Origin of the sequence: Streptococcus sp. 2020WUSS089 (assembly GCF_044427405.1) — a bacterium.
Lineage (GTDB): Bacteria > Bacillota > Bacilli > Lactobacillales > Streptococcaceae > Streptococcus > Streptococcus hashimotonensis.
In genome coordinates this window covers 1-57,671 of sequence record NZ_JAOTGD010000008.1, presented here as the reverse complement: position 1 = coordinate 57,671, position 57,671 = coordinate 1, and the positions used below count along the sequence as shown (strand labels likewise).

Below are 57,671 nucleotides of genomic sequence, written 5' to 3'. Positions count from 1 at the left end.
GAAAGAACTTCGTGGAAGACACGTTGAGTCAATTCAGTTTTTTGCTCCTTAGTGAGGTATTTAGTGTTTACGCAGTATCCAGAGATACGAACGATGACATCTTCACCTGCCATAATCTTGTCATAAACGTCGTTCAAGTCCATAACGTTCAAGTTCACGTGTTGACCACCTTGTTCGAAGTATCCGTCAAGGATTGTCACCAAGTTGTTCACTTGCTCATCGAATGTTTTACCAAGAGCTTTTGGTGAAACTTGAGTTGTCAATGAGATACCGTCGTTGGCATGTTTGAAGTTGAGTTTAGAAAGAGTATTCAAGTTTTGCAACCAACCACCACGAGATTTAGAAGTTGGGTTGGCACCTGGTGGGAAGAATTCCACTTTAGAAGTGTTAACAGAACCATCTTCGTTGAGGAATACACCACGGTGAACTGGTGAGTTAGCTGTTTGTTTAGAGTAAGCAACGTTTGAAGTGATTGTCAAGATAGACACAGTTGCTTCAGCATTCTTGTACAATTTGTGCTTGTTCAAGCGAGAGAAGAATGCTTCCATGAGCCATTTCGCGATGTCATCTACACGGTCGTCGTCCTCACCATAACGTGGGAAGTCGCCAGTTACTTCGTAGTCGTAGATGAAGCCATCTTCGTCACGGATTGGTTTCACTTGTGCGTACTTGATAGCAGACAATGAGTCAACAGTATTTGCGAAGCCACAGATACCGAAGCCCATGTTTGCACGAAGGTGAGTTGGCAAGAATGCCATTTGAACTGCTTCATAGTTGTACTTGTCAGTCATGTAGTGGATGATGTTCATTGCATCTACATAAGTGTCAGTCAACCAGTCAAGGGCTTTTTCAAAGTTGGCAATAACTTGATCGTAGTCAAAGAATTCAGAAGTATTTGGTTCAACACCATCGAACACTTTGTAATCTTTGTGAACATCGTCGTAGCCGTTGTTCCAGCTTGAAAGAAGAGCTTTAAGAACGTTAACACGAGCACCGAAGTACTGAATGTTGTGGCGTTGGTCTTCGCTTTCTGGATCAAGTGGAGATACACAGCAAGAGATACATGACATTTCGCCATAACCATCTTTCGCCATTGTTGTCACACCTTCGTATTGGATAGAAGAGTGTTTGTGGCTCATTGCCATACAGTAGCGACGGAATGAATATGGAAGTTGGTCTGACCAAAGAACTGTTAAGTTTGGTTCTGGAGAGTTACCGATGTTGTCAAGTGTGTTCAAGAAACGGTAGTCCATCTTAGTAACACGGTGACGACCATCGTTACCCATACCTGCCATAGATGTTGTCAAGAATGTTGGGTCACCAGAGTAGATTTCGTCGAAGGCTTTTGTACGAGCGAATTTCACTGTACGAAGTTTCAATACGAAGTCATCAACAAATTCTTGGATTTCAGATTCAGTAAATGTACCACGAGCCAAGTCACGCTCTGCATAGATGTCAAGAACAATCGGCACACGACCAAGAGAAGTTGCGGCACCGTTGATAACACGACATACTGCCATGAAGGCGATGTTTGTCCATTGGATAGCTTCTTTCGTGTTCATCGCAGGTTTGCGAACATCAACACCGTACAAGTCACCTAAGCGTACAACTTGTTGCAATGCTTGGTATTGAAGGTTGATTTCTTCACGAAGACGGATTGATTCTTCATCGATTTCAGTAATCGCATTCCAGTCAGCTACTTTTTCTTCCATCAAGTAGTCTGCACCGTAAAGTGCCAAACGAGCGTACATACCGATGATACGACCACGTGAGTATGCATCTGGGAGACCAGAAACGTGGTGTGAGTGGCGAGCACGACGGATGTCAGCGGTGTAGGCACGGAAGATACCGTCGTTTACAGTTGTAGCGTGTTTTGTATAGATTTCATGAAGGAGTGGGTCTGGAGTATAGCCGTTTTCGATAAGAGTTGTTTCAGCCATACGAATACCACCACGTGGCATGAAATTGAGTTTGAAGAGCTCATCGTTTTGGATACCGAAGATGAGTTCGTTCTCTTTATCGATGAAACCTGCTGGAATATCAGCGATAGAAGTAGCACGATCTACGTCCATTGGGAAGCGAGTGTCTTCGTAGCCAGCTTTTGTTTCTTCGATGATTTTTTTGATATGAAGTGAACGCTCAGTTGGGCCTGCGAGGAAGCTTTCATCTCCATCGTATGGAGTGTAGTTGGCTTGAACGAAGCGTGTTACACTTGCCTTATCTTGCCAATCTGTACCTTTAAAGCCTTCCCAGGCTTGGGCGAAAATGTCTTCAGCAACATTTTTTGTTTTAACTTTTGTTGACATGAGGGTTCTCCTTTTATGCTTTTGGGTATCGACTTTGTATCAATACCAACATGTCATCATTATACCATTTGAAAACACTTTCTACAAGACAAAAATACTTGAAAATAAATGAAAAACCTTTCAAGGAATATGAAAAAACTTGAAAGACAGAGTTGGCATTTTCAAAGTGAATTTCTGCTTGTATTTGTAATAAGGTGATAAGCTGTCGTTTATTGTATTGGTAAGATGGCTGGTGCAACGAATCTAAAGGCTGAAACTTCCTAAGAAATGCGGTATAATATAGCGAGTTAAACTTGTAAACAGGAAGAGGCAGTCATGTTAATTTTTCCCTTAATCAATGATTTATCTAGAAAAATTATTCATGTAGATATGGATGCTTTTTTTGCTGCTATTGAGGTCAGGGATAATCCTGCTTTGAAGGGCAAACCTGTTATCATTGGGGCTGACCCAAGACTATCTGGCGGTAGAGGAGTGGTGTCTACCTGTAATTATGAGGCGCGTGCCTTTGGGATTCACTCGGCTATGTCCTCAAAAGAGGCCTATGAGCGTTGTCCTCAGGCGATTTTCATTTCTGGCAATTATGAAAAATATCAGGAAGTTGGGCGACAGGTTCGAGAAATTTTCCATCGCTATACTGATTTGGTGGAGCCCATGTCTATCGATGAGGCTTACTTGGATGTAACAGAAAATAAGTTGGGCATCAGCTCTGCGGTTAAGATTGCCAAGCTTATCCAATACGATATTTGGAATGAATTGCATCTGACAGCTTCCGCAGGTGTTTCCTATAATAAATTTTTGGCAAAAATTGCCTCTGATATGGAAAAACCGCACGGTTTGACCTTGATTCTACCTGAAGATGCTGTTGGTATTCTCGCCTCCCTGCCTGTTGAAAAATTTCACGGTGTGGGGAAGAAGACGGTGGAACGCCTGCATGAGATGGGGGTCTACACGGGGCAAGATTTGCTAGATGTACCAGAAATGGTTTTGATAGATAGATTTGGGCGTTTTGGCTTCGACCTTTATCGGAAAGCGAGGGGCATTTCTAATTCGCCCGTTAAAGTGGACCGTGTTCGTAAGTCAATTGGAAAGGAAAGGACCTATCGCAAACTTCTTTATCGGGAGGAGGATGTCCTGAAAGAGCTAATCAGTCTTTGCCAACGGGTCGCAGCCAGTTTGAAGCGAAATGGAAAAAAGGGGCGAACAATTGTTTTAAAGGTACGTTATGGTGATTTTTCTACCTTGACGAAACGTCATAGTCTAGAGGTGTATACGGACCAGACGGAAACGATTGAGAAAGAGGTTCGTCAACTAATTGAAGAAATTGGGAAGATTGAAAAAGGGATTCGTTTGCTGGGTGTGACCGTGACTAATTTTCAAACTTGAGTTCTGTTTCAGTCTATGATAGACTGAAAAAAAGGAGAAGAGATGCAAATTTCAAGTAGATTTACCATTGCCAGCCATATCTTGGTTCTCTTGGCTCTGGAAGGAGAAAAAGAAAAACAGACCAGTACTAGCATTGCAGGCAGTGTCGGGGTTAATCCTGTCATTATCCGAAATATTTTGTCCCAACTCAAGGAGGCTGGTCTGGTAGAAGTAGCGCGTGGTGTTGGAGGTGCTCGCTTGGCACAGGGTCCAGACCAGATTACACTTTTGCATGTCTATCAGGCTGTGGAGTTATTTGGAGAAAAAGGTCAATTATTCGCTTTTCATGAGCAACCGAATCCTTCCTGCCAAGTAGGTCGCAATATTCATCCCCTGCTAGATAGCCGTTTGGAAAATGCTCAGTCGGCTTTGGAAAATGAACTTGCTAAGACAAGGCTTGCTGATCTCTTGGCGGAACTATAGTCGTTTTATTAGGTCGACGGACGTAAGGAGAAACTTTGTTTCCTTATTTCCTACTTCAAACACTCCACTGGACTGTTGAAGTAATCTGTAGAGTGTTGCCCTAGCACTAAAAGACTAGTTAGTGAATCATCCTTGTGATGATTTTTTTAATTTTTGAGTTGTAACAATTGACTTTACAATCAAAAAGATTTATACTTACGTTGTAAATGAAGTTATTACAACGAAACAAGTGAGGTATCAATATGAAAATTGCTATTATTGCAGCGAATGGTCAAGCAGGTCAAACTATTGCAAAGGAAGCAGTAGAACGTGGTCATCAGGTGACGGCTATTGTCCGTTCTGAAAACAAGAGCGTAGCCCAAGAAGTAATCCAGAAGGATGCTTTTGCTCTTACCAAAGAAGATTTGGCTGGTTTTGATGTAGTAGTCAATGCTTTTGGTGCTTGGACACCAGAAACCTTGCCGGATCACGCTCGTCTTGCTGAGCATCTAGCGACCATCCTTGCTGGTAGTCCAACTCGTCTTTTAGTAGTTGGTGGTGCAGGCAGTCTTTATTTAGACGAGAGCCAGACAGCTATGCTGAAAGATACTCCAGATTTCCCTGCGGAATACCTGCCAATCGCTGAGGCTATGGGTGCTGGTCTAGACCTCTATCGTCAGGCGACAGCGGTCAACTGGACCTATATCAGCCCAGCAGCCGATTTTGATGCAGAAGGTCAAAAAGCAGGTGCCTACACTTTGGCTGGCGAGGTTTTCCAAGTCAATGCCCAAGGTGAAAGCTATATTAGTTATGCCGACTATGCTGTGGCTTTGGTTGACATTGCGGAAAAAGGTGGCTACCAGCAGGAACGAATTTCCGTACTTGCATAAAAAATTTAAATGGTCTAAAAGATAGTTCCCATCGAGGAATTATCTTTTTATTTCTGCTTATATATAGTATAATAATATAAACAAAAAACCAAAAAGGAGACCGTCATGATTCACTTGATTTGTCCCAATCCAGCCCTAGACCGCACGCTTCTTGTGGAAAAGATTGAAAAGAATATTCCCCTGAGACCGACGGAAGTGAGGGATTATCCTGGTGGAAAAAGCTTTAACGTGGCCTATGCACTTCGAGAAAATGGAGTGACAGACTATACTATCCATACCATTTTAGGTGGGCAGATTGGTCGCTACATTCAGGAGCTTAATGCTGATGGTGGAAATGCCCTGCGCGTGGTTGAAAATAATCAGAACACAAGAACCTGCAATATTTACGTTGAAACCAGTACAGGCGATGTCGTTCTTTTCTATGAAAAAGGTTTTGAACTAACAGAGGATTTGCTCAACCAATTCACTCAGCAGATTGAAAATAGCCTGCAAGCTGGCGACATCCTAGTCTTTTCAGGTAGTCTGATGAAGGGGATGCCGGATGATTATATTCAGCGGTTTATTGAAAAATACCCAGAGGTTCTGACCATAGTGGACACCAGTGGACCAGCTTTACGTGTGGCTTATCAAGCTAGACCGGCCCTTATCAAAATCAATAATGAAGAGCTGAAAGATATTTATCCAGAGCTGGATGAAGAAAGTCCTGAAGCTATTTTAGGTATTCTGAAAGAAGTGACTCCTCATGAGAACATCATCATTACCATGGGAGGTAAGGGTAGTCTAGCTAAGATTGGTCAGCGCTTCTTCCGTATCCAGTCTCCAAAGAAAGAAACACGAAATCCCATTGCGGCAGGGGATTTCTACTTGGGCTTGCTAGTCAAGGGCATCAGCCAAGGGCAAGACCCAGAAATCTTCTTGAGAGAAGCGGCAGCCTTTGCGACAGCTAATTGTTTGAATTATTTTCCAGAGGTATTGTCTGAACAGTTTGAAGTGATTGTAGATACAATATCACTAGAGGAACTGTAGTGTTGTATCCCTTCACTCATCGTGCTATAATGGCAAGGAGAAACAAGGTGAGATGGGGGATAGTAGTGGAACAGTTGACGGTTCTTTACCAAAATTTAAAACGGCGATATGGTGAATTTCACTGGTGGAACGATGAAAATCCCATAAAGGATTTGGTATCTATGATTCTTATCCAGCAAACAACGGAAGCAAATGCCAAGCGTGCTTTGGAACAGTTGGAGGGACGGTTGACAATTCATTCGCTTTTAAAGATGCCTGTGGAGGATTTACAAGAATGCATTCGCCCAGCAGGATTCTTCAAGCAAAAATCGCTCTACATTCGGTCAGTGGTTGAGTGGGCCAATCAGTTCGATGGAGATTTTTCTCGTTTAGATAATGTTGAGACAGCAGTACTCCGAGAAGAGCTGCTGAGCTTGAAGGGGGTTGGTAATGAAACTGCGGATGTTATTTTGCTCTATTTGTGTCGAAGAAGTGTTTTTGTGGCGGATCAATATGCTCTTCGACTATTTAATCGGTTAGGACTTAGTCAGTCTAAGGATTATTTGAGTTTGAGACAGGAATTTACAGAGCAGATAAAAGATTGGTCAGTAAAAGACGCTCAGGAGCTTCATGCACTGATTGATGAACATGGCAAGCAGTTCAGATTAACAAAGGGGCAGCTTGATGAATCATGGTTGATGATATAGTCCATTAGTGTATCTTTTATTACTAAGAAGAGCGAGGAAGCCTCATTTCCGAGTTCAAACGCTCTACTGGACTGTTGAAGTAGCCAGCCTATCGTTGCCTTGTACTAATAAGCAAACGAAACGACTAGAGAAGAGTAAAACCAGCAAATCTACTGACTTGCTGGTTTTTATGCTTTAAAAAACTCTTCAATATCTGCCTGATCTATGCCGATCATGGGGTCGATGGTTAACAGGTTGTCCGCCGTCAGAATATATTCTCTGGGTTGTCCACTTGTTTTTTCTGGCTGGTCTTGGTCAAGAAGGGACAGTTGTTGGCTGTTTTCTGTTACGGGCTCTGTTTGTTTTGGCTTATCTGACTGGGCAGGGGGCTGGGTTTGTGTGGCTGTTTTGCTTTCGTTGTTTTCAGTCAGGCTTTCCTTACTGTCCTGCTCTGCCATTTTCCCTTGGAAACGTGGGACCAGATAGGTTTTTCGGACGGTGCCGGCGTTTTTGACGGCGTAGTCAAAGGCGGAGATTTCGCCTAGGAGGATGAGCTTGCTCTTGGAGCGGGTGATGGCGGTGTAGACCAGGTTGCGCTGGAGCATGCGGTGGCTGGTGCGGGTAATGGGAAGGATGACCACTTGGAACTCACTGCCTTGGGACTTGTGGATGGACATGGCATAGGCCAGGGTAATCTTGTACCATTCGTTACGGGGATAGGTGACCTCGCTACCGTCGAAGTTGATAGTAATCTCGTCCTGCTTGGAGTCGGTGTACTTGGCAGGCAGGAGGTCGGTGATGTAGCCCAAATCACCATTGAAGACATTGGCCTCAGCATCGTTGACTAGGTGGATGACTCGGTCGCCTTGACGAAAGGCCTGCTCGTTGTGGAGGAATTCCAGCTCTCCGTCTTCTAGGGGATTGAGCAGGGCCTGGGTCATGGTGTTGAGCTGGTCAATGCCTGCGGCACCACGGTACATAGGTGCGAGGATTTGGACTTCGTTTGCAGGGATACCTGACTTGATAGCTGCGCCGACAATGCGTTCAATCAGGGCTGGAATTTGTTCGTTTTGTGCTTCAAAATAGGAGCGGTCAGCCTTTTTCTCACGGAAATCGCTAGGCAGGGCCCCTTGGCGAATCTGGCTGGCTAGGGTAACAATAGTCGAATCATCGGATTGACGGTAGATGCGTTCCAGAGTGATGCTGGGTAGCTTGTCGATTTTCAAGAGGTCAGCTAGGACCTGACCGGGGCTGACAGAAGGTAATTGCTCCGCATCGCCGACAATCAGAACTTGGGTCTGGGAGGAGATGTTCTGGAAGAGCTGGTTTGCCAACCAAGTATCTACCATAGAAAACTCATCCACGATGATAAAGTCGGCATCCAAATAATCATCACGGTAGGATTCTTCCTGTCCTTCTACCAGACCGAGATGGCGGTGGATGGTGGCAGAAGGCAGGCCTGTCAATTCATTCATCCGTCTGGCTGCTCGTCCGGTTGGAGCGGCAAGGAGGACAGGACATTCTTCTCGGTTGCGAGTCAGGTCAATCTTATGCAAGATGGCATAGACCGCGATAATTCCGTTGATAACGGTTGTCTTTCCAGTTCCTGGTCCGCCTGTCAGAATGAAAAGCGGATTGGTAATGGCTTGGACAATGGCTTCTTTTTGAATGTCATCGTAGGTTAGGGAAGACATACTTTCCAGCTCTGCTATGGCAGCCTCAACGTCTGCGCGTGGGAAGGGCTTGAAACCATTTTTTCCCATCAGGCGGGTCAGGTTTTTATGGATACCATGTTCGGCAAAGTAGAGGCTGTTGTCAAAAATCTTTGTGCCTTCTTGCTGTACCTTGTCGTCTGCAATCAGTCCCGTCAACTCGTGGGCAACCGCGGCAGGGTCTAGTTCTGTATGGCGGGATTTTTCCAGCAGTTCAAGGGTTGCTTCCAGCAAGTCTCTGGCCTCCACATAGGTATCGCCTGTTTCCATGGAGCGATGAATGAGGCTAAAGAGCATACCTGCCCGAAAGCGTTGGGGGGAATCGCTGGCAATTCCTAGATTTTCCGCAATCCTATCGGCAATGGTAAAGCCGAGCCCCTGGACATCTTCGACCAGTTGATAGGGGTTTTCTTCAATAATCTGAAGTGTTTTTTCCTTATACTGGTCTTGGATTTGAAAGGCCAATTTATTGGGAATGCCATACTCAGCTAGTTTTGCCAAGATCAGCTCGGTGCCATAATTGAGGCGGAGTTTCTCCACAAATGCCTGCATGTTCTTGCTGGATAGGCCTGTGATTTGGGTTAGTTTTTCAGGTTCAGCTAAAATCTTATCAATGGTATCCTCGCCATAGAGCTCAACGATTTTTTCAGCTGTTTTTCGTCCAATTCCCTTGAAATGGTCGCTGGAGAAATACTTAACCAGACCAGCTGAGGTAGGCTTGCTACGTTCGTAGCGAGAAATTTGCAGCTGCTGACCATACTTGGGATGGGTGACCAGATTGCCATAGAAACGATAGTCTTCTCCTTCAATGACATCGGCAATCGTTCCGGTCACAATAATTTCGTAGTCGTCATAGTCTGCGTCAGTTTCCTCGATTTCAAGGAGAAGGATTTTATAAAAATTACTAGGATTTTCAAAAATAATCCGGTCAATAGTACCGGTAACATACACTTCGTTCATAGAGTTTAGTTCCAATAATAATGAAAAGAAGTTTGGAACGGATTGCTCCAAACTTGTTTGTATTAATCAACAGTCCCGATACGATTGAAAGGCCACATGCGAAAGACAACTTCTCCTTTGATGTTTTCACGGGAAAATGTTCCTACACTACGACTATCTAGTGAGACAAGGCGGTCATCTCCCATCAGGTAGTATTGTCCTTCTGGGACTGTCACGGTAAAGTCTACGTAACCATTGGCATCTTGTGTGAAAGCTTCAGCAGATTGGGCCACAGCTTGGAATTGTTTGTTGTAAGAATAGACTTCTTGAAGTTTATCTTTCTGGAATGCAGCGAGATATTCATCTAAGTAAGGCTCGTCCACTTTTTGGTCGTTAACATAGAGGACATCGTTTTCGTAGCGAATAGTGTCACCTGGCATACCAATCACACGTTTGACAATCAGTTTTTCCTTGCCATCGCTGTCTGTCTCGCTGGCTACAACAATATCAAAGCGGTCGATAGAGGTCGTTTTTAGCATGATGAGTTTTTCTTGGTGTTGAAGCGTTGGGTCCATGGAATGGCCATCGACAGAGACAGGATTCCAGATAAAGTAACGACTGGCAAAAAAAGCTGCCATAAACAGTAAAAAGATGCCCCATTCAGCTAAGAAGGCGACTAGTGGTGAGCGTTTTGTTTTTTGGATTGCTCCCATATTTTTTCCTCATTTCAATAATTTTTGTGCTTTTTGCGTATTGGCAAAGTGGAGTTTGGCAGTTTGGTTGAGACCAGCCATGCCATATTGTTTTAAGATGCTTGCTGCGACTTGGTCGGATTTACTGCCCGCACCAGACGGTAGATTCATCCCAACTAGTTGACCAAGCTGGACAAGATTTTCTAAAAACATAGCTCTAGCAATAATAGAAGATACTGCCACAGCCAGATACTTGCCCTCAGCCTTTTCTTCTAGAGTGACGGGGTTGGCAAATTGATTGGCTTCCTTCTTCAAGTACTTTTGATAATTTTGACTGGAAGTGAAGGCGTCAATGACAATCTTCTCAGGCTGGACACCCTTTTGCAAGAGTAGGAAAATAGCCTGATTGTGTAGGGCGACCTTTACAGACACCGCATTGTAGCCTTGCTCGATGACTTCGTTGTATTTTTTCGGTGACAATAGCAGAGCTTGGTGGGGGATTTTCTCTTTTAAGAGAGGGGCGATTTGGCAGATTTTTTGGTCTGTCATTTTCTTGGAATCATCCACACCAAGCGACTTGAGAAAGGCATGGTCTTCTGGGCGGACAAAACTAGCAACGACTGCCAAACCTCCAAAATAAGACCCGTTTCCAACCTCATCTGTACCAATCATGGGCAGGTTTTGACCAGGTATGGTCGTCTGTCCAGACTTTTCTGGCTCATAGCCCCAGAGCCCTGCTTCTTGCTCTGCCATTTCCCCCTGAAAAACGACTTTTCCAGAAGTGTAGATGGACAAGCTGGCACCGGTCAGTTTGAAAAATGCTTCTATGTAAGGATTTTTGCTGGTCTGCCGATAGCGGTCATAGTGAGCCATCATGGCTTGTTTTTGCTGGGTAGATGCCTTTAGTACAACGGTATTCATGTTCTTATTGTAACACAAATGCTAGTTAGAGTGTGCAGAAAAGGGTGGAATTTACTATAATGGTAGAAGAAAGTGAGGTACACTATGGAAGTGCAAATGAAGTATAAATGGGCGACTCTGGGAACAGGTGTCATTGCCAACGAATTGGTTCAGGCCTTGCAGGCTATGGGAGGAAATCTTTATTCGGTAGCCAACCGTACCTATGACAAGGGTGTGGAATTTGCGCAAAAATATGGCATCGAGAAAGTTTATCGAGAAATCGATGAAGTGTTTGAGGATCCTGAAGTAGACATTATCTACATTTCTACGCCTCACAATACCCATATCAATTATTTGAGAAAGGCCTTGAAGGCTGGAAAGCATGTCCTCTGTGAAAAGTCTATTACGCTTAATTCAGAAGAATTAGCAGAAGCCATTCAACTGGCAGAAGAAAATCAGGTTATCCTGGCAGAAGCCATGACCATTTTCCATATGCCAATCTATCGTCAGTTGAGCCAAGTGGTTACCAGTGGCAAGCTTGGAGAGTTGAAGATGATTCAGATGAACTTTGGTAGCTACAAGGAATACGACATGACCAACCGCTTTTTCAATAAAAACTTGGCAGGCGGTGCCCTTTTGGATATTGGTGTCTACGCTCTGTCCTTTGTCCGTTGGTTTATGACGGAAAAGCCAAATCAGGTCTTGTCCCAGGTCAAATTGGCTCCGACAGGTGTGGACGAGCAGGTAGGGATTTTGCTCAGCAATGATGCAGGAGAAATGGCGACCATCGCCCTGACCCTCCATGCCAAACAGCCAAAACGGGGCACCATTGCCTACGATAAAGGCTACATCGAGCTTTACGAGTACCCTCGCGGTCAGAAGGCAGTCATTACCTATACTGAAGACGGTAGTCAAGAAGTAATCGAAGCGGGCGAGATAGCCAAGGCTCTTTCTTATGAAGTGGCGGATATGGAAAAAGCTGTCGCAGGCATCGAAAACACCATGCACCTAGCCTACACCCAAGATGTCATGGACATCATGACCCAACTCCGTAAAGAATGGGGCTTGGTTTACCCTGAAGAAATGTAGGGATTTGACTAATCCGAAAATAGAAATGAGAGTGAGCTAGTAGCCAATTATTGGGTTATTACCTTACTCTCATTTTTTTATCGTCATTTAGTATTATCTAATAATATGACAGTCAGATGACATTTATATTGATTGTGTGACAGAAAAGTCCTAAGATTACATAGTGGAGACAGTTTATTTAAAAGAACGGTTGAAGGCTTGTTTTTCAGATTTGATTTAGGTAAGATAGAACCATCTCAAAAATAAAGAAGGAATAAGATTATGAAACGTAAGAGAACAAATAAACCACAACATATGCGTCGCAAGAGAAAAACACCCATCATGAAAAACAATAAGAAGATGTTATACACATCTTCATTGGCTCTTTCCCTCTTTAGTACAGGGATGATTTCGACAAATGTTTTAGCCCTCGAATGGGCTCCACGTACTGTTTCTGAAATTAGCCCAGAAATTGTCCAAGAAGAAGGAAAGATGACCTATACTGTTCAGTATGGGGATACCTTATCAGCCATCGCCTCAGCTATGAATATTGATATGGACTTGCTGGCGAAAATGAATCAAATTGCAGATGTCAACTTGATTTTCCCTGATACGGTACTGACGACGACTGTTGACCAAAACAATCAAGTGACTCAGGTTGAGATTGAAGCTCCTGTTCAGGGAAACACAAATGAGACCGTTCAGGCAACTGTTGACCTAACAACCAATCAAGTAACGGTTGAGGATACGGTTATTCCGTTGGATCAAATTTCATCAGTTACTGACTCAGCACCCGTAGAGGAAGTTGTAGAGCAGCCTGTAGAAGAAGTTGTAGAGCAGCCTGTAGTAGAAGCGCCTGTAGAGGAAGTTGTAGAGCAACCTGTAGTAGAAGCGCCTGTAGAGGAAGTTGTAGAGCAACCTGTAGTAGAAGCGCCTGTAGAGGAAGTTGTAGAGCAACCTGTAGTAGAAGCGCCTGTAGAGGAAGTTGTAGAACAGCCTGTAGTAGAAGCACCTGTAGAAGAAGTTGTAGAACAGCCTGTAGTAGAAGCACCTGTAGAAGAAGTTGTAGAACAGCCTGTAGCAGAAGCACCTGTAGAGGAAGTTGTAGAGCAGCCTGTAGTAGAAGCACCTGTAGAGGAAGTTGTAGAACAGCCTGTAGTTGAAACTCCACAAGTGACAGCCCTATCAACCACTACAACAAGTACAAGTGCTTATGATGTTGGTTTGCAACCACAGGTAGCAGCCTTCCGCGTAAAAGTGGCAAATGCCTTTGGTATTACCTCATTCTCTGGTTACCGTGCAGGTGATTCAGGAGACCATGGTAAAGGTCTGGCAATTGACTTTATGGTGCCTGAGAGCTCAGCTCTAGGAGATCAAGTGGCAGCTTATGCAGTTGCAAACTTAGCTTCTAAAAATATCAACTACATCATTTGGAAACAGCGTTTCTATGCGCCGTATGACAGTATCTATGGTCCAGCCTATACATGGAACCTGATGCCAGACCGTGGTAGCGTTACAGAAAACCATTACGATCATGTGCATGTATCTTTTAATTAGACTTACAAAAATAACCGTTTCAGCCTTATCTGAAACGGTTATTTCTTTATATGTAGTAATATAGTCGAATGAATTAACTTTCAAACAAGGAACTGAGGTGCAGGCAGCTAGAACAGCCTAGAGGCTGTTCTAGGTTGAAAATAAGACTTGCGAAACAAGTCACTTTCGTAGAGTACGGCAAGCCGAAAGTGATGATGTATCAAAGTTAATTCAAATGACTATAAAAAAGAAACAACTATCTCCCCCCAGATAGCTGTTTCGTGCGCAAATCACAGTATAAAATATATTCCTAAAAGAAACCTTAAACCAAGAACTTGCCTTCACAAGTAACATACTGAGCTGCGAAGGCAGGTTCTAATTTTAGGAAAATTAAAATTGACATGTAGAGTGTTGTTTTCGGATGCTTTATCGTTTATTTAACTTGAATCGCCAATGCTTGGTAAGGTTTGAGAATGATTTTTTTGCCTAGTTTGTTGTCAGGATAGTTGCTGATGAGGACTTGACCGTGGGCGTAGTCATCTGTCAGGTCTAGTTCAACCTCTTCTGCGAAGAAATTGTTGAGAACTAGTAGTTTCTCACCGTTCAGCAAGCGTTCAAAGGCGTAGACTTTCTGGCTATCCTTGTAGACTGCCTTGTAATCCCCTTCTGAGATGAGGGGGAGTTCTTTTCGGAGTCGAATCAACTCTTGATAGAAGGTAAAGATTGGGCCTGTTTTTTCCTGTTCAACGTTAATGGTTGGATAGGATTTGCCAGCCTTTAGCCAAGGGGCGCCTGTTGAGAAGCCTGCATTGTCAGAAGAGTCCCATTGCATCGGGGTGCGGGAATTGTCACGGGACTTGGCCTGGATAATCTTGAAGGCCTGATCAGGCGTGTGACCTTGGTCCAAGAGCATCTGGTAGGCATTGATAGACTCCACATCGACATAGTCGTCCATGCTATCGTAGTCGGGGTCAATCATGCCGATTTCCTCGCCCATGTAGATGTAAGGGGTTCCGCGTGACAGGTGGATAGAAGCGGCCAGCATGGTTGCTCCTTCGTTTCGGAAATTCTCTACATCAACAAAGCGATTGAGGGCACGAGGTTGGTCGTGGTTGTTGTAGAACAAGGCATTCCAGCCATTTCCAGCTGACATCTCCTCGCCCCAAGTGTGAAAGAGGCGTTTGAGTTCCTCAAAGTCAAAGTCCATAATGGTCCATTTTTGACCGTCCTTGTAGTCCACTTTCAAGTGATGGAAGTTGAAGGCCATGGACAATTCTTCCCGCTCAGGAGCTGTGTAGAGAATACAGTTTTCAATGGTGGTGGCAGACATTTCCCCAACGGTCATGAAGCCTTTTTCTGCTCCAAAAGTAGCATTGTTCATCATCTTGAGGTAGTCGTGGGTAATCGGACGGTCGGTGTAGGCTGGTTTGCCGTCGTTGACTGGGCAATCTTCTAGGACTTCATCCTTACCAATCAGGTTGATAACGTCGAAGCGGAAGCCCTTGACACCCTTGTCTTTCCAGAAGTTGACCACCTTGAAGAGTTCTTCGCGGACATGCGGATTTCGCCAGTTGAGGTCGGCTTGGGTCACATCAAAGAGGTGAAGATAATATTTCCCAGTATCACCAAAAGGAGCCCAGGCATTGCCGCCGAACTTGGAAACCCAGTCAGTAGGTTGGTCACGTAGGATAAAGAAATCCTGGTAGTATTTGTCGCCAGCTAGGGCCTTTTGGAACCATTCGTGGTCTGTCGAGCAGTGATTGAGGACCATGTCTAGCATGAATTCGATGCCCAATTCTTTTCCGACAGCCACCATTTCTTCAAAGTCAGCCATGGTGCCGAAATCAGGATTGACAGCTGTATAGTCAGAAATGTCATAGCCGTTGTCCCGTTGAGGACTTGGATAGAAGGGATTGAGCCAAATCATATCAATGCCTAGCTCTTTTAGATATGGAAGTTTTTCAATAATCCCACGCAGGTCGCCGACACCATTTCCAGTTGTATCCTTGTAAGATTTTGGGTAGATTTGATAAACAACCTTTCGTTTGTCTATTGTCATTTTGCTCTCTCTTTCTTAATTTTTTCCTTCTTGCATAAGCAATGATAGGGAGTGGGAAAGAACTCGACTAAGTCAAAAAGAGTTCGTCAACAAGTCTTTATTTCTAGTTGTTGAGCTGAAACAGTCTATCCCCAGACTGTTTCACTCCCACCCCTGCATAGCTCCAAAGGTTCGGGGAACCTTTGGAGGTTGGAGATGAAGCGAACTTTGTTCGCAACAGTCGTGATGGTCAGATTTGGAGTGTGAAACACGAACAAATCTGCCAATCAACCACTGCGCTGAGATGTTGACACGAACACTGAGAAGTGGGCCAGGGCTTTTTGCCCAGCCTCCTAGAACATTAATTCTTTGTAACTGTCAGAATAGCTTCGCCTTGCGAGATGGCACGAGGAAGATTTCCGATAACTTGAGTGTCAAAGTCAGTTTGGTTGGTCACGATAACTGGTGTTTCAGCAACAAGACCAGCAGCCTTGATGACATCGATGTCAAAGCTAATCAATTTATCACCAGCTTTTACCTTGTCGCCTTGTTTGACGTGAGCTTTGAAGCCTTTGCCTTCCAATCCAACAGTATCCATACCGATGTGCATAAGGAGTTCAACTCCGTTCGCTGCAGTAATACCAACAGCGTGGTTTGTTGGGAAGAGGACGGATACTTCACCGTCAACTGGAGCAACCAAGACACCTTCGCTCGGATCAATAAGGACACCTTGTCCCATGACACCTGATGCAAATACAGGGTCAGTAGCTTGTGACAATTCTTTGGCTTGACCAGTAAGTGGGCTGATCAATTCGATAGCAGCGCCAGTTTCAACGACGGTTTCAGCTGGAGTTACAACTTCTTCAACAGTTTCTTCTTTTTTTGAAAATGCACCTGTACGTTTGAAAACAGCTGTCAAGATCATTGGGACAACAATCGCAACAATCATTGTCATAAAGAATGCACCCCAGTATTCAGCCTTGATAGACAAGATACCTGGAAGACCACCGATACCGATAGAAGCAGCTTGGATATTGAAGGTTACAGAGAGTAAGCCTGCGATACTTGAACCAATCATAGCAGCTACGAATGGGTAAATGTATTTTACGTTGACACCAAAGAGAGCTGGTTCAGTAACACCTAGGTAGGCAGAAATAGTTGCAGGGAGTGAAACCTGAGCTTCTTTTTCATTGTGACGGTTCATGAGGAAGTAGGAAAATACTGCTGAACCTTGAGCGATGTTAGAAAGAGCAATCATTGGCCAGAGACCAGTTCCACCAGCATCCGCGATTAATTGCGTATCGATAGCATTTGTCATGTGGTGAAGACCAGTGATAACGAACGGTGCATAGAGGGCACCGAATACCGCACCGAAGAGCCATTTCAATGGGCCAGTCAAACCTGCCAATACGATGGTTGACAACCATTGACCGATTGTCCAGCCGATAGGACCAAGGACAGTGTGAGCCAGGATAATCGCTGGAAGAAGTGATAGGAATGGTACGAAGATCATTGAGACCACTTCTGGAACAACCTTACGCCAGAAGATTTCCAGATAAGAAAGTGCCAAACCTGCAAGAAGGGCAGGGATAACTTGCGCTTGGTAACCGATGCGGGCAATACTAAATGCACCGAAGTTCCAAGACCAGTCGCTGGCAATGGTTGCTGCATCTGTACCAGGTACAGAATAAGCGTTGAGCAACTGAGGAGAAACCAAACAGATACCAAGGACGATACCAAGGATTTGTGACGTTCCCATTTTACGAGATACAGACCAAGTGATACCTACTGGCAAGAAGTGGAAGATGGCTTCACCTGGCAACCAGAGGAAGTGATTGACACCATTCCAGAAAGGAGAAATCTGAACGATGGTGTTCCATACAGGGTTACCGTCAGCGTCAAAGACCAACTGCCCGTCTTTCATGGCTTGTCCAAGCCATTCCATCTGAACGCCTTCCAAGACGTTACGGAAACCAAGAATCAAACCGCCGACGATAAGGGCAGGGATGATTGGAGTGAAGATTTCCGCCAGCATAGTCATAACACGTTGGATGGCATTTTGGTTACTTTTAGCGGCTGACTTAGCAGCTTCTTTTGATACGCCTTCGATACCAGACACAGCTGTAAAGTCATTGTAGAAGATTGGTACATCGTTACCGATGATGACTTGGAATTGACCAGCGTTGGTGAATGTTCCTTTTACAGCAGGAATGTCTTCGATGACTTTTACGTTTGCTTTTTTCTCATCTGCAAGAACAAAGCGCATGCGTGTTGCACAGTGTGTTACTGCATTGACATTCTCTTTTCCGCCAATAGCTTCTAGGAGCTGTTTAGCTTCTTTTTCAAATTTTCCCATATATTTTTCCTTCTAGACGGCTTATGGAATCCGTCACCCTATATTTTTTAGACATCTCTCAAAAGTATGTCTTTTCCGAAATTTGTACGGACAAATTTCTTTTGTGTTATGATTGTATCCGATTTCAAAAAATAATGCAAGCGTTTTTGCTTAGTTTTTTTAATTTTGAAATGAATTTTGTTATAATGTTGATAGTTGTATGCTATTTGACAGATGAATTTGCGAGGAAATGATGAAAAAATACCAAGAAATTTATAATGACTTAAAAGAAAAAATACGGACAAATGTTTATCCGGCAGAAAGCTCCCTACCGACAGAACAGCAGCTTCAGGAAATCTATGGTGTTAGTCGTGATACGGTTCGTAAGGCGTTGGCGATTTTGACTGAGGGAGGTTTGATTCAAAAAGTGCAAGGGCGTGGTTCAATGGTCCTTAAGCAAGAAATTCTCAATTTCCCAGTTTCAGGGTTAACTTCCTATCAGGAATTGACAAATGTTCTCCAGCTTTCTACCAAGACAGATGTTGTCAGCTTAGATATGATTACCGTTAATAGTAGCCTTTCGCATTTAACAGGCTTTGAGCCGTATAGCAAGGTGTGGAAAGTTGTCCGTACACGTTCGATTGACGGTAAGGTCTCTGTTGTGGATACAGATTATCTTGCTGTTGATGTCGTGCCAGAGTTGACAACTGCTATTGCTGAAAAATCCATTTACGAATACCTGGAAAATAAGTTAGGCCTTGATATTGCTTATGCACAAAAAGAGATTACGGTAGAGCCGACCAGTCGAGAAGAGCGCGATCTAATGCAATCGAAGGATGATTATTTGGTCTTGATTAAATCTCGTGTCTATCTCGGTGATACCCAGCAATTCCAATATACAGAAAGCAAGCATAAAATTGATAAATTCCGCTTTGTAGATTTTGCTCGTAGAAAGCATTCTTTATAGGAGAGATTAGCCAAATCAAGTTTTTTACGCTATAATAGATAGAAGAAGAGGTAAGATATGGCAAACTTAAATCGATATAAATTTACATTTGGCGAGAAGCAATTAACCTTGACAACTGAGCATGATAATTTATTCATGGAAGAAATTGAGCGTATTGCACAGGAAAAATACCAAGCTATCAAAGAAAAGATGCCGACGGCGGACCCTGAAACCCTCGCACTTTTGTTGGCAATCAATGCTCTATCCGTTCAACTAACACGCGAGATGGCATTTGAACAAAAGGAACAAGAACTTGCAAGCGTCAAAGAAAAGGTCTTGAAAAAGAATGTGACCTTGATTGACTTAGATGAGCTTGAGGACAAGGTATGATTTCATTAGCAATTATTCTCATTTTGGCATGGAGTTTCTACATTGGCTACAGTCGTGGTCTAGTTATACAGGCGTTTTATAGCATGGGAAGTATTATTGCTCTGGTGGTTGCGACGGCTACTTATAAAAAATTGGCATCCTTCCTTTATCTCTGGGTGCCATTTGCCAATGCTACCCAGGGGAGCTCCAACTATTATTTTGATGAGAAATATCTCTTTGACCTAGATATGGTATTTTATGCGGGATTGGCCTTTCTTTTGATATACGTCTTGGTTTACGCTATTGTGCGTTTTATAGGAATATTTGTCCATCTATTAGAGGCTTTTAATCCTGATACAAAAATGACCAATCTCATAAGCGGTGCCTTGGCTGTCTTGGTGACTTTTATTTCTCTTCAGATTGTGATGGTCTTGCTATCAACTATTCCGTTAGCGATGATTCAAGATAAATTGCACAGTAGTTTTCTTGCCAACATCATGATTCAGTACACACCATTCACTAGTAGCTTTTTAAAATCTCTCTGGTTGAGTAATATAGCAGGGTAAGGGAGACCTTATCCTTTTTATCGTCATTTATACTCTTGGAAAATCAAAATCAGACGTTGTTGATTTGATGAGTGGAAAGATCCAGTGGATCTTTTCAGCCTGTTCCCTTGAAATATAAAAGGAATAGAGTTCTATCTGCATTAGAGCGAAACGCACTACGTTCGCCTATTTCCAGCCTCCAAAGGTTCCCCGAACCTTTGGAGCAAGTCTGATTCTGATTTTCATTAAGTATTAGTTGACTGTTATCCCCTTAATGTAAGAGACTGGGAAAGACTATATTTTATCTTATTATTGTTTTGATAATGAGATAAAGCTAAGGAAAAGACTAAGTAGGAACATATGAATAATAAAATTATTGAAACCCTTGAATTTCACAAGGTAAGACAAAAAATTGAGCCCTATCTTTTGACGGAACAGGGCTTTGAAGAATTACGACAGTTGGAGCCCATGGTGGAAGTCCACCGTATCCAACAGGCCTTCGACGAGTTGACAGACATAGCTCAGATTTTTGTGGAAAATCCCTATTTCAGTCTGTCAGCTACTAGCGACATCGGTCCAGCCATGCGTCGTTTGGAATTGGATACAGACCTCAATATCGCTGAGCTATTAGCTGTTAAAAAGGTCTTGGAAGTTTCTAAATCTCTCTTGGATTTTTATGGAAATCTGGAAAATGTCAGTCTTAGCCAGCTGGATAAACTCTTTGAGAAGATTGAGCTTTTTCCACATTTACAAGGCTCCCTCCAGTCCATCAATGATGCTGGTTTTGTAGAGGATTTTGCCTCTGAAAAACTAGCCCGTATTCGAAGAAAAATCCGTGAAGCTGAAGACCAAGTTCGTCAGGTCATGCAGGATATTTTGAAGAACAAGGGCGACATGCTGTCCGATAGCATTTTGGCAAGTCGTAATGGACGCAATGTCCTTCCTGTCAAAAATACTTATCGCAATAAGATTGCGGGGGTTGTCCATGACATTTCTGCATCTGGCTCGACTGTGTATATTGAACCGCGGGCTGTTGTGACCTTAAACGAGGAAATCAGTCACCTACGTGCAGAAGAACGCCATGAGCTCAACCGTATCTTGCAGGAATTGTCGGATATGCTCCGTCCGCATAGTGGCGTGATTCGTAACAATGCCTGGCTTATCGGACATATTGATTTCGTCCGTGCTAAGCATCTCTTTGCGCGTGATCATCAAGCAGTTGTACCCAAACTATCTGAGAAGCAGGATATTGCCCTTCTCAACGTTCGCCATCCGCTCATTGCTGAGCCTGTACCAAATGACCTGTATTTCGGTAGTCAGTTGACGGCTATCGTGATAACAGGTCCCAACACAGGTGGTAAGACCATCATGCTCAAGACCTTGGGATTAACGCACCTTATGGCTCAGTCTGGTTTGCCTATCTTGGCTGACAAGGGCAGTCGGGTGGCCATTTTCAAGGAAATCTTTGCAGATATTGGTGACGAACAGTCCATAGAGCAGAGTTTATCAACCTTCTCCAGTCACATGACCCACACGGTACAGATTTTAGCGGAGGCGGATCAAGATTCTCTTATTCTTTTCGATGAGTTGGGAGCGGGGACAGATCCGCAGGAGGGTGCGTCTTTGGCAATGGCTATTTTGGATGACCTTCGTCTGCGGGGGATCAAGACCATGGCAACCACCCACTACCCTGAGCTTAAGGCCTACGGTATAGAAACCTCTGGTATTGAAAATGCCAGCATGGAATTTGATAGCAATAGCCTGCGTCCGACCTATAAGTTTATGCAGGGTGTTCCTGGTCGCTCCAATGCCTTTGAAATTGCCCGCCGTCTTGGACTATCTGATATCATCATTCAGTCAGCCCAATCTTGGACGGATACAGATAGCGATGTGAACCGCATTATCGAGAAATTGGAAAGCCAGACGGTTGAAAGTCGTCAGCGTCTGGATAAGATTCGTGATGTGGAACAAGAAAATTACAAGATGAACCGAGCCCTTCGTAAGCTCTATGACGAGCTCAATCGTGAGCGGGAAAATGAGCTCAACAAGGCACGTTTGGAGGCCAAGGAAATTGTAGATATGGCATTGGCAGAAAGCGAGGATATTCTCAAAAATCTTCATGCTGCAGCCAGTCTTAAGCCCCACCAGATTATCGAAGCCAAGGCAGAGTTGAAAAAGTTGGCACCTGAAGTGGTGGATTTGTCTAAGAACAAAGTCTTGAAAAAAGCCAAAATTCAGCGGGAAGCCAAGTTGGGCGATGACATTATCGTTACAGCTTATGGACAACGTGGGACCTTGACCAATCAGCTTAAAGATGGACGTTGGGAAGCTCAGGTTGGTTTGATTAAGATGACCTTGGCCAAAGATGAGTTTGAGTTAGTCAAGGCGGAAAAGGCAGAGCAGCCTAAGAAACGCCAGGTTCACACAGTCAAACGTGCCAATGTACGAGGGCCAAAAGCCCGCTTAGATCTCCGTGGTAAACGCTACGAAGAGGCTATGATGGAGCTGGATGAATTTATCGACCAGGCCCTGCTCAATAACCTGGCACAAGTCGACATTGTCCACGGTATTGGTACAGGGGTTATCCGAGAAGGGGTGACAAAGTACCTTCGCCGCAATAAGCAAGTCAAGGAGTTCGGCTACGCCCCACAAAATGCAGGTGGCTCAGGCTGTACTATTGTGACGTTTAAATAGCAATCAACCGATGGGAGATTCTTATGATTATCAGAAAATATCAAACCAGTGATGAAAAAGGCTGGGTTTATTGTAAGGCACTCAGCTACCTCTTCTCTCCATTCTTTGATGATAGAGAGACAGAGAAGCCCGAACTAATGACAGACGTTTATGATTATCGTGTGGAATGGGTGGCCGAAGTAGACGGACAAATTGTTGGTCTAATTGACATCGATATTTACACGGAAGAGTGCAGCCAGTCTTATATTTACGCACCAAGTAAGCGAACAGCTTATTTTACTAACCTAGCAGTTCACCCTGATTTTCAAGGGCAGGGCATTGCACAAGCGCTTTTTGAACAGGCAGAGAATGAATTGAGAGAGCAAGGTGTAGAGAAATTAGCTATCTTTACCAGAGAGGACGATGCTGCTAACCATTTGTATCAGAAATGGGGTGGCGAGGTAGTCTGTTCGGATTATCTAGTGGTCGGAGCGCCACAAGATGTTCCAACCTTCCGCTTTGGAATTGATTTAGAGCGAGGTAGATTGTCCTTTTCAGATATGGAAGGTCAGCCAGTTCCCTACTATTTGAGAGAAGGTGTTTATGTAGTCAGTGAGGAAGCTGGCTTGGATCTCTTTGACATAGAAGATGTCTATCAAGAATTAACCTATGTGGTGGATTTAACAGAAAAAAGTTGAAACATTTTCAACTTTTTTCTGTTTTTGTAAATAAATCAGGTACGTGATTTCTCATTGTCCCCTGCGGTCTAGTTTAGCTTGACCCATTTGTTTTTACAACTGAAATTTTTATAGATAGGTTTAACTCATATCTCATCCCGTAGCACCTCATCGATAACTATGTCCCATTGCTACAACTGGATTTGACAGGAAGAACAGTCACCCAGTTCCCCCTCGTTTCCCTGCGGACAAGTTTGGCTTGACCAATACATTTTTCCAAGTCACTATTTTCTCAACACATCTATCTCCCCTCTTTTTCCCGTAGCACCTACTCCGTCACCTTGTCTCATTGTTACAATTGGATTTGATAAGCAAAACAATTTTTCATTTCTCGCTTGTATCGTTGCGGACAAGTTTGGCTTTACCCATTTGTTTTTACAACTGAAATTTTTATAGATAGGTTTAACTCATTTCTCTTCCGTAGCAAAAATTCGCTTTCTGTTTTTTTTTGGTGTAGAATGATAGTAGAAAAACAGAAACGGAGAAAATTATGGTTCAAGTTATTACAGATGCAAACTTTGAAGTTGAAACACAAGAAGGCGTAGTCCTTGTTGACTTTTGGGCACCATGGTGTGGTCCTTGTCGTATGCAAGCACCAATTTTGGAGCAATTGGCAGATGAAGTGGACGAAGACGAATTGCGCATCTACAAGATGGATGTTGATGAAAATCCAAACACAGCTCGTCAGTTTGGTATCATGTCTATCCCAACTCTTTTGTTCAAAAAAGATGGACAGGTTGTGAAACAAGTTGCTGGTGTCCACACGAAAGATCAAATCAAAGCTATCTTGGCAGAGATTGGTTAATTGAAAATGTAAACAAGTAGTGAGCTCAGATTCGCTACTTGTTTTTTTCACAACTGAAAGTATGTTCAAAAAATCAGATTGTGAAGGTTGACACAAGATGTTATAATAACCTTATCATTGTCATTTTAGAAAGGTTAGATATGTCAACTATTAGTTACAAACCATTAAATCTTTATCGTCAGTTTAAAACAGCAGCTCAAGAGTTTCCAAATGTTGCCATTTATTTTGACCACCCCTACGCCTCCTTCCCTGAATTAGGATTGGAAAATACCTATCAAACAGTTTTTGAGGCTATTCAAAAAAGAGCTGCTCAATTTGCAGCAGCAGGTATTGGCTATGGGGACAAGGTGGTTCTGTATAAAAGCCCAGCTTTCGACACCTATTTGTTAGCAGTAGCGGTAACGGCATTGGGTGCTGTTCCTGTTATGATTTCCTACCATTTGCCATCTTCGAATTTAGATGTGTTTGCGGAGCGATTGGAAAAGTCTTTCATTGTCTACGACCAAGAAACGGAAGAACGTGTAGCAGGAATGACTCGAACTGACCTGGTCACAAAGATATTTTTACCCCAAGTCCTAGTGCAAGAAGCAGTTGCTTTTGAAGAAAATCTCCTGCCAGAAGATGTTATTCAATACATGACTCATACTTCAGGAACGACAGGTGTTCCAAAACTAATCTGCCACACAGCACAGACCATGGGCTGGCGAGTAGCATGGCAACAGACTATTTTTGACAAGATGACGGAGAGAGGCTTGCTGGCCTTCCATATCTCCCCTGTTCATTCGCGCTATAATATCGGCGTGTCGTCGGCGATTGGGCTAGGATTCCCCCTCTACCCGCTTTCTTCTGCAAGAAAAGATGATGTTGAACGGGCGCTTGCTCGTCATCGTCCAAGTGCTCTGGAAACCCATCCTAACAACTTTGTCCAATGGGCAAGATTGGCCAAGGAAAAACCAGAGGTCTTTAGTAGCATTCGTTATTACCATTCAACCTTTGATGCTATCAATATTGGTACGCTTCGCGCCTTCTTGGAGGCTTCTAAAGAGCAACATCCAGTCTTTATGCAGGTTTATGGTCAAAGTGAATGTGGTCCAATGATTTTACGTTACCATCGTTTGGAAAATCTAGGAACAGTTAGCGGACGAGATATGGGGATTGGTCTGGAAGGTTACACAGAAGCACGCATCACAGATGCCAAAGGGAATCCTCTCCCAGCTGGAGAAAACGGACATATCCAGTTCCTGTCAAAAGGCCGTGCTGTGACCTACTATAAAGAAGATGCCCGCTTCCAAGAAAATGTGTACGGTGCTTGGTGGGATAGTGGTGACTATGGCTGCATGACTCCAGAGGGTACACTTCTTCTAAAAGACCGTCAGGTTGACCTCATTGAGCACATCGACAGCAATCTAGCCTTGGAAGATTTATTGCTGGATAAATTGGACTTTTTATCAGAAGTCGTGATTATCCGCGATGTCAATGGTGCACCGCAGCCGATTATTGCTCTGGCAGAAGATGCTGGGATGAACTGGGAAGCTTGGTGGGCCATGGTTGCAGATCTACCACTATTGAAAGAACCCATCTTGATGGCTTATGACGACATTCCACGTACTGCGACCATGAAGGTTCAACGCCTCAAAATGGAAGCAGAAATGAAAGAAAAAAATCTGTAAGGGTGACGAAACCACGCTTGCAGATAAGAAGGAGTTCACATGAAAGAAATTTATCTAGCAGGCGGTTGTTTCTGGGGGATGGAAGGCTACTTTTCCCAGATTGATGGTATTCTTGACACCAGCGTTGGCTATGCCAATGGACAGGTGGAGACGACCAATTATCAACTCCTCAAACAAACAGATCACGCAGAAACACTCTATCTAGCCTATGATGAGACTCGTATCAATTTGCGGGAAATTCTCCTTTATTATTTCCGCGTCATTGATCCCTTCTCTGTCAACCAGCAGGGACCTGACAAGGGGCGCCAGTATCGGACTGGTATCTATTACACAGATGAGGCTGATTTGCCGACCATCGAGCAGGTCATGACGGAGCAGTCTCAGCTCTTTGGCGGACGCCCCCTAGCCGTTGAAGTGGAGCCACTCGCGCATTACATCCCCGCCGAAGACTACCATCAGGATTATCTCAAGAAAAATCCCCAAGGGTACTGCCATATCGATCTTGCACAGGCAAAAATCCCTCTGATTGATGTTGCAGACTACCAAAAGCCAGACCAACAAGTCTTAAAAGACAGCTTGACCGACCTCCAGTATCAAGTCACTCAAGAAGCTGCGACGGAAAGACCCTTCGAAAATGAGTTTTGGAATAGTGACCAAGCTGGCATCTACGTCGATATTACGACTGGTGAGCCCCTCTTTCTCTCGACAGACAAATTCGACTCAGGTTGCGGCTGGCCCTCCTTTACCAAACCAATCAGCAAAGAAGTTGCGACTTATTTCCAAGATAAGTCCCACGGCATGAACCGCATCGAAGTCCGCAGTCGGGCTGGTCATGCTCATCTAGGCCATGTCTTTGATGACGGACCGCGTGACAAGGGTGGATTACGTTACTGTATCAACTCAGCAGCCCTTCGTTTCATACCGAGAGAGGAAATGGAAGAAGCAGGATATGGCCTGTTTTTGGAGTTGCTTAAATAAATTTATGAGCGCAGAAAGTCTATTCGCAAAGAATAGGCTTTTTGTGTATTAAAATTGTATGTTCAGAAAGATGATTTTGATATAATAATCTGTATAGAGATTTTTCTTAAGGGACATATATGGAAAGGCTATGAAAATGATTCTTAGTAAACGTTTTAAAAATAGAAGAAAGGAACTTGGCTTTACTCAAAAGGAACTTGCAGAGGGAATTTGTGAGCAGAGTTTGATTAGTCGAGTTGAAAAATTAGGAGTTGCTCCTACATCGGATATATTATTTACCTTATCACAACGCTTACAGGTGTCTATGGACTATTTTTTTGATGAAAGTGTATCAGATAAAGCGCCTGATATTACGGTATTTAAACGATTGGTGGACAAAGCTTTGTTCACTCGTTCCTATGATCAACTGGCTTATCTTGTAGAGGCAGAGAAGCAGAAAGAAGCTGTTCATTCGCAGGAAAGCAGTGAATATTTAACTTATCTGGCTTGTATAGTGGACTTCCATCATTATCATAAGGAAGATACTGCAATTGTACGTATGGAAGAACTTAGTCATCGAATCAGTAAGAAATCTAGTTTTTATCTGGATGTATACAACAGCTTGGTTAATTTTTATGCCTTGACTTCTCGAGACGAGGCTTTAGACAGTTTGTATGAGGGGCTTTCAGAAAAGCTTAGCCACTTGGATATATCGAACACAGAGAGTTTTCATAAGTATATCAAGATTCGCTACAATCACGCTCACTATCTTTTTAAAAGGAAGAGGCAGTCACAGGCAATTGATGAATTGACAGACCTAATCGAAATCTTGCGAGACAAGAAGAGTTGTTATCTTTTGGCAGATACGCTTTGTTTAATCGCAAATGTCGGAGAGGGATTTCTATCAAAAGATGAAATTCTCTCCTATTATAGAGAAGCGGAATGTCTATTCAAATTTTTTGGTCCGCAAAATAGTTATCTTAGTTTGAAAGAATATCTATCGAAAGATATTTAATAATCAAGTATAGATTTTTTATAAAAATAATTAAAATTGGTTGAAAATCAACTGTTAATATGTTAAGATAAAATAAAAAGCTATATCAACGAATGTTTGAGAACATGTTGATTTTGGTTACGGGTTCTAATGATAGGGAGGTGGTGGAGTCCACCTCCTTTTTGTGCAAATGGGGTTCGTTATGAAAAAAGTATTTACTTATTTATCCACTTTTAGCATCTGTCTCTTCTGTATATGGTTAGTGAGTCTGCAACTCGATTCTTTAATTTATCATTACTATCCATCGGTTTCCATATTAAGTCGAGGGGAAGAAGTGACCTATGAAGAAGTGTCGGATGCCCTGACAAATTTAGCTGAAAAGGAAAATAGTCTAATTGCTAAGACAATAACAGAAACAGATGATAGTGGGCGAACTACTACCAGTTATGATGTTTTTGGGAAGGGGGAGCTTCCACAGGGCTTGGTCAAAGCGGATAGGTTAGTAGCTAGTCAGGCCAACTTAGCTGAAAATTACTATGTTGTAAAAGGGAATCTGGACATCAAAGCGGTAGAAAATGTCTTACAGTCACTAGGATTGGTGGATAGTTATACTTACAGACCGACCCTATTAAACAGTTTAAGTCTATTTCTTGGTAGGGGAGCTCCGAGCTTAGGCCTTATTATCTTTATACTCACAAATCTTGCATTGACAGTAGTTGGGCAGATTGTCTACTTGCGGTCAGCAGGGATAGAGATACTTTCAGGTGTGAGGAGTTGGCAGATTGCTAGTCGTTTTTTAAGAGTGGATGGAAGAGATATAGCATTGGCTACAGGAGGGTCGCTTGTTTTCGGACTGATTGCTATTTTAATTTTGGGTTGGCCAATGGTATATTATCGTTTTGTAGCAATCGGTATTGCTTTTTATGCTTGTTTGCTTTTGTTCCTGTCTTTATCGACAAGTGTTGGATTCATGATTGCATTAAACATTACTCAGTTACAAAAGCTAATTAAGGGAGCTTTGCCTCTCAAGGCGATTTTTGCTATTTTACTAATAGGTCAGTGTTTAGCGGTTTGTATCATCTCTATTGGTGTTAGTCGAACGTTGACATATGTTGGAGTCCTCCATACACTAACGATAGGAGAAAAGGCTTGGCAAGAAAGACAAGATGTTTTTAGTCTGTCTTTGAATCGTGAAGCGTTCATAGCTGATGAAGCGATGGCTCAGCAACAAAGAATAGCTTGGTCTCATGTAATTTTAGAATCATATTCGAAAAATAATGTAATGTTAGTCCAGCACCATTTACGGCATAACACAATAAAAGAACATACCATTATTGAATCCAGCAAGGAAATTCCTCTAGAAAGGGTGCTGTATGTGACGCCGAACTATATACAATCAGAAGGTGGCCTGTACGATTTCAATCAGCTGGAAGAGATAAAGCAATTAGGCAAGGGAGAAATTGCTTTATTATTACCAAAGAGTTTGCAAAATGATGCGAGTGTTTACCAAGCGTATTTTGAGGACATGGTAGGGAAATTGCTTGCGGATGGAGAAAGATCCATAAGTTTGCATTCAAATGTTTATTACATTTCAGACGAGAAGCGATGGTTCATTTACAATCATACTCCGATAAATTATGAGCAATTTTTACAGGCTCCGTTGATTGTTGTTCTATCACCTGAAAGTTTTGAAGAAACGTCCTATTTTTGGGAAAATGCGTTACCAGATTTTGTATTTTTCAAAGATAAAGAGATGCTGGAACAGCTGCTGGAGAAATACAATTTACGAAATACAATAGGTAGCTTATTATCTAGCAGGCAACAGTACAACACCCTGAGAAAAAATGTTCAACTTGAGATTCTTATGACCCTATCTCCGACAATTCTTGGAATATTCACTTCCATACTATTGTTCAATACGATGAATCTTCTATACTTTGAGACCTTCAAAAGAGAAATAGCCATCAAGCGGATAGCAGGGATGCGTTTTATCGAATTGCATGGTTCTTATCTAGGAGAACAGGTCGGGGTCGTTCTCGTTGGGATGGGGTTGGCGATGTTTATGACAAAGTCAGTTATTGTTAGCCTAGGAGTAGTTGTGGCTCTGTTGATAAATAGTTGGATGTTGCTGAACAAACAAGCGAAAAGGGAAGAAAAAATCCAGTTGAGTGTATTAAATGGCAGATAGTTAATGAGGTGAAGGTAGAATGAAAGGAAAATTTGTACTTGTATCGACGATCATTCTAGCCGTTTTTATGATTTGGTTGGGCGTCAGCCAAAAGGAGACTATGCTAGTTCATTATTATCCTTCTGTGACCACCTTGTCGGTATCTGAGGACGTGACTTACTCAGATGTACAACAGCGATTAGAGGACTATTCTCAACAGACGGATAGTGTCATTGCCAGACGGGTGATTGAGCCAAGTACATCAGGTGGACGTACCTTTTCCTATGACAATTTTAGTCAGTCTTCCCTACCAAGAGGACTGGAGGAATTTCAGGCATCAGAAAAAGTGGAATCTGCACTTTTAACCAAGTATTTTATTTTCCAAGGGAAAGCGACGGTAGAGGAACTTCGGTCTCTTCTTGTTTCGCTAGGCTTTGACGAGGTTCAGATTCGGAAGCCTTCGACTATTGCTACTTTACTCGCATTTCTGACACAAGGTGGTCAATTCTTAGCCGTACTGGTCTTTCTTATTACCTATATGGCTTTGGTAGTGATTGCTAATGTAAGGCAATTGCGTACAGCAGGTATCCGTTTGATTGCAGGAGATTCACGTTGGCATTTATTTCTACTATCTCTACAGGAAAATGCGAAAGAGATAGCTCTAGCTATCCCATTTGCGGTTCTTCCAGCAGTTGGACTGGCCTATCTCATCGGATTAGATAGCTATTCCGTCTACTATCTGGTCGCAGCTCTAGTAGGCTATCATTTCTTGCTTGGTTTGATTGCCCTTTTTTTCGCTGCTACATTTACCTTGGGCATTCGGACCTATCACTTTTTACCCTTGTTAAAAGGGAAGATGCCCCTGCAAGGAATCCTGACCATTATGGTTATGGGACAAATGCTGGCTCTACTGGTGGTGTCATTGGGTATGTCTCAAACCTTCTATTATTCAGGAATTTGGCAAGAATACCAAGCGGGTGCCCGGCAGTGGGAGAAAGAAGAGGATTACCATAGTTTGGCTTGGAACATTGCTGCGGATGGTCGCTCGGGACTAAATTCGCCTGAAAATTGGTATCCTTTACTAAAGCAAGCATTGGAGGAAGACGGCGCGCTCTTTGTCAAAAGTAATTTGAATGCCTATTTAATGGGCTCCCAACTGGAAGATGGAACAAGTCTGGACAGCTACCATCCAGCAGGAAACACCCTCTATGTTAGCCCTCATTATATCCAGATACAGGATGTAAACTTAGCAGAAGGAGAAGCATTGCCACCTCTACAAGAAGGAGAATTTCAGCTTCTCTTACCTGAAAAATTGCGCCCTGAAAGCGATACGTATCTCCATCTTTACCAAGACTATATCAATCGTATGGTAAGACCTGCCAATCAAGCAAGCTCAGCTACCATTAAGGGAAAAGTTGCCTATCTAAAAGATGGGCAGAAGCAGTTTATCTACAATCATCGTTCTGGTCAGCATGTGCAATATTTGAAAGACCCTATTTTAGTTGTGCTGACACCGTCAAGTCTGGGAGAGGAATCTGCTGATTTTTGGTTGAATGAAGTAGATAGCAGTATTTTATTTAAAAACAGAGATAAACTTTTGCGCGAATTGAAGGCAAGAAATCTGTTTCAGTTTGTTAATGAAGTGAGAAGTAGTTCCTCCCTATTTCAAGAACTATTAGATCGTATTCGGATAGAGACCGTTTCAACATCTATGGGTGCCATTTTAGGGATTGTGACATCAATTGTCCTGTTTAATACCATGAATCTATTATACTTCGAAGAGTTTAAACGTGATATTTTTATCAAAGAAATTGCAGGGATGGATTTCTTGGGAATCCATAAGAAATACCTAACGTTCCAACTGCTTTCCCTCTTGTTGGCTCTTGGAGCAAGCATGGCAGTGACAGGTCACATGTTCATAAGTAGTATCAGTTTTACCTTGTTTATGGTCAATGCCCTCTGTTTATTGAGGTGGCAGGCGAGGAAAGACGGAGCTTGGAATATCCGTATTTTGAAAGGAGCCTAGTATGTTTTCTATCCAATCAATTCAAAAGAAATTTGGGCAACGTAGCTTGTTTTCTGATGTAACGCTAGACTTGCAGGCTGGAAAGGTCTATGCCTTGATAGGTGCCAGTGGTAGCGGAAAAACGACCTTGCTGAATATTTTAGCCAAGTTGGAGTCCTATGATGCAGGTGACATTCTCTACAAGGGGAAGGATTTGAAAAAGGTGAAGCCCCATCTCTTTTTTAGGGAGGAATTAGGCTATCTCTTTCAGAATTTTGGTCTTTTAGAAAGTCAGACAATCAGAGAAAATCTGGATTTGGGACTGATTGGTCAGAAATTGTCCAGAGACGAAAGGAAATCGAGGCAGGAAGCGGCACTTGATGCAGTTGGTCTGTCTTATCTGGACCTGTCCCAGCCTATCTATGAACTCTCAGGAGGGGAAGCTCAGCGGGTAGCACTTGCTAAAGTCATCCTGAAAAATCCTCCATTGATTTTAGCAGATGAGCCGACGGCTGCCTTAGATCCTAAGAGTTCCCAAGAAATTATGGATATTTTGTTATCTTTGAAGAGTCCAGACAGGCTTATTGTGATTGCCACCCATAATCCTTTGATTTGGGAGCGAGCAGACCTTATCATAAAAATGGAAGACTTGTAAAAATTCATACTCTTTGAAAATCAAAATTATCCGTTGTCAAGAGCCTTGATGAGTGAAAAGCTCCGGTGGAGCTTTTCAGCCTGTTACCTTGAAACAAGACAGTAACAGAGTTCTATCTTCAGCTTCGTTTCCTAGGCCACTTTTGATTTTCATTGAGTATCAGAAAATATTCTTGATTTTTTCGTGAAATTAGATTAAAATAAAACTAGATAAAACTGAATAACCGGTTGATATTGAGTAGAAGGGAAACTGACTGTTCAATGGACGGAACTCTGGAGAGACCATTTTGGCACCGAAGGGGCAAGGTAGTTCTGCTTGGAAAAGTAGAGCTACTGAAACTCTCAGGTAAAAGGACAGAGCGTTGAAAAATAGGCTTTTTCTGTATTTTTCACGTTGATTCTAGAGGTTGAAGAGTTCAGCCTCTTTTTGTTTTTCCGGCAGCTTTATCGGATTAAGAATTATGCTTAGGAGGAACTATGTTAGAACTATTTAAGGCTATCAACAATCTTGTTTGGGGACCGCCTCTCTTAATACTTTTGGTCGGTACGGGTGTTTACTTTACACTCCGTTTAGGGATGTTTCAAGTTAGCAAGTTACCAACCGCCTTTCGTCTGATTTTCTCTAGTGACCAGTCTGGTCAGGGAGATGTGTCTAGCTTTGCGGCTCTTTGTACAGCTTTGGCAGCGACAGTTGGTACGGGAAATATTGTCGGAGTGGCAACAGCCATTACGACAGGTGGACCAGGGGCTCTTTTCTGGATGTGGGTAGCGGCCTTCTTTGGTATGGCGACCAAGTATGCGGAAGGATTTTTAGCCATTAAATACCGTACAAAGGATGCCAATGGTCAAGCAGCAGGTGGGCCTATGCACTATATCACCTTGGGGATGGGACAGAAGTGGAAACCCTTGGCTGTTTTCTTTGCTGTCTCAGGTGTCCTCGTAGCGCTTTTGGGGATGGGGACATTTTCACAGGTTAATTCGATTGCATCTTCCATGTCTTCGAGTTTTGGATTAGCTCCCCAGTTGGTCAGCATTGTGACAGCCATTTCAATTGCTCTCTTTATCTTTGGGGGAATTGAAAAAATATCGGATGTTTCGACCAAAATCGTTCCTTTCATGGCAATTTTATACATTTTGGCAAGTTTGATAGTCTTGGTAGTTCACTGGAATGAACTGTTGCCGACACTTGGTTTGGTTCTGAAATCTGCCTTCTCACCTGCAGCAGCAGTAGGTGGCTTTGTAGGGGCAACTGTAAAAGAAGCGATCCAACGTGGTATTGCGCGTGGAGTGTTTTCAAATGAATCTGGTCTAGGTTCGGCGCCTATCGCAGCTGCAGCAGCCAAATCGGATAATCCTGTTGAGCAAGGTTTGATTTCTATGACGGGTACCTTTATCGATACGATTATTATCTGCACCTTAACAGGTTTGACAATCTTGGTGACAGGTCAGTGGTCTGTCGAAGGATTGGAAGGAGCTCCTCTGACACAGGCAGCTTTTGCAACAGTTTTTGGCAATGCAGGATCTATTGCCTTGACGATTAGTTTGGTACTTTTTGCTTTTACAACTATTCTCGGATGGTCTTACTATGGTGAACGCTGTATCGAGTTTCTATTCGGTACCAAATCCATCTTGCCTTATCGTCTGTTATTTGTGGCAATGGTAGCCCTTGGTGGTTTCCTCAAACTAGACTTGATTTGGACCATTGCAGATATTGTAAATGGTCTCATGGCCCTACCAAACTTGATTGCCTTACTAGCTCTCTCTCCTGTTATCATCAAGGAGACACGCCAGTATTTTGCAAAGAAGAAATAAGATAAAAGACAGTCGTTTGGCTGTCTCAGATTGAAGAAAAAGTCCATTTTGGACAATTTTCTTCAATCTTTTTTCTTTATGTTGAAAATAAAAAACTCTCAGAAACGCGAAATATCAATGTTTCTAAGAGTTTAATGACTTGCTATCTTTCGCAAACTTCTTCAATTTTTAATATTTTTAGGAGTTTGTCTACGTTCTAAGTCAGCCACTTGGCTGTCTTTTTGTTCTTTTAGGATGTTTTCTGCTATAATTATCTCATGAATGATTTTATTACCAAGTATTTGTCTCAATTTAATATTGAGGCCATTGTGACAGCAGGTCTAAATAAGGTTTTATCGCTTGTTTTACTCTTTGTTGCATTTTACATTATCAAGAAGATAGCCAAAGCTTCTGTGAAAAAGGTTTTGGTTCCCTCTCTAAAGGTATCTACACAAGACATTGGTCGTCAGAAGACCATCAGTCGTCTGGTGGAAAGCATCCTAAATTACCTACTCTACTTTATCCTTATCTACTGTATTCTGAGTATCCTCGGTTTGCCGGTATCCAGTCTTCTTGCAGGAGCCGGGATTGCTGGGGTAGCTGTTGGGCTGGGCGCACAAGGATTTCTCTCAGACTTGGTCAATGGATTCTTTATCTTAATTGAACGACAGTTTGACGTCGGAGATGTGGTTAAGTTAACCAACGGGCCCATTACCATTTCAGGAACCATCGTTAGTATGGGAATCCGAACAACACAAGTACGTGATGCAGATGGGACATTGCATTTTATTCCCAATCGCAACATTCTAGTGGTGTCCAATCAGTCAAGAGGGGACATGCGTGCTCAAATCGATATTCCGCTCAAATTTAATACCGATTTGGAACAAGTCTATCGCGTAATAGAAGAGGTCAATTTGAGAGAAATCAGCAATTTTGACCAGATTACAGGTGTGACTGTATTAGGTCCCCAAAACGCTATTTCGGGACAGTTTGTATTTCGTGTTAATCTTTTCGTAGCCAACGGTCAACAGAACAAGATCTATCATCAATTCTTTGGTTTTTATCAAGATGCTCTGCGTCAAGCAGGAATAGATTTACCTTCAAGTGGACCAACTGTTTTAAAATAAGGAGTTTATTATGCAAACAAAAGATTTTGTTGTTGAAAATGGGCAGATGTATTATAAGAAGAAACCCTTGCACAAACAGCCTCTCTTTTGGACGACCATTGCTGGTGCAGTCCTCTCCTTTATCCTAGGAGTAACCTGTTTTATTTTTATGATCGGTCTAAGCGCAGCAAATTTTGATAATTGGGATACAGGTAGTGACGGGTACATTGATGAGACTGTGGAATACACAGAGTATCAAGTTGGTGACTCAGTTGATTTTTCTAACGGTCTTCATGTAACAGTAACATCTATGGGGAAAGATGATAGCATAGAACTAGTAGATAGCTACTACAGCACAGCTTATGTTGTTGAAATGGAAGTTGAAAATTCGACCGCAAAAGAGCTCTATTTTGATGAATACTATTTCAGTCTCATTGATCCGGTTAGTCAGATTCCCTTTTCCCTGGATTTACGGACCTACGATGTGAATCTAGTCGAAAAGTTGAAGCCAGGAGAGAAAGTACAAGTAAAACTTATCTACGGTATAGATAATGAAACAAACTTTGGTTTTACCTACGAAGATGCCATGTGGACGGAATTAGTCGCAGAAGGTATCTAATCGCTGTAGAAAAAGTTTTAAATACTGCACAATTTTGCGGGTTTATAACGCCCCTTGATTCAGATTGTTCGACTTGATAATCGACCTATCTGTTATTTTTACATTTTAAAAAGGAGAACATGTTTATCCACTGTTCTCCTCTTTTTTTAACGAAAAATACCCCCAAAATTAGCACGTCAATCTTGGGGGCGTTTTTATTATAGTTTAGTAAACTAAAAGTAAGCTTATACTAAACCTTGGGCAATCATGCTATCCGCAATTTGTTCAAAGGCTGCGATGTTAGCACCTGCAAGGTAGTCTGTACCAAGGTCGTATTTTTCAGCAGTTTCTTTAGCTGTGTTGAAGATGTTTGCCATGATGTCTTTAAGACGGCCGTCTACTTCTTCACGAGTCCATGAAAGACGAAGGCTGTTTTGGCTCATTTCAAGGGCAGATACGGCTACACCACCAGCATTGGCTGCTTTAGCAAGGCCGTAAAGAACGCCATTTTCTTTGTAAACTTTGATAGCATCAAGGTCAGATGGCATGTTGGCACCTTCAGCCACACAGTAAACGCCATTTTTCACAAGGGCAGCAGCTTGCTCGCCGTTGATTTCGTTTTGAGTCGCACATGGAAGGGCAATGTCAGCCTTGCCATCGTAGTTCCATACAGAACCTTCGAAGTACTTAGCAGTCGCTTTTTCTGCAGCGTATTCTGTCAAACGAGCGCGGCGTTTTTCTTTGATGTCCACCAAGAGGTCAAAGTCGATACCAGTTTCGTCAATGATGTAACCATTTGAGTCTGAAACAGAGATAACTTTTGCACCGAGTTCAGTAGCTTTTTGAACAGCATATTGGGCAACGTTACCAGAACCTGAGATAAGGACTGTTTGGTCTTTGAAGGATTTGCCGTTTGCTGCCAACATGTTATCAGTGAAGTAAACCAAACCGTAACCAGTTGCTTCTGGACGGATAAGAGAACCACCGAAGCCAAGAGGTTTACCAGTCAAGACACCTGCATCAAACTGGCGAAGGCGTTTGTATTGACCGTACATGTAACCAATCTCACGACCACCGACACCGATATCACCTGCAGGGACGTCAAGTGAAGGTCCGATGTGTTTTTGCAATTCAGTCATGAAGCTTTGGCAGAAGCGCATAATTTCAGCGTCTGTTTTGCCTTTAGGATCGAAGTCAGATCCACCTTTACCACCGCCGATTGGAAGACCAGTCAAGACGTTTTTGAAGATTTGCTCAAAACCGAGGAACTTCAAGATGGATTGGTTTACAGTTGGGTGGAAGCGAAGACCGCCCTTGTAAGGACCTACAGCTGAGTTGAACTGAACACGGTAGCCACGGTTGACTTGAACATTTCCATCTTTGTCTGTCCATGGAACACGGAAGCTGATGATACGCTCAGGCTCAACGATACGGGCCAAGATGTTTTCTTCGATGTATTCTGGGTGTGCTTCAAAAACAGGCTCAAGTGTAGAGAAGAGCTCTTCTACTGCTTGGAGGAATTCTGTTTCATGTGGGTTGCGGGCTTTGACTGCTTCAAAAGAAGCTTGGATGTAAGCTTTGGCATTTGACATGGGATCACCTGATTTCTTTTTTATTTATTAAATTGTCTGACAATTTAATTTATCTGATAATTATTATAGCACCATGATTTTTAAATGTAAAGAAAAAAATGATAATTTTTCTAAACTTTCTGAGCAAGTTTCGAGTAGACAAAAAGTAGACTTTCTTTACATACAAACATTGACAAATGAGGAATGATAGTATAATATAAAAGTTGTAAGTAAAATATAGGGGTAATATATATGAAAAAGAAATCTGTTGCTATTCCAGTAACGCTTGCTACAGGTGTTTTAGCTGTTGGGACAGTTGGTTTTCAAGCAAACCAAGTCAGTGCCGATACTATTGTTCCTACTGTCTCAGAAGAACAAGCTGCACCAGTAAAGGTTGTTAGTGAGCAAGAGCTTGCAAGTGCACAGGCAGCTGTGACAGAAGCTGAGCAAGTTGCCCAAGCTGCTTCAAATACTGCTACGGCTAAGGAACAAGTTGCTGCTGACGCTGTTCAAGGTGTTGTGGATGCGACTGATAATCTAGCAAAAGCTGAAGAGCTTGTAGCGAAGGCTACGGAGGCAGAAATCGAAAAGACTCAGACTACTATAGAAGAGTTAAAAGAAACAGCTGCCAGTCAAGAAACAGCTCAAACTCTTGCTGAAAAGGAACTGGCTGAGGCTAAGAAGGCTGAAAAGGTTCCAGCTGAGAAGGTGGCTCAAGCACAGACAGCCTATGAAAAAGCTAATTCTACATTATCTGCCGCACAAGCTACGGCTACTGCAGCAACTAACCAAGTTGCCGAAGCCCAAGCCGCTCTTGCAACAGCAGAGGCAAATGTAGCGACAACTACCAACCAAGTTGCAACTGCCGAGCAAGCAGTTCAGGCAGCCCAAGCCGCTTTGCAAACGGCTGAACAAGCTGATAAGGAAACAGCTCAACAATTGGCGGTAGCCAAGGAGAACTTAGCTCAAGCCAAACAAGCACAGGCCGCTGCTGAGGCTGATTTGGCTACAAAAGTAGCTGCGGTGACTACGGCTGAATCAAGTGTTAAAGAAGCCCAAGCGGCAGTTGCAGCAGCAGAAGCATATCTAGCTAGTTTGGTTTCAGATGGAACAGAATTAACTCCGCTAGAATTCTTCGGAGCAGAGGTTGAAGAGCCGTCTGAAGGAAATGCTATGGTGGGTGTGTCAGGCACCTTCTACGAACCTGATCAAGCAGCTATCTTAGCTAGAATTAATGAAATTCGTAAGGAAGCTTTTGATGAGGGCCTTGTAGATCGTTATGTACCTCTTAAGTGGTCAACTACTTTAGAGTATACAACTCAAATTCGTGCTGCAGAGGCAGAGTATACCTTGGGTCACATTCGTTGGACAGATAAGAGCGTCTTTACTGTAGATACTGATAATCCTGAAATTGTAGCCGTACGTTCTGAGAATTTGGCTTGGAATTTTGGTCGATCAGGTGATGCAATGTTGACGGCTATTGAGCAGTTCTACGCAGAAAAAGAAGATTTTGTGAACCAGACTCCGGATGCGGTAGTAGGTCACTATGTATCACTAATCAACCCGAATTACACCCATACAGCCCTATCAGCTTTCTTGTCAGCTGGCAATGATGGTTGGACAGGTGTGGCACAACACTTTACTGTAGGGGATACCTCAGAAGAAGCGGTTGGTTTATACGGTGATGCCGTACAGATTTTAGAAGCCAAAGAAGATTATTTATTTGATTACGAATTGCTAACGCCTGAAATAATATCAGATGTCAATCAGAATATAGTGCTGAATGTTTCAGCAGTTTTTGCCCCTTACGATGACTATTCCCGTGTCGTATCTGTTTATTCAGGACTAACTTGGGAATCTGCAGACGAGAACATTGCTGTAGTTTCAGAATCAGGCGTGCTTACAGGTATCTCAGAAGGCGAAACAAGCGTGTACGTAACCTTCCCAAATGGCAAGAAAGAAACGATCAAAGTCAAAATAGTTGATATTCAAAAAGCACGCGATGCAGTTGAGCAAGCTAAAGCGAATTTAGCGAAGCAAGAGGCCGAACTTGCGAAAGCTAAGACAGCACGTCAAGCGGCACAGACAAGTGTAGAGACTGCGAAAGCTACCGTTGCAAATCGTCAAACAACTTATAACCAATTATTATCTGTTGAGTCTAAAGTAACGAAAGCTCAAGCAGAACTTGATAAGGCTCAAGCTACTCTTACGGATGCAAAAGAAAAAGCAGCCACTGCAAAACAAGACTTAACTACTGCTGAGCAGACACTTGCTGATAAAGAACAAGCAGCAAGTGTTGCAAAACAAGATTTATCAGTCGCTCAAGCAGCACAGACGACTGCAAAAAATGCTTTATCAGAAGCACAGGCAAGCCTATCCGCTTTACAGGAAGTAACTGCAACGAAAGAAGCAGCTTTGAAACTTGCAGAGGCTAACCTTGCCAAAACAGTCGCAGATCTGAAAGCAGCAGAAGCTTATCTTGCAAGCTTACTCAATGCACAAGAGAACTATCGTCTAGCTCAGCAGTTGCTTGAGGAAGCGAAAGTAGCGGCAGCAGAAGCTCTTGCACAACGTGATGCAGCCTTGGAAGCCAAACAAGCAGCGCAGACAGATTTTGAAACTGCTCTAGCAAAATATAAGAGCATGAGACTTGCTTATGAAGCACAGTTAGCTTTGCAAAAAGCGGCGGAAGCTAAAGAATTGAAGCAGGCTCCTGTAGCGACTCCTAAACCATTGTCAAAACCAGAAGTTTCTCAAACAAGTAGCAAGGTAACTGCAACCCAAACTAAGACTCTACCTGCAACAGGTTCTGTTGAGTCAATGTTAGAACTGACAGGTTTGGCCTTGCTAGGAACATTAGCTCTTGCTAACCAGCGTAGACGTAGAAATTAATAACCTAGAGAGAGTTCTATTTGGACTCTCTTTTTAAAATACGAACATTGACAGCGATTTGCCTCAACTCGAGAGAAGCTATGCTATAATGAAACAAATAAAAAAGACGCTCTTTGTTATGCCAACTAGGAAAGCCGTCAGTTTTTTTATGGCTGGTTGATAATGGTTGGCATCTATCGAGCGAAAAATAGGAGGAAAGATGGTTTCAACAGCAACGACACTCGGTGGATTTACCTTTGATAATTGTTTGATGAATGCGGCAGGGGTTTGGTGCATGACCAAGGAAGAATTGGATGCGGTTAAGAACTCGAAGGCGGGTACTTTTGTGACAAAAACAGCAACCTTGGACTACCGCGCGGGTAATCCAGAACCACGTTATCAGAATGTTCCGCTTGGTTCTATCAATTCGATGGGCTTGCCAAATCAGGGCTTGGCTTACTATTTGGATTATCTACTAGAATTGCAGGAAACGGAGCCAGAACGCACATTTGTTTTATCTTTAGTTGGAATGTCGCCTGATGAGACTCATGAGATTTTGAGAACTGTAGAAGCCAGTGATTTTAAGGGGCTGACAGAGTTAAATCTTTCTTGTCCCAATGTCCCTGGAAAACCGCAGATTGCCTATGATTTTGAAACGACAGAAACCATCTTGCAGGAGGTCTTCACTTACTTTACCAAACCACTCGGTATTAAGTTGCCACCTTATTTCGATATTGTGCATTTTGACCAAGCAGCGGCGATTTTTAACCAATTTCCGCTCAGCTTTGTCAACTGTGTCAATTCGATTGGAAATGGTCTCTACATCAAGGATGAGTCAGTTGTCATCAAGCCTAAAAATGGTTTTGGTGGTATCGGTGGAGAGTATATCAAGCCGACTGCTCTTGCCAATGTCCACGCTTTTTACCAGCGCTTGAAACCGGAGATTCAGATTGTTGGGACTGGTGGTGTCTTGACAGGTCGAGATGCCTTCGAACACATTCTCTGTGGTGCCAGCATGGTTCAAGTTGGAACAACCCTGCAAAAAGAGGGGCTGGCAGCCTTTGAGCGCATTACGGCTGAATTGCAGGCCATCATGGCTGAAAAAGGCTACGAAACCATTGAGGATTTTCGTGGCAAGCTACAGCACTTAGATGATTGAGATCATCTGTTGAAGACATAAAAAGAAGCTAACATTGTACCGTTCTCCCAGATAGTCTTTTAGGGAGTTAGGAAGGGATAATGTTAGCTCTTTTTAAATGGTCTGTGAAGATCGGTCTGATAATCGTTTGAGGAATGGAATACATAGTCGGAAACATATATTTTTGAGATGGAATTCTGATTTTATTTAGATTTTTTAGCAAAAATGTCGTATACTAATATTAGAACCTCTATTTATAAGTGATGTACTTTTATGGAAGAAATAGTTTTTTGAGAGACTACCGACTGTATTTTGAATAAAGGTTCTTAAGTAGGGAGTATGAGGGTAAAGGTATGGAGAAAAGGGCGAACTCTATTCGCAGAAAACGATATGCGTCCTATCGGACAAAGATGCATTTGTTTTTTATTTGTGGCTTAGCGACTATTATCTTGGCGATTATTATTGTAAGCGAGCACCGAGTTCCTAGGCTGAATCAGGTATCAGAATCAATGCACTCAGATAATTCTGTTCGCATCATGGCCCACGGAGATTTACTCTATCACTTGCCTATTCTTCGAGGAGCAGAACAGCCAGATGGAAGTTACGATTTTTCTGAGAATTTTACCTACGTAAAGCCCTGGATAGAACAGGCTGATTTCGCTATCGCAGACTTTGAAGGGACCATTTCCCCAGATGTCGAATTAGCAGGTTACCCACTTTTTAATGCGCCTGCCATTGTCGCCAACAATATCCATGATGCAGGCTACGATTTGGTAGATTTGGCTCACAATCACATCTTGGACTCACATCTTTCTGGATTGGTTTCCACTGTCAATACATTTAGAGATGCAGGTGTGGATACAGTCGGTGTCTACGCCGAAGGTAATCGGGCAACTGCACCACTCTACATTCGGGAAGTCAATGGTATCCGTATAGCTGTTTTAGCCTATGCTTACGGTTTCAATGGGATGGAGGCTTTGCTGAGTCAAGAAGAGTATGATGCCTATTTATCCGATTTTAATATTGAAAAGATGCAGGCTGAGATTAAACGAGCCGAGAAAGAGGCAGATATTACCATCGTCATGCCTCAGACGGGTGTGGAATATCAGTTGGAGCCAACGGAGGAACAAACCAGTTTGTACCATCAAATGGTTGATTGGGGAGCAGACATCGTTCTTGGTGGGCATCCGCATGTAGTCGAGCCCGCAGAGATTATTGAAAAAGATGGTCAGAGAAAATTGATTATCTATTCGATGGGGAATTTCCTGTCAAACCAGCGTATCGAAAGCATGGAAGACACACCCAATGCCCAGTGGACAGAACGGGGTGTTTTGATGGATATTACCATTCAGAAAGAGAATGGGGAGACCAGCATCCAGACAGCCCAAGCTCATCCGACCTGGGTCAATCGCTTGTCCAAGGGGACGTATTCGTCAGAAGGTTATGAACAATTTGCGTATCAAACCTATATCTTGCAAGATTGGGTAGAAGGCGGTCAGTATTATGGACAATTGGATCTAGATACGCAGGCGCGTGTGGATACAGCCTATCAAGAAATGAAAGACTTTGTCAATTTGGTATGGTGAGGAGAGAGAAGATGACAGTTCGATTAATTGCAACAGACATGGATGGGACCTTTTTAGATGGCCAGGGGAGTTTTGATAGAGAGCGATTTTCACGGGCCTTGGATCAACTAGATCAGAAAAGGATTCCTTTTGTTATCGCTAGTGGCAATGGAATTGGGCGATTGCTACAATTATGCCAAGGATTTGAAAATCGACTGATTTTTGTGGCTGATAATGGTGCCCATATCTATCATCAGGGAAAAACACTCATTCGTCGGGCTATTCAGCAAGAAGAAGTCGAAGCAATACTGCATTTTTTCAAAGGACGTTGGGCGGATATATGTTTGATGTTGTCGAATGAAGAAAACATTTATATGCAGGCTGGGGCAGGTATGCCATTTGCAGGGACGGATTTGCCAATAGAACCAGCCCAAATGGCTGCCTTCCAAAATCGTGTGACCTATTTAGACGACCTCAGTGCCTATCCTAATTTTGAACCTATTTATAAGGTTGGTCTCTGGGTTCCTGAAGCACGTGTAGAATCGATAACGGAAGAGTTTAACCAGGCTTTTCAAGGTCAGCTGGTTGCAGTGACTAGTGGCTATGGCTCCATTGATATATTGCCAGAAGGGATTCATAAGGCATGGGGCTTGGAACAGGTTTTGACCAGCTTGGATATCGAACCTGAACAGGTGATGGCCTTCGGTGATTCAGACAATGATATTGAGTTATTGTCCTATGCTGGGCATTCCTATGCCATGGAAAATGCGACAGACAAGGTCAAGGCGGTTGCCAAATACATGGCTCCAAGCCATTTGGAAGCAGGCGTACTTCAGGTAATTGAAGAACATATTTTATAAGTATATAGAAAAAAGCTAGTGTTCTCAATCCAGAGAATTCTAGCTTTTTTAATTTCCAACACTGGTGAACTTGGTCATACCATGGCGGAAGAGTTTGTAATTGATGGTAAATAGGACCAGGACAACTAGTGGCAGAGCCAGTCCCCACATAGACAAGTCTAAGAAGTAGAGGGCTGGGAAATAGGCTGTAAAAGCATAAGGGAAAACAAAAATCAGCAGGATTTGAATGATTTTTGGATAGATATTGAGTGGGTATTGAGCCATCTGATTGAGGGCGAAAATTCCCATAGTCAAAGGGAATGATTCTACAATCCAAAATGCTAGAGCAGTTGGACCGAGCTGAATAGCTGCATAGAGTAGGCCGATACAAATGGCAATAAAGATTAGTAGGGCTAGTTTTCCAAGACTCCATTCCATACCCAGTTCCTTGGAAGCTTGGGCCAGTGCAAGGGAACCGATAAGTGTTGTTCCGATTCCTTGTGGCTGGATTCGTTCACAGATAAGCTGAAAAAGAGGATTGACAGGCATGAGGAGGAGGCGTTCAAATTCGCCTTGTCGGATGTAGCGACTGCCAAACATCCAGAGATTGTCAAAGAAAATCAAGTGAATGGAGCGTCCGACGGTCGCTATTCCATAGATAAAAAGCATTTGACCGTAGTTGAAACCAGCGATTTCCTTGATATTTCCAAAGAGAATATTGAGGAAAATCAAGTAGACAATTTGTTCAATCAAAGAGGAGAAAAGCCCGATGAAGAAGTCCACCCGAAAGGACATCTGGGCCATCATGTAGACCTTGATGTTATATAGATAGAGGCTGATATATTTTTTCATGTTAACCTCCAAAAATGACAATACGACGCTTGGCTTGGGACCAAAGAGCGGCGATGAAGCAGGCTAGAATGGGTATCCATATAACTTGCAATCCCAAAGCTCTTAGATCGCTTTCCTGTCCCAATAAAATGGAAACCGGAACGTTAACCGCATAATTATAGGGAAGGAGTTTCAAAAAGTTTTCCACAGCCTGTGGATAGAAGCTGAGTGGCAAAAGCGCCCCAGAGGCTAGATTGAAAAGCCCCATCCGTAGGAGCATGACTCCCCAGGCATTGACCGTAAAAAATGCTAAGAAGCCAAAAGCCATATCCAGTAATTGAACGATAAACATCCCTAAAATCGAACTGACCAGAAAGAGCAAAATGGTCTGGCCGTCAGGCAGGTAGAAATCTTGATGAACAAGTAGAATACCGATAAATACGATGGCAAATTTTATCAGTTCCAAGAACTTGTTTCCAAGGTCTTTGAAAAAGAGGGCTAGGATAAAGGAATAGGGTCTGAGAAATTCACCAGCAATACTTCCTTTTAAAATGCTGTAGGATAAATCTTCTCCGAGTGAGAAAGAATTTAAACTGGCTAGTAGATTAGCAAAGATGATATATGTAGTAAAGGTTTGAAGGGTAAAGCCATTGACTTCTGGTTGAGTAAAGAAAATAGTTTTCCAGACATAGAGAGCCACCAAGATCTTCACTGCCAGTGAAACGAAAGTCGCTAGAAAGAAAGCCTTGTACTGCATGGCATTCATCATGGTCAGGCGGGTCATGTAGAGATATTTACGCATGGATACCCTCCTCATAAATTTGGCGGACCATGGTTTCAATTTCCAATTCCTTCATGGTGACATCCTCAATTGAATAATGATTGAAAACTTGCTCAATCACCTGGGCACTAGTCCAGACCTTGCTTTGGTAGTGGATTTCAAAGTGAAAATCATCTTTACGAACAAATTCCAAGCCTTCCAATTGTAAGTCCTGTTCAATTGGTTTTTCTGTGGAGAAGAGAATGGTCTTGACTGTGGAAAAGCGTTCTTTGAGGACGGTCAGTGAACCATCGTAGACTTTTTTGCCCTTATCAATGATAAAAATCCGCTCACAGAGGCTTTCAATGTCCTTCATATCATGGGAAGTAATCAAGAAAGTGGTCTGGTATTCTTGATTCATATAGCGGATGAAGGAGCGAATGGTCTCCTTAACGCTGGCATCCAAACCAATGGTTGGCTCGTCCAAAAAAACGACGGCAGGCTGGTGGATAAAGATAGCCGCAAATTCACAGCGAACCCGTTGACCGAGTGACAGATTACGGATTGGTTGCTTCATAATATCAGCCAAGTCCAATAGGTCAATCAAGACAGCCAATCGCTCTTTGAATACCTTATCTGGAACATCATAAATTTTTGCGTGAAGGATAAAAGATTCCTGGACAGGCAAGTTCCAATCCAAATGGGATTTTTGCCCAAAGAGAACTCCGATTTGTTTATTGACAGCCTTGCGATTTTCTTGCGGATTGAGTCCGTTGATACGAACCTGTCCTTGGTCTGGGAAGAGGACTCCGGTAAGCATTTTGATGGTGGTGGATTTACCAGAACCGTTAGAGCCGATATAGCCGATGATTTCGCCTTTTTCTACCTGCAAGGAAATGTCTTGAACAGCAGGGATTGACTTTTTCTTTGGCTTGAAAAAGGCTTTTATCGAACCCTTGAGACCGACTTCCTTATCAATGATTGAATAGGTTTTTGAAAGATGTTCTGCCTGAATCATATCATAATCTCCTTTTTGAAAACGTTTGCGTAAGATAAGGATATTATAACATATTCCCCAAAAAGTGGGGGTAAAAAATCACATTTAAGGTAACATTTTTATTAGAAAATCGGTCATATATTGAGGAGATTCTTGCTTACCATTTTTAATCCATACCTGCATGATACCGAAGAAGGCATGTGAAAAATAGATGCTGCTGTATTCTTTTTCCAGTTGTGATAAATTCTCTTTTCCTAAGCGTTCCGCTAAATCATTGGCAACAAGAAGTCGGACTTTATTGATAAGAAAATTTTGGATTTCTTGAGTTCCGTTATGGGTCAGTAGGGCGGAAAGCAATTTTTCACGATAGAGCAACTCGAAAATTTCTAAAAATGATGATTGGCGATTGCCATCATAACGGTCAAATATAGCCTCTAATTTGTGAAAAAGTCCTTGTTGGTAGGAGTCGATTAATTCGTACTTATCCTTATAGTGGGTATAAAAACTGGAACGACTGATACCAGCAGTCTGGGCTAGGTGGGTGGTTGTAATGTCATTAAAACCTTGTGATTCCAGACAGGTTACCATAGCTTCTAAAATAGCCTGTCGAGTTCGTTCTTTCCGATTATCTGTTCCCATAATTTCTCCTTTTGAACATTTTTGGACACAATGTCCAAAAACAATTCTTCTGACTTGATTTTGAAAATGATACTTGTATAATGTATTTTATCAGTTTTTGGACAGTATGTCTAAAGGAGTTGCTTATGTTACGAAAAGTGAAGAATATTTTAAAAAAGCCAATGACTTTGGTTACCATTATTGGTATTGCCTGTGTCCCAGCCTTATATAACATTAGTTTCCTAACCTCTATGTGGGATCCTTACGGCCGACTAGACCAGTTGCCTGTAGCAGTTGTCAATCAAGACCAGTCGGCGAGCTTTCAAGATAAAACCCTCACCATTGGTGATGATATGGTGGATAATATGAAAGAGAGCAAGAGTCTGGATTTCCACTTTGTATCAGAAACGGATGCGGAAAAAGGTTTGGAAGAAGGGGACTATTATATGGTCATCACCCTACCAGAAGATTTATCAGAAAAAGCATCCAGTCTCTTGACGGATCAGCCTGAGCCACTAACAATTTCTTACCAAACCTCTAAGGGGCACAGCTTTGTCGCTTCTAAGATGGGCGAATCAGCTATGGAGAAATTAAAGGAATCTGTTTCAGAGACGATTACCGAAACATACACAACTGCCGTTTTTGATAGCATGGGAGAGATTCAAGCGGGTATGGTTGAGGCAGCAGATGGAAGTCAACAATTAACAAATGGAGCTAGTCAATTAGAAACCGGAAGTCAGACTCTATCATCAGGCTTATCTACCTTATCTTCATCAGGTCAATCACTGGTGACAGGAGCAAATCAATTGGCCACCGGTCTTGTATCTTATACAGATGGAGTCAATCAGGCTGCGACAGGCAGTCAAACACTGTCCAGTGGCTTAACGACCTACACAAATGGGGTGGCGAGTCTTGCTTCAGGTGCGGAGCAATTAAATGCCAATTCCTCTCAGCTCATCGCTGGGGTGGGACAATTGCAATCAGGAGCAAGCCAGGTTGAACAACTGGTAACGGGAGCCAATCAATTGCAGGCAGGCTTGGAGCAACTCGCTAGTTCAACTAGTTTGTCTGCTGAACAGTCTAGTCAAATACAGGCCTTATTGACTGGGCTTCCTCAGTTGCAAGCAGCCATCAATCAATTAAATGATAGCCTATCAAGTATCGGAGGAGTTGCAGTAGATACCTCTACTCTATCTAGCCTCTTGACAGAGATGGGGGCTCAAGCTCAAGGATTGTTGACTGCAGCTCAAGCTGATAAAACAGCCAGCATTGCAGCCTTGCAAGCAACGGCTACCTATCAAAACTTGACAGCTGCTCAGCAAGCTGAATTGGTTGGAGCCCTCCAAAACTCGCCTTCGACAACAGCGACAGCAGCCCAAACGATTTTGGGTCAATTGTCTCAACTCAGTCAAGCCTTATTTAGCCTACAAAGTCTTTCTGGAATGGCAACACAAATGAGCCAGCTACAATCAGCTGTCGGTCAGATCAACATGGCTGCCAATCAAGCATTGCCAGGCGCCACAACAGCCATTGAAAACCTATCAAGTGGCTTGAGTCAGGTCAACACCGCTTTGAACCGGCAAGTTCTACCAGGAACTCAAACCTTGACGAGTGGTGTGAGTCAACTTCAAACGCAATTATCAAATGGAGCGAGTCAACTCATGTCAGGGGTGACAGCATATACAGCAGGTGTTGCCCAACTAGCAACAGGTGGAGCCCAGTTGGTTGCTAACAACAGTAGTATCCAATCTGGAGGTAGCCAGTTAACATCAGGATTGGCAACCTTGGCATCCAACTCCAGTCAACTTGTCAGTGGTTCAGGACAACTGGCATCTGGTAGTCAGCAATTAATTGCTGGTGCGGATCAATTAGCTAGTGGCGGTCAAACCTTGACAAGCGGTATTTCCAGTCTTCGTACAGGTAGTGAAACCCTAACGAATTCACTCAGCTCAGCCAGTCAACAACTATCAGTCATCTCTGTAGAAGACAAAAATGCACAAGCAGTTTCTCAGCCAGTCACCTTGGAACACAGTGATCAAGATGATGTGAAAACCAACGGTGTCGGAATGGCTCCTTATATGGTATCTGTCGCACTAATGGTTGCAGCCTTATCAGCGAATGTTATTTTTGTCAAACACATTGATAATCGCTCCTACAAGAATCGTTGGGACTGGGCCAAAGGGAAACTAATCCTCAATGGGATCATTGCCAGCCTAGCAGCATTGATTCTGTACGGTGTTCTTCGCTTGATTGGAATCGATCCAGCTCATCCTATGGCAACCTTGGGCTTAATCCTCTTAGCCTCTTGGACCTTCATGGCTCTCGTTACAGCCTTGGTGGGTTGGAACAATCGTTTCGGCTCCTTCGCAAGTTTAATTCTCTTGTTACTACAGCTTGGATCAAGCGCAGGTACCTACCCAATCGAACTCAGCCCACGCTTCTTCCAAGTCATTCAGCCCTATCTTCCAATGACCTATTCTGTTTCAGGCCTTCGTCAAACCATTTCTATGGTTGGAAATAGTAGTCATCAAGTTTGGATGCTGAGCCTCTTCTTAGTAGGCTTTATGGGACTAGGTCTCTTGATTTATAATCAAAAAGATGAATAATAATAAAACCAACTGCTCCATGTGAACAGTTGGTTTTTGGTTGATGTAGTTATTTTGGTGTTGGTGTTCGTAAATTAATGGTTGCGTTAGTTGAAGTAATGGTCAGGCTATTATTGCTCTCTTTTTTCTCCAAAGTTAAGGTTTGTTTATCCTCCTCTTTTTTGATTGATAATGTTTGATACTTATCTTTAGTGAAAATACCAACGTTTTCAGCTTGTTCGTTGAAGTAACTCATATCACCAACAGCTTGCTTTAGTTCTTCGAGGGTTTCATAGTGGTAGCCTAAGTGTTCCGCAAGTGTTTTGATGTCCAGCTGTGTACTGATATTCAGATTGATGTCTTGTAAGCTCTTATCTGTTAGGTTTATATTTGTAACAGATAGGCTGTATTCGGAAGGAGTGAGGACGTTTTTTCCTAGGAGAGTCAATTGATCTGCATTCAGTTCTTGGTAGTTTTTAATTGTAACATTTTCCAAACTGGTTTCGATTAAATTGACTGAAGATTCATTTGCAGATATAGAGGTATTTCTGAGTGCAGAATTCACAGCTTCAAAGTAACCAGCTGTGATTTTACCGCTGTCAATTTGTGCATTATCAAGGAAGATACCAGCGGATAGGTCAACCTCTTGTATATGGGCATTCTCAATGGAAAAGCCTCCATAATTATATAAATAGGAACTATATCCTGTAAGCTTTTTCAGAGTCTTCCCTTTAGGCACTTCAATGGTGACTGAGAAGACATTGATGCGACGTTGGGCCAACCTTTCTCCCAGATACTGCATGATTCCCTCAATGGCAAATTTTAGTTCCTGTGCAGAGAGGGTTAAGACGCCGTCTTTCTCACTGAGTTTTAGAGGGTTTTGGATATTGTTGTCGGAGTTGGCATAGGTCACATGGTAGTTGCTATCGCTAGACTCCTTGATATAGACGCTGTGGGGGATAAAGTCAATTTTAATGGTATTCAAATCTGTGAAGGTCTTATGGACTTCCGTCGGAGCAGCAACCTCTTCCAAACGGGTTACGCCCCCAGTGAAAAATCCAATGCCAGCTAGAATTAAGCCTGCAATCAGGCTGACAAAGCCGATAATAATGGCGATGGTTAGTTTCTTTTTCATGCTCGTTTACCTCGTTTCAAGATCCATTTGAAGCAAGCCTTGACCAGTCGCCAAGACCAGTAGGCAAAAAATCCAGTCAAGATGTAGATGAGAATAGCTCCGCCAATCAAAGACAAACCTGAGCCAAACCCCATGAGGAAGATATTGAAACCTTCTGACATAAGGCTAAAGGCTTCCCAAATCAGATAGCCACCGCTGGTGAGAAGTCCGACACCCAGAACAAAGGCACCGACAATGAGGGCCAAGATGAGCGCCACCAATCCCAATAGACTAGCTAGGAGAATGAGCAAAAGTGGAATGGCGATAGGCAGGGAAATGACAGCTAGGATACCCAACCAGAGCGTTCGTTTTGTTTGGCTAAAATTACGGAAGTAGCGACCGAGGAAAAAGGCGCCGAGGATAAGAGTTGCAAACAGAGGAATGACTCCGATAAACTCTCCCATGATAAAGAGTAGGAAGAAAGAGAAGAGACCTGTCATACTTAAGGCTCCCAGACCAACCCAGAGTTTCCAGTTGAGTTGAATAGGTTCTTGTTGATCCTTCTCTTCTTGGATTTGCTTGTTGAGCATGTTGTTGATGAGTTCGCTGGCAGCTTCTTTTGGTGAACCAAGTTCTTCTATAATTTCTGTTTCACGCTCTGGTCCAGCCTCGTCAAAATACTCATTAAAGAAGCTGATGGCTTCAAAGTATTCTTTGTGGGGCAGTTTTTTGAGATATTTTTCTAACTGCTCCATGTATTCAGTTCTTGTCATGGCGGACGCTCCCTTCTATGATGCCGTTTATCGTGTTTGTATAGGTATCCCAGTCATCTTTGAGTCGGACCAATTCTTCGTGACCTAACTGAGTTAGGCTATAATACTTGCGCATACGACCCTGATATTCTTGGGAATAAGTAGTCAAAAAGTCATTTTGCTCCAATCGTTTTAGGATGGGATAGAGGGCGGACTCCTTGATGTTGGCAATTAATTTAATGGTCTGACAGATTTCATAGCCATAAGAATCATCGGATTCCAAAATAGCCATGATGAGAAATTCTGTCAGCACTGCGGGGACTGGAAAATGCATAGGACGCTCCTTTCCTTTGTTGTTAGTTAGGTTCGGTTTTGATATATAGTATTCAGTTGTATATATCAAAATTTGTTATATGTTAAATATACACCTACAAAAATAAATTGTCAAGTGATTATGTGCAAAATAAATAAAATAGCTTAAGATAAATTTTTAATGTGTAAACGTTTTATAGCCTTGAAAAATATTTTCAGAGTAGTAAACTTAATAACAGTACTAACATTAAGGGATTTTCTGGACTAAAAGAGAATGACCTCAGATGGATTAGTAGTATTTAAGGTGGTGTAAAGATGAAACTATATGTTCAGTTTATGATTATTCTAGTATTTTCATTTTTAGGGGAAGCTATTTCGACTATTTTTCATCTTCCTATCCCGGGAAGTATCATTGGCTTAATCCTCCTATTTTTAGCCCTAGAGTTCAAATTAATTCGTCTTCGCCACATTCATACGGTTGGAAATTTTTTGCTGGCTAATATGACCATTCTTTTTTTGCCTGCAGCGGTGGGCATTATGGAGAGATTTGATGCAATTAAAGATTATTTACTTCCTATTATCATCGTCATTTTAGGCGCCATTTTTTTAAATATCTTAGTAATTGGTTTTGTTGTTCAATTTGTGAAGCGAAAGTTTGAAGGTGACTACATTGATACGGAGGGAATGCATGACTGAACTTTTTTCCAATCCTATTTTTGGTATTATGTTATCAATTGCAGCATATTTAATTGGAATGCTGATTTATCGGAGATTTCCTCATCCAATCACAACCCCACTGTTGGTAGCTACAGGATTGATTATTGTCTTTTTAAAAATGACAGGTATCTCCTATAAGGAATATTATGCAGGAGGGTCCTATCTAAATATGCTTATTGTGCCTTCAACAGTAGCTCTGGGTATTCCTTTGTATCGTTCTTTCCATCTAATGAAACATCACATTCGAAGTATTTTATTGGGAATTTTTGTTGCCTGTATTGTCAATACTGTCTTTACTGCCCTAATTGCAAAATGGTTTGGAATGGATTTTTTTCTTGCAATCTCTCTTTTTCCAAAATCAGTTACCACTGCTATGGCTGTTGGTATTACTGATAAAATGCAAGGAATAGCAACTGTTACTCTTGTAGTCGTTGTTGCAACAGGAATTCTGACAAGTGTTCTTGGTCCGGTCTTTTTAAAGTTACTAAAAATTGAAGACCCGGTAGCTGTTGGTCTTGCTTTGGGAGGAACAGGGCATGCCATTGGAACGGGTACAGCGATAAAATATGGGCATACGCAAGGGGCGATGGCTGGCTTAGCTATTGGGATTACAGGTATCATGTATGTGGTGATTAGTCCTATAGTTGCGCAGATTATCTTACAATAAAAAAACTACGGTAGGAATTCCAACCGTAGTTTTTTTTAGTCTACATAAAGTTTGGATTGATTATTCAACCAACTATAAAGAAGTCCGATAAAGAGACCGCCACCCACGTAGTTTCCTAGTCCAGAAAAGAGGAAATTGCTTAGTACACTTAATAGAGTCATTCCCTCAACTGGTCCACCATTTGCAAAAAAGGCCAATGAGAAAAGGGAGAAGTTTGCGATGACGTGCTCATATCCCAAGAAAGCAAAGATAAAGATGATGAAAATAACGGAAATGAGACGTCCGGCATCATCTTTGATGCGTAAGAAGGTAAATACGCCGATATTCACAACAATATTAGCAAAAATTCCTTCAATAAATTGAGTCAAAGGTGTCTTTGAAAGCTTGGCCACCGTTGCTTCAAATAGGTAGCTGTGAGCATCAACGTGCTGATAAGGTAGAGTCAGTGAGACCAAGTAACAGACAAGGACAGCACCAACAAAGTTGAAAAGGATACAGGTTGCCAACATCTTGAGGGCTGTTTTAGTAGGAATCGTTTTTCGATGGCTGGCTACTGTCATATACATCATGTTGGATGTTCCAAGTTCGGCATTCATATATAAAATCATGAGTAGCCCCCAACCAAACATCAACCCATAACTAAACTTCCCAAGACCTTCTGCAACGTGATTTAGTTTATCTGCGGTATAAAGAGAAATGACAATCCCCAAACCTAGATAGAGGCTGGCTAACATCGATCGAACAGCGTAGGCAGAAAAGCTGTGTTCAAACAAATCTGCTTTTTTCTTAATGCTTTTTTCAATTGTATATAGTAGTGTATCTTGGGTAGCTCCCATCCTAATCTCCTCACTTTATCTACTACTTTTATAGGGTAAACGTTTTCTTTTTGTCGAATGGCTTTACTTTGTTTATTATACTTGATAAAATGGTTGTTGTCCAAAAAAAATTTAACTTTTGAAAGGAAATATAAGAAAAATATGGATGTTACATGGACAGTGAAATATATCACTGAATTTTTAGCGACTGCACTCCTTATTATCATTGGTAATGGTACAGTTGCAAACGTTGATTTAAAAGGCACAAAAGGAAACAACTCTGGTTGGATTCTCATTGCGATTGGCTATGGTTTGGCAGTTATGATGCCAGCATTGATGTTTGGTAACGTTTCTGGTAACCATATCAACCCAGCCTTCACACTTGGTTTGGCTGTTTCAGGTCTCTTCCCTTGGGCTCACGTTGCTCAATACATTGTTGCCCAATTGTTAGGCGCAATGTTTGGTCAGTTAGTGGTTGTAGCAGTTTACAAACCTTACTTCTTGAAAACTGAAAATTCTAACCATATTCTTGGTTCATTCTCAACTATCAGTGCGCTTGATAACGGAACGAAAGAAAGCCGTAAAGCTGCGACAACTAATGGTTTCTTGAATGAGTTCGTTGGTTCATTTGTATTGTTCTTCGGTGCCCTTGCTTTGACCAAACATTTCTTTGGTTCAGAGTTGGTTGGTAAATTGATTGAACAAGGCTATGATAAAACAGTCGCTGAGACAATGACTGCTCCATATACTTCAGGTTCAATTGCAGTTGCTCACTTAGGTATTGGTTTCCTAGTTATGGCACTTGTTGCGGCTCTTGGTGGTCCAACAGGTCCTGGTCTTAACCCAGCACGTGACCTTGGTCCACGTATCGTTCACCATCTCTTGCCAAAATCAGTCCTAGGTGAAAACAAGGCTGATTCTAAATGGTGGTATGCTTGGGTTGGTGTATGTGCTCCAATTATCGCATCAATTGCCGCTGTTGCACTATTCAAATTCTTGTATCTATAATATAGAGAACCCGATTCGTCGGGTTTTTCTTTTTCTCTTGGTATATCCAATGTAAAGTTGTCTGCTCTGCTATTTTTCCAAAAACTATGCTACAATAAAGCTAGAAAAAATCGGAAAAGAGGCTAGAATATGTCAGATGTTATTGCTTTTGGCTATGGAAGCAGTCGAGCGGAGATGCAGCTCAAGCGACTCAATCGTCATGGAATCATCGCAGGTGCAACAGGTACAGGGAAGACCGTGACCTTGAAGGTCTTGGCGGAGCAGTTAAGTGATGTGGGAATCCCGGTCTTTCTATCGGACATCAAGGGTGATTTGAATAGTTTGGTTGCGGCCAATACCAAGGAGATTGATCCTAGTCGCTTGGAGAAGACTCACTATCTTGACTATAGCCCAGTCGGTTATCCAGTTGAGTTGTGGGATGTCTTGGGGGAAAATGGGACTCCTGTCCGCATGACTATTTCAGAGCTGGGGCCTGTCTTATTGACGCGCTTGCTGGGCTTGAATGATACTCAGGAGTCCATCTTGAATATCGTTTTCAGCGTGGCAGATGAGCGTGGCCTTCTCTTGATTGACCTGATGGACCTGCGGGCCATGCTCAATTTTGTGGCTGAAAATGCAGCAGAGCTGAGCCAATATTATGGAAATATTCCAGCTCGTTCGGTTGGTGCTATCTTACGTAGTCTGGTCGTTTTGGAGCAACAAGGTGGTAAGATTTTCTTCGGTGAGCCAAGCCTTGACATTGCTGATTTGATGCGTACAGCAGAAGATGGCCGTGGTGTTATTAACGTTCTTCAAGCTACTGAGCTGTTCAATCAACCAACTCTTTATTCGACAGTCCTGCTCAGCCTTTTGTCAGAACTCTATGAAGTGCTGCCTGAGGTGGGTGATTTGGACAAGCCTAAGATGGTCTTCTTCTTTGACGAGGCTCATGTTCTCTTCAAAGATGCTCCAAAAGTTCTTCTTGAAAAGATTGAATTAATTGTTCGTTTGATTCGTTCAAAAGGTGTAGGTGTCTTCTTTGTAACGCAGAATCCGACGGATATTCCTGATAGCGTGGCAGCCCAGCTGGGAAATCGCATCCAACACGGTCTTCGCGCCTTTACACCAAAAGAGCTCAAAACAGTTGCGACTGTTGCCGAAACCTTCCGTCAAGAAGGTGGGGAGGATTTGGCTAAGGTCATTCAGGAGTTGCAGGTGGGGGGAGCTGTTGTGTCTACCCTTCAAGCAGACGGCACACCAAGCTTTGCGGATCGGGTCTTGATTTATCCACCGAAGAGTATGCTTGGAACGGTCGAGCCGAGCGCCCTCTTGTCTGTCATCAACAACTCTCCTTTGATGGAAAAATATGCTGACGCGGTCAACCGTGAATCAGCCCACGAGCAGATTTTAGCCATGACAGAGGCCAAAGAAGCCGAACTCATCAAAAAAGCAGAGCAGGCCGAGGCGGAAAAACAGGCAGAAAAAGAAGCTAAGGAAGCTGCAAAAATGGAAGAAAAAGCCCAGAAAGAAGCAGCAAAAGCAGCTCAAAGAGCCAGTCAGCCAGCCAGTCGCAAAACAGATTCCATGATGGACCGCTTTACCAAGAACCTGATGAGCCAGGTCGGACGGGAAGTTGGGCGCGTGGTGACTCGTGGCATTATGGGCATGTTAAAAGGAAAATAAGATGAGGAACTGGGAAGGAAACTTCTCAGTTTTTTTATCTAGACAAAGTTCTTGCCAGATGCCACAAAATTCGTTAAAATAAACACAAATCACTAGTTAGTAGGGAGTTGCCATGACTGATCAATTGCAGGCATTATTGAAAGACTATCAGCCCCAGCCATTGGGTGAAAAACGTTCTTATGCAGTCTTCTTGCCCTTAGTCTGGTCAGACAATCAGTGGCAGGTCTTGTATGAGATTCGGAGCGAGTCCATTTCTCAACCAGGAGAAGTCTCCTTCCCAGGTGGTGGAATTGATGAAGGCGAGACAGCAGAAGAAGCTGCCATTCGTGAGGTTATCGAAGAATTGGATATTCAAGCTGAACAAGTTGAATTGCTAGGTGAAATTGATTATCTCGTTTTCGGGCGCTCGACGATTCGTTGTTTTGTTGGACGACTTCAACTGGACTGGAAGACCCTTCAACCCAATGATGAAGTGGCTCGATTCTTTACAGTTCCACTAGAAACCTTGCAAAAAACGGCCCCTGTCTATTATCAACTGGATTCACAGATTGTCCCAGATTGTGACTTTCCTTTCGAACGTTTGAGAGGTGGGGTTAACTATCCTTTCAGTCATCACAAACGCTCCGTTCCCTTTTATGAAAATCTACCCGAAAATATCTGGGGAATGACTGCTCAATTTACCCATCGTTTTGTGGAAATCATAAATCAAAAAACTTCGCCCAGATGAGCGAAGTTTTCTGTTATGGCTTCGAGCCAGTTTTTCTCGTAGAGAAAAACAAGAAAACCACCAGCTATGCTGGTGGCTGACAAGGCTTTGAGCTTCCATTTCTTTTTCCTGATATAATCTAATTGTTCAGGTTAGATAAAGGAGGAAAAAGAAATGGCTAAAACCAGTTACAGT

At 42.7% G+C, this 57,671-nt stretch carries 47 protein-coding genes and 1 riboswitch (1 of these 48 running past the window's edge); of the genes, 32 read left to right on the top strand and 15 right to left on the bottom strand.

Going from position 1 to position 57,671, the window contains the following annotated elements; translation table 11 throughout:
• Positions 1 to 2,306: the 5' portion of a formate C-acetyltransferase gene (gene pflB / locus ODU46_RS07310; protein WP_044684841.1), read on the bottom strand. 40 nt of this gene lie to the left of the window's left edge; the window shows 2,306 of its 2,346 coding nt (coding positions 1-2,306); it begins with the start codon at positions 2,304 to 2,306; its stop codon lies off the left edge, out of view.
• A 315-nt stretch (positions 2,307 to 2,621) separates the two neighbouring features.
• Between pflB and dinB the strand changes: the two genes are divergently transcribed.
• The 5 genes from dinB (at position 2,622) to ODU46_RS07285 (ending at position 6,732) form a co-directional block, all read left to right on the top strand.
• Positions 2,622 to 3,689, top strand: coding sequence for a DNA polymerase IV (gene dinB / locus ODU46_RS07305; RefSeq protein ID WP_014637367.1), 1,068 nt, complete (start codon positions 2,622 to 2,624; stop codon positions 3,687 to 3,689).
• A 42-nt stretch (positions 3,690 to 3,731) separates the two neighbouring features.
• Entirely contained in the window at positions 3,732 to 4,151 is a 420-nt protein-coding gene (locus tag ODU46_RS07300; RefSeq protein WP_015646348.1) for an Rrf2 family transcriptional regulator, read from the top strand.
• Positions 4,152 to 4,393: 242 nt separating this feature from the next.
• The gene (locus tag ODU46_RS07295; protein ID WP_044675642.1) at positions 4,394 to 5,020 is read left to right on the top strand and encodes an NAD(P)-dependent oxidoreductase; all 627 of its coding nucleotides are present in this window, start codon (positions 4,394 to 4,396) and stop codon (positions 5,018 to 5,020) included.
• 105 nt (positions 5,021 to 5,125) lie between these two features.
• Positions 5,126 to 6,046: a 1-phosphofructokinase family hexose kinase gene (locus ODU46_RS07290; RefSeq protein WP_398579449.1), complete on the top strand. Its 921-nt coding sequence runs from the start codon at positions 5,126 to 5,128 to the stop codon at positions 6,044 to 6,046.
• Between the two features lie 47 nt (positions 6,047 to 6,093).
• Positions 6,094 to 6,732 (top strand): endonuclease III domain-containing protein, encoded by a 639-nt coding sequence (locus ODU46_RS07285; RefSeq protein ID WP_164503894.1) that lies wholly within the window; start codon positions 6,094 to 6,096, stop codon positions 6,730 to 6,732.
• Between the two features lie 167 nt (positions 6,733 to 6,899).
• On the opposite strand, the gene ODU46_RS07280 is transcribed toward ODU46_RS07285, so the two are convergent.
• From ODU46_RS07280 to rnhC, 3 genes are all read right to left on the bottom strand, one after another.
• On the bottom strand, positions 6,900 to 9,383 hold the full coding sequence (locus ODU46_RS07280) for an ATP-dependent RecD-like DNA helicase (RefSeq protein WP_205041334.1): 2,484 nt from the start codon (positions 9,381 to 9,383) through the stop codon (positions 6,900 to 6,902).
• Positions 9,384 to 9,445: 62 nt separating this feature from the next.
• The gene (gene lepB / locus ODU46_RS07275) at positions 9,446 to 10,075 is read right to left on the bottom strand and encodes a signal peptidase I (protein WP_024402030.1); all 630 of its coding nucleotides are present in this window, start codon (positions 10,073 to 10,075) and stop codon (positions 9,446 to 9,448) included.
• 9 nt (positions 10,076 to 10,084) lie between these two features.
• Positions 10,085 to 10,975 (bottom strand): ribonuclease HIII, encoded by an 891-nt coding sequence (rnhC, locus tag ODU46_RS07270; protein ID WP_205041333.1) that lies wholly within the window; start codon positions 10,973 to 10,975, stop codon positions 10,085 to 10,087.
• An 84-nt stretch (positions 10,976 to 11,059) separates the two neighbouring features.
• Between rnhC and ODU46_RS07265 the strand changes: the two genes are divergently transcribed.
• Complete coding sequence (locus ODU46_RS07265) at positions 11,060 to 12,043, top strand: Gfo/Idh/MocA family protein (protein ID WP_205041332.1); 984 nt, start codon at positions 11,060 to 11,062, stop codon at positions 12,041 to 12,043.
• Between the two features lie 261 nt (positions 12,044 to 12,304).
• The gene (locus tag ODU46_RS07260) at positions 12,305 to 13,579 is read left to right on the top strand and encodes a LysM peptidoglycan-binding domain-containing protein (RefSeq protein WP_398579448.1); all 1,275 of its coding nucleotides are present in this window, start codon (positions 12,305 to 12,307) and stop codon (positions 13,577 to 13,579) included.
• Between the two features lie 412 nt (positions 13,580 to 13,991).
• On the opposite strand, the gene treC is transcribed toward ODU46_RS07260, so the two are convergent.
• Together treC and treP are read right to left on the bottom strand one after the other, a co-directional pair.
• Entirely contained in the window at positions 13,992 to 15,617 is a 1,626-nt protein-coding gene (gene treC / locus ODU46_RS07255) for an alpha,alpha-phosphotrehalase (protein WP_398579447.1), read from the bottom strand.
• 340 nt (positions 15,618 to 15,957) lie between these two features.
• Positions 15,958 to 17,952 (bottom strand): PTS system trehalose-specific EIIBC component, encoded by a 1,995-nt coding sequence (gene treP / locus ODU46_RS07250; protein ID WP_398579446.1) that lies wholly within the window; start codon positions 17,950 to 17,952, stop codon positions 15,958 to 15,960.
• Positions 17,953 to 18,184: 232 nt separating this feature from the next.
• On the opposite strand from treP, the gene treR reads away from it, so the two are divergent.
• The 15 genes from treR (at position 18,185) to ODU46_RS07175 (ending at position 35,969) form a co-directional block, all read left to right on the top strand.
• Positions 18,185 to 18,898, top strand: a complete 714-nt coding sequence (gene treR / locus ODU46_RS07245) for a trehalose operon repressor (protein WP_044683691.1) — start codon at positions 18,185 to 18,187, stop codon at positions 18,896 to 18,898.
• A gap of 57 nt (positions 18,899 to 18,955) precedes the next feature.
• On the top strand, positions 18,956 to 19,267 hold the full coding sequence (locus ODU46_RS07240; protein ID WP_002935948.1) for a hypothetical protein: 312 nt from the start codon (positions 18,956 to 18,958) through the stop codon (positions 19,265 to 19,267).
• The gene (locus ODU46_RS07235; protein WP_044758571.1) at positions 19,264 to 19,812 is read left to right on the top strand and encodes a CvpA family protein; all 549 of its coding nucleotides are present in this window, start codon (positions 19,264 to 19,266) and stop codon (positions 19,810 to 19,812) included. The genes ODU46_RS07240 and ODU46_RS07235 overlap by 4 nt, the downstream gene beginning before the upstream one ends.
• A 339-nt stretch (positions 19,813 to 20,151) precedes the next feature.
• A complete protein-coding gene (locus ODU46_RS07230) occupies positions 20,152 to 22,485 on the top strand; it encodes an endonuclease MutS2 (protein WP_253219138.1) in 2,334 nt (777 codons plus the stop codon).
• Positions 22,486 to 22,508: 23 nt separating this feature from the next.
• A complete protein-coding gene (locus ODU46_RS07225; protein ID WP_114867000.1) occupies positions 22,509 to 23,162 on the top strand; it encodes a GNAT family N-acetyltransferase in 654 nt (217 codons plus the stop codon).
• Positions 23,163 to 23,691: 529 nt separating this feature from the next.
• Positions 23,692 to 24,006 (top strand): thioredoxin, encoded by a 315-nt coding sequence (gene trxA, locus ODU46_RS07220; protein ID WP_012775426.1) that lies wholly within the window; start codon positions 23,692 to 23,694, stop codon positions 24,004 to 24,006.
• A 140-nt stretch (positions 24,007 to 24,146) separates the two neighbouring features.
• A complete protein-coding gene (locus ODU46_RS07215; RefSeq protein ID WP_398579445.1) occupies positions 24,147 to 25,676 on the top strand; it encodes an AMP-binding protein in 1,530 nt (509 codons plus the stop codon).
• A gap of 39 nt (positions 25,677 to 25,715) precedes the next feature.
• Complete coding sequence (gene msrB, locus ODU46_RS07210) at positions 25,716 to 26,654, top strand: peptide-methionine (R)-S-oxide reductase MsrB (protein WP_318804618.1); 939 nt, start codon at positions 25,716 to 25,718, stop codon at positions 26,652 to 26,654.
• A 136-nt stretch (positions 26,655 to 26,790) separates the two neighbouring features.
• On the top strand, positions 26,791 to 27,648 hold the full coding sequence (locus ODU46_RS07205) for a helix-turn-helix domain-containing protein (protein ID WP_398579460.1): 858 nt from the start codon (positions 26,791 to 26,793) through the stop codon (positions 27,646 to 27,648).
• 181 nt (positions 27,649 to 27,829) lie between these two features.
• Complete coding sequence (locus tag ODU46_RS07200; protein WP_398579444.1) at positions 27,830 to 29,815, top strand: DUF1430 domain-containing protein; 1,986 nt, start codon at positions 27,830 to 27,832, stop codon at positions 29,813 to 29,815.
• Between the two features lie 19 nt (positions 29,816 to 29,834).
• Positions 29,835 to 31,820, top strand: coding sequence for a DUF1430 domain-containing protein (locus tag ODU46_RS07195; protein ID WP_398579443.1), 1,986 nt, complete (start codon positions 29,835 to 29,837; stop codon positions 31,818 to 31,820).
• Between the two features lies 1 nt (position 31,821).
• Positions 31,822 to 32,454, top strand: coding sequence for an ABC transporter ATP-binding protein (locus tag ODU46_RS07190; RefSeq protein ID WP_024406818.1), 633 nt, complete (start codon positions 31,822 to 31,824; stop codon positions 32,452 to 32,454).
• 262 nt (positions 32,455 to 32,716) lie between these two features.
• Positions 32,717 to 32,821: riboswitch (glycine riboswitch) on the top strand.
• Positions 32,822 to 32,930: 109 nt separating this feature from the next.
• Positions 32,931 to 34,265, top strand: a complete 1,335-nt coding sequence (locus ODU46_RS07185) for a sodium:alanine symporter family protein (protein WP_221864656.1) — start codon at positions 32,931 to 32,933, stop codon at positions 34,263 to 34,265.
• 257 nt (positions 34,266 to 34,522) lie between these two features.
• Positions 34,523 to 35,371 (top strand): mechanosensitive ion channel family protein, encoded by an 849-nt coding sequence (locus ODU46_RS07180; protein ID WP_002937530.1) that lies wholly within the window; start codon positions 34,523 to 34,525, stop codon positions 35,369 to 35,371.
• Between the two features lie 10 nt (positions 35,372 to 35,381).
• Positions 35,382 to 35,969 carry a DUF4352 domain-containing protein gene (locus ODU46_RS07175; protein ID WP_161947373.1) on the top strand — a complete coding sequence of 196 codons (588 nt, stop codon included), beginning with the start codon at positions 35,382 to 35,384 and terminating at the stop codon, positions 35,967 to 35,969.
• A 224-nt stretch (positions 35,970 to 36,193) separates the two neighbouring features.
• Here ODU46_RS07175 and gdhA read toward each other — a convergent pair whose 3' ends face one another.
• Positions 36,194 to 37,540 (bottom strand): NADP-specific glutamate dehydrogenase, encoded by a 1,347-nt coding sequence (gene gdhA, locus ODU46_RS07170; protein WP_014636785.1) that lies wholly within the window; start codon positions 37,538 to 37,540, stop codon positions 36,194 to 36,196.
• Positions 37,541 to 37,771: 231 nt separating this feature from the next.
• Between gdhA and ODU46_RS07165 the strand changes: the two genes are divergently transcribed.
• The 4 genes from ODU46_RS07165 to ODU46_RS07150 all read left to right on the top strand — a co-directional run bounded on the left by ODU46_RS07165 (position 37,772) and on the right by ODU46_RS07150 (position 43,953).
• On the top strand, positions 37,772 to 40,411 hold the full coding sequence (locus ODU46_RS07165) for an LPXTG cell wall anchor domain-containing protein (protein WP_395326680.1): 2,640 nt from the start codon (positions 37,772 to 37,774) through the stop codon (positions 40,409 to 40,411).
• A gap of 199 nt (positions 40,412 to 40,610) precedes the next feature.
• A complete protein-coding gene (locus tag ODU46_RS07160; RefSeq protein ID WP_205028777.1) occupies positions 40,611 to 41,549 on the top strand; it encodes a dihydroorotate oxidase in 939 nt (312 codons plus the stop codon).
• Between the two features lie 332 nt (positions 41,550 to 41,881).
• Positions 41,882 to 43,114, top strand: coding sequence for a CapA family protein (locus ODU46_RS07155; protein WP_398579442.1), 1,233 nt, complete (start codon positions 41,882 to 41,884; stop codon positions 43,112 to 43,114).
• Positions 43,115 to 43,125: 11 nt separating this feature from the next.
• Positions 43,126 to 43,953 (top strand): Cof-type HAD-IIB family hydrolase, encoded by an 828-nt coding sequence (locus ODU46_RS07150; protein ID WP_398579441.1) that lies wholly within the window; start codon positions 43,126 to 43,128, stop codon positions 43,951 to 43,953.
• A gap of 48 nt (positions 43,954 to 44,001) precedes the next feature.
• Here the strand turns inward: ODU46_RS07150 and ODU46_RS07145 are convergent, their stop codons facing one another.
• The 4 genes from ODU46_RS07145 to ODU46_RS07130 all read right to left on the bottom strand — a co-directional run bounded on the left by ODU46_RS07145 (position 44,002) and on the right by ODU46_RS07130 (position 47,159).
• Entirely contained in the window at positions 44,002 to 44,784 is a 783-nt protein-coding gene (locus tag ODU46_RS07145) for an ABC transporter permease (protein WP_024384750.1), read from the bottom strand.
• 1 nt (position 44,785) lies between these two features.
• Positions 44,786 to 45,565, bottom strand: a complete 780-nt coding sequence (locus ODU46_RS07140; protein WP_398579440.1) for an ABC transporter permease — start codon at positions 45,563 to 45,565, stop codon at positions 44,786 to 44,788.
• Positions 45,558 to 46,541 (bottom strand): ATP-binding cassette domain-containing protein, encoded by a 984-nt coding sequence (locus ODU46_RS07135; RefSeq protein ID WP_024402007.1) that lies wholly within the window; start codon positions 46,539 to 46,541, stop codon positions 45,558 to 45,560. Before ODU46_RS07135 ends, ODU46_RS07140 begins: the two co-directional genes overlap by 8 nt.
• Before the next feature lie 84 nt (positions 46,542 to 46,625).
• Positions 46,626 to 47,159: a TetR/AcrR family transcriptional regulator gene (locus ODU46_RS07130; protein ID WP_015646379.1), complete on the bottom strand. Its 534-nt coding sequence runs from the start codon at positions 47,157 to 47,159 to the stop codon at positions 46,626 to 46,628.
• 125 nt (positions 47,160 to 47,284) lie between these two features.
• Between ODU46_RS07130 and ODU46_RS07125 the strand changes: the two genes are divergently transcribed.
• Positions 47,285 to 49,744 carry a YhgE/Pip family protein gene (locus ODU46_RS07125; RefSeq protein ID WP_398579439.1) on the top strand — a complete coding sequence of 820 codons (2,460 nt, stop codon included), beginning with the start codon at positions 47,285 to 47,287 and terminating at the stop codon, positions 49,742 to 49,744.
• A 49-nt stretch (positions 49,745 to 49,793) separates the two neighbouring features.
• Here ODU46_RS07125 and ODU46_RS07120 read toward each other — a convergent pair whose 3' ends face one another.
• Genes ODU46_RS07120 through ODU46_RS07110 form a run of 3 tightly spaced genes read right to left on the bottom strand, consistent with a single transcriptional unit; the run spans position 49,794 to position 51,923 of the window.
• Positions 49,794 to 50,858: a DUF4097 family beta strand repeat-containing protein gene (locus ODU46_RS07120; RefSeq protein WP_105136654.1), complete on the bottom strand. Its 1,065-nt coding sequence runs from the start codon at positions 50,856 to 50,858 to the stop codon at positions 49,794 to 49,796.
• The gene (locus tag ODU46_RS07115) at positions 50,855 to 51,610 is read right to left on the bottom strand and encodes a DUF1700 domain-containing protein (protein ID WP_398579438.1); all 756 of its coding nucleotides are present in this window, start codon (positions 51,608 to 51,610) and stop codon (positions 50,855 to 50,857) included. Before ODU46_RS07115 ends, ODU46_RS07120 begins: the two co-directional genes overlap by 4 nt.
• A complete protein-coding gene (locus ODU46_RS07110; protein WP_002937550.1) occupies positions 51,597 to 51,923 on the bottom strand; it encodes a PadR family transcriptional regulator in 327 nt (108 codons plus the stop codon). The genes ODU46_RS07115 and ODU46_RS07110 overlap by 14 nt, the downstream gene beginning before the upstream one ends.
• A gap of 293 nt (positions 51,924 to 52,216) precedes the next feature.
• Between ODU46_RS07110 and ODU46_RS07105 the strand changes: the two genes are divergently transcribed.
• Together ODU46_RS07105 and ODU46_RS07100 are read left to right on the top strand one after the other, a co-directional pair.
• Complete coding sequence (locus ODU46_RS07105) at positions 52,217 to 52,597, top strand: CidA/LrgA family protein (RefSeq protein WP_114866167.1); 381 nt, start codon at positions 52,217 to 52,219, stop codon at positions 52,595 to 52,597.
• Entirely contained in the window at positions 52,590 to 53,285 is a 696-nt protein-coding gene (locus ODU46_RS07100; protein ID WP_002937552.1) for an LrgB family protein, read from the top strand. Before ODU46_RS07105 ends, ODU46_RS07100 begins: the two co-directional genes overlap by 8 nt.
• 35 nt (positions 53,286 to 53,320) lie before the next feature.
• On the opposite strand, the gene ODU46_RS07095 is transcribed toward ODU46_RS07100, so the two are convergent.
• Positions 53,321 to 54,121 carry a formate/nitrite transporter family protein gene (locus ODU46_RS07095; protein ID WP_205027391.1) on the bottom strand — a complete coding sequence of 267 codons (801 nt, stop codon included), beginning with the start codon at positions 54,119 to 54,121 and terminating at the stop codon, positions 53,321 to 53,323.
• A 141-nt stretch (positions 54,122 to 54,262) separates the two neighbouring features.
• On the opposite strand from ODU46_RS07095, the gene gla reads away from it, so the two are divergent.
• The 3 genes from gla (at position 54,263) to ODU46_RS07080 (ending at position 57,497) form a co-directional block, all read left to right on the top strand.
• Positions 54,263 to 55,108, top strand: coding sequence for an aquaglyceroporin Gla (gla, locus tag ODU46_RS07090; RefSeq protein ID WP_114866169.1), 846 nt, complete (start codon positions 54,263 to 54,265; stop codon positions 55,106 to 55,108).
• A gap of 129 nt (positions 55,109 to 55,237) precedes the next feature.
• Entirely contained in the window at positions 55,238 to 56,770 is a 1,533-nt protein-coding gene (locus tag ODU46_RS07085) for a helicase HerA-like domain-containing protein (protein WP_336372563.1), read from the top strand.
• A gap of 112 nt (positions 56,771 to 56,882) precedes the next feature.
• Entirely contained in the window at positions 56,883 to 57,497 is a 615-nt protein-coding gene (locus ODU46_RS07080) for a CoA pyrophosphatase (RefSeq protein ID WP_336372562.1), read from the top strand.
• The last annotated feature ends 174 nt before the right edge of the window (positions 57,498 to 57,671 follow it).

Excerpts from the sequence above, each read along its gene's own strand:
- dinB (WP_014637367.1), top strand. The coding sequence starts at position 2,622 with ATGTTAATTTTTCCCTTAATCAATGATTTATCTAGAAAAATTATTCAT.
- ODU46_RS07300 (WP_015646348.1), top strand. The coding sequence starts at position 3,732 with ATGCAAATTTCAAGTAGATTTACCATTGCCAGCCATATCTTGGTTCTC.
- ODU46_RS07295 (WP_044675642.1), top strand. The coding sequence starts at position 4,394 with ATGAAAATTGCTATTATTGCAGCGAATGGTCAAGCAGGTCAAACTATT.
- ODU46_RS07290 (WP_398579449.1), top strand. The coding sequence starts at position 5,126 with ATGATTCACTTGATTTGTCCCAATCCAGCCCTAGACCGCACGCTTCTT.
- ODU46_RS07280 (WP_205041334.1), bottom strand. The coding sequence starts at position 9,383 with ATGAACGAAGTGTATGTTACCGGTACTATTGACCGGATTATTTTTGAA.
- lepB (WP_024402030.1), bottom strand. The coding sequence starts at position 10,075 with ATGGGAGCAATCCAAAAAACAAAACGCTCACCACTAGTCGCCTTCTTA.
- rnhC (WP_205041333.1), bottom strand. The coding sequence starts at position 10,975 with ATGAATACCGTTGTACTAAAGGCATCTACCCAGCAAAAACAAGCCATG.
- ODU46_RS07265 (WP_205041332.1), top strand. The coding sequence starts at position 11,060 with ATGGAAGTGCAAATGAAGTATAAATGGGCGACTCTGGGAACAGGTGTC.
- ODU46_RS07260 (WP_398579448.1), top strand. The coding sequence starts at position 12,305 with ATGAAACGTAAGAGAACAAATAAACCACAACATATGCGTCGCAAGAGA.
- treC (WP_398579447.1), bottom strand. The coding sequence starts at position 15,617 with ATGACAATAGACAAACGAAAGGTTGTTTATCAAATCTACCCAAAATCT.
- treP (WP_398579446.1), bottom strand. The coding sequence starts at position 17,952 with ATGGGAAAATTTGAAAAAGAAGCTAAACAGCTCCTAGAAGCTATTGGC.
- treR (WP_044683691.1), top strand. The coding sequence starts at position 18,185 with ATGAAAAAATACCAAGAAATTTATAATGACTTAAAAGAAAAAATACGG.
- ODU46_RS07240 (WP_002935948.1), top strand. The coding sequence starts at position 18,956 with ATGGCAAACTTAAATCGATATAAATTTACATTTGGCGAGAAGCAATTA.
- ODU46_RS07235 (WP_044758571.1), top strand. The coding sequence starts at position 19,264 with ATGATTTCATTAGCAATTATTCTCATTTTGGCATGGAGTTTCTACATT.
- ODU46_RS07230 (WP_253219138.1), top strand. The coding sequence starts at position 20,152 with ATGAATAATAAAATTATTGAAACCCTTGAATTTCACAAGGTAAGACAA.
- ODU46_RS07225 (WP_114867000.1), top strand. The coding sequence starts at position 22,509 with ATGATTATCAGAAAATATCAAACCAGTGATGAAAAAGGCTGGGTTTAT.
- trxA (WP_012775426.1), top strand. The coding sequence starts at position 23,692 with ATGGTTCAAGTTATTACAGATGCAAACTTTGAAGTTGAAACACAAGAA.
- ODU46_RS07215 (WP_398579445.1), top strand. The coding sequence starts at position 24,147 with ATGTCAACTATTAGTTACAAACCATTAAATCTTTATCGTCAGTTTAAA.
- msrB (WP_318804618.1), top strand. The coding sequence starts at position 25,716 with ATGAAAGAAATTTATCTAGCAGGCGGTTGTTTCTGGGGGATGGAAGGC.
- ODU46_RS07205 (WP_398579460.1), top strand. The coding sequence starts at position 26,791 with ATGATTCTTAGTAAACGTTTTAAAAATAGAAGAAAGGAACTTGGCTTT.
- ODU46_RS07200 (WP_398579444.1), top strand. The coding sequence starts at position 27,830 with ATGAAAAAAGTATTTACTTATTTATCCACTTTTAGCATCTGTCTCTTC.
- ODU46_RS07195 (WP_398579443.1), top strand. The coding sequence starts at position 29,835 with ATGAAAGGAAAATTTGTACTTGTATCGACGATCATTCTAGCCGTTTTT.
- ODU46_RS07190 (WP_024406818.1), top strand. The coding sequence starts at position 31,822 with ATGTTTTCTATCCAATCAATTCAAAAGAAATTTGGGCAACGTAGCTTG.
- ODU46_RS07185 (WP_221864656.1), top strand. The coding sequence starts at position 32,931 with ATGTTAGAACTATTTAAGGCTATCAACAATCTTGTTTGGGGACCGCCT.
- ODU46_RS07180 (WP_002937530.1), top strand. The coding sequence starts at position 34,523 with ATGAATGATTTTATTACCAAGTATTTGTCTCAATTTAATATTGAGGCC.
- ODU46_RS07175 (WP_161947373.1), top strand. The coding sequence starts at position 35,382 with ATGCAAACAAAAGATTTTGTTGTTGAAAATGGGCAGATGTATTATAAG.
- gdhA (WP_014636785.1), bottom strand. The coding sequence starts at position 37,540 with ATGTCAAATGCCAAAGCTTACATCCAAGCTTCTTTTGAAGCAGTCAAA.
- ODU46_RS07165 (WP_395326680.1), top strand. The coding sequence starts at position 37,772 with ATGAAAAAGAAATCTGTTGCTATTCCAGTAACGCTTGCTACAGGTGTT.
- ODU46_RS07160 (WP_205028777.1), top strand. The coding sequence starts at position 40,611 with ATGGTTTCAACAGCAACGACACTCGGTGGATTTACCTTTGATAATTGT.
- ODU46_RS07155 (WP_398579442.1), top strand. The coding sequence starts at position 41,882 with ATGGAGAAAAGGGCGAACTCTATTCGCAGAAAACGATATGCGTCCTAT.
- ODU46_RS07150 (WP_398579441.1), top strand. The coding sequence starts at position 43,126 with ATGACAGTTCGATTAATTGCAACAGACATGGATGGGACCTTTTTAGAT.
- ODU46_RS07145 (WP_024384750.1), bottom strand. The coding sequence starts at position 44,784 with ATGAAAAAATATATCAGCCTCTATCTATATAACATCAAGGTCTACATG.
- ODU46_RS07140 (WP_398579440.1), bottom strand. The coding sequence starts at position 45,565 with ATGCGTAAATATCTCTACATGACCCGCCTGACCATGATGAATGCCATG.
- ODU46_RS07135 (WP_024402007.1), bottom strand. The coding sequence starts at position 46,541 with ATGATTCAGGCAGAACATCTTTCAAAAACCTATTCAATCATTGATAAG.
- ODU46_RS07130 (WP_015646379.1), bottom strand. The coding sequence starts at position 47,159 with ATGGGAACAGATAATCGGAAAGAACGAACTCGACAGGCTATTTTAGAA.
- ODU46_RS07125 (WP_398579439.1), top strand. The coding sequence starts at position 47,285 with ATGTTACGAAAAGTGAAGAATATTTTAAAAAAGCCAATGACTTTGGTT.
- ODU46_RS07120 (WP_105136654.1), bottom strand. The coding sequence starts at position 50,858 with ATGAAAAAGAAACTAACCATCGCCATTATTATCGGCTTTGTCAGCCTG.
- ODU46_RS07115 (WP_398579438.1), bottom strand. The coding sequence starts at position 51,610 with ATGACAAGAACTGAATACATGGAGCAGTTAGAAAAATATCTCAAAAAA.
- ODU46_RS07110 (WP_002937550.1), bottom strand. The coding sequence starts at position 51,923 with ATGCATTTTCCAGTCCCCGCAGTGCTGACAGAATTTCTCATCATGGCT.
- ODU46_RS07105 (WP_114866167.1), top strand. The coding sequence starts at position 52,217 with ATGAAACTATATGTTCAGTTTATGATTATTCTAGTATTTTCATTTTTA.
- ODU46_RS07100 (WP_002937552.1), top strand. The coding sequence starts at position 52,590 with ATGACTGAACTTTTTTCCAATCCTATTTTTGGTATTATGTTATCAATT.
- ODU46_RS07095 (WP_205027391.1), bottom strand. The coding sequence starts at position 54,121 with ATGGGAGCTACCCAAGATACACTACTATATACAATTGAAAAAAGCATT.
- gla (WP_114866169.1), top strand. The coding sequence starts at position 54,263 with ATGGATGTTACATGGACAGTGAAATATATCACTGAATTTTTAGCGACT.
- ODU46_RS07085 (WP_336372563.1), top strand. The coding sequence starts at position 55,238 with ATGTCAGATGTTATTGCTTTTGGCTATGGAAGCAGTCGAGCGGAGATG.
- ODU46_RS07080 (WP_336372562.1), top strand. The coding sequence starts at position 56,883 with ATGACTGATCAATTGCAGGCATTATTGAAAGACTATCAGCCCCAGCCA.